Origin of the sequence: Bacillus sp. 22-7, from assembly GCF_010628845.1 — a bacterium.
GTDB lineage: Bacteria > Bacillota > Bacilli > Bacillales > Cytobacillaceae > Cytobacillus > Cytobacillus firmus_B.
Genome location: NZ_NJQY01000005.1, coordinates 1 through 57,671 on the forward strand (window position 1 = coordinate 1; position 57,671 = coordinate 57,671).

A 57,671-nucleotide genomic window follows, 5' to 3' on the forward strand; every position below is an offset into this window, starting at 1 on the left:
CAAAGATCAATCCGCCGCTTTAGGCGACTTAATTAATATATCATTTCTGATAATCAATGTCAACAAGTTTTTTCTCATCAATTTGATGTTGTTGTTTCTCTCTTGCTGACTTGAATTAGTATACCAGCTCTTCTCTATTAATTGCAAGTACTTTTTAATAGAAACTTAATCTTTTTTTAAAAGTGAAGGAATTAAATAAAAAAATGACCGCGGGATGCCGTCATTTTAATATCTCATCAATAAATATCTGGCGGTTTTTCTCTAAATGAATAATATCGCCGGTTTCTAAGAGTTTCACAAGTGGTCTCGTGGGTGATTTATCTTCTATAAAAAGGATTTCTGCAATCTGGCCGTCAGAGAGTTTCACCAGGCTGCCAATGGAAAAAGTCATGATGCCGGAGCCCAGCGCCTGGATGGATGGAATATCAAATTTGCCGAAGCTGTCCTGTATCAGCATTTCAAGCACTTTGAACGGGGATTGTTTCCTTCTGTAGAGCCTTTGGGAAGTCATGGCATGAAATGCATCTGCAGCAGCGATGATTCGTCCAGCCTGATTGATTTTGCTGCTTTGTTCTCCAAACGGATAACCACTGCCGTCCAAACGCTCATGATGCTGAATAATGCCGATCTTAGTGCTTTCTCTTAACAAAGAGATATTTTGAACCATTTTAAAACTGAGGGTCGAATGCTTTTTAATTTCTTCAAACTCCTCGGAGTTTAATGTAGTGCTTTTGTGCAGAATGGACGGGTTTATTTTAGCCATGCCAGCATCAGCCAGGCACCCTCCCAGGGCAAGCTGCACAACTTCTCCCTTATTTAAATTCAGTTTTTTTCCTATAAATGCGCTGATCATTCCCACTGCTACTGAATGCTGGTATAAATAATCTTCATTTGTAGAAAGATGATGAAGCGAAAAGATAATGGAAGGATTTTTCTCCATTTTTTCAATCAGCGGAATCATAATGTTTCTTATTTTGGCGATATCCACCGGAAGGCCTGATTGCCAGGATGTGAATTCCCTTTTGAAATGTTGAACGCCTTTTAGAAATGTACTAATATAATTTGATTCCACTTCCTCTTCGGCTTCATCCATGTTCCCGGCAGAAGTCATTGACTTCCCGCTGACCATGGTAGTTTCAACTTCTGCTTCCTCAATCAGAAATATTTTCATAATATCCAGCAATTCCTTCGTCAGCACTGTTTTTTGGCTGATAATAGGGCGATTCGTCAAACTGAAAACATCTTCGGATAAAATACAGCCTTCTCTTAATTCCTGTATGGGTACACGCACTGTTTCCACACTCCAAATATGAGTCTTTTTTACTATTTTACTTTATTTGGACAAAAAAAAGGAACACAAATCTGTGTCCCTCAAAATTTATTGCAGTTATTCTTCGCTATTATCGCCAGTTACTTCTTCTTCTGGAAGTGAATCGGCATCTTCAAGAGGCTTTGTTAATTCTTCGTCATCTTTTTCCTCTTCTTTTTCAACTCTGGCTACAGTCGATACCGCTTCGCCTGCCTCTTCATTTATGCGGATGAGTCTGACACCCTGCGTGTTTCTTCCCATGGTGGAAATATCACTGACTGCCATACGGATTAGTACGCCGCCTGTTGTAATAAGCATAACGTCTTCTTCCCCTGTGACAGCTTTCATGGAAACAAGGCTTCCGTTCTTATCCGTGATGTTGCAGGTCTTGATTCCTTTACCGCCTCTGCCCTGAACACGGTATTCTTCGGCTGGAGTACGTTTTCCATAGCCGTTTTTGGTTACAATCAGAACTTGGCTGTCATCCTCAAGAACTTCCATGCCAACGACTTCATCACCACTGCTTAAGTTAATTCCCTTAACACCAGTTGCCGTTCTTCCCATCGAACGAACATCTTCTTCAGGGAATCGGATCAGCATGCCATGGCTGGTTCCAATAATGATCTCCTTGCTGCCATCTGTCAGACGCACTGAAATTAATTCATCATCTTCACGCAGATTTAAAGCAATTAAGCCATTATTGCGGATATTGGCAAAGGATGATAATGGTGAACGCTTGGAAATCCCCTGTTTAGTGGTAAAGAACAGGAACCAATCATCGGCAAATTCTTCAACAGGAATTATCGCATTTACCCATTCATCTTTGTCCACTCCAAGAAGGTTAATGATTGGAATCCCCTTCGCAGTACGGTTGAATTCAGGTATTTCATATCCTTTAGCGCGATAAACCTTTCCTTTGTTCGTAAAGAAAAGAATTGTATCGTGTGTGGATGTGGTAATGAGGTGTTCCACAAAATCATCCTCATTTGTTCCCATTCCCTGGATTCCCCGCCCTCCGCGTTTTTGGGCGCGGTAAGTCGAGACTGGGAGACGCTTGATGTATCCCTTATGAGTTAGTGTCAGAACAATATTCTCGCGTGGGATCAGGTCTTCGTCTTCAATATTTTCGATACCGCCTGCGACTATTTCAGTCCGGCGTTTATCGTTGAATCTTTCCTTGATCTCCGTTAATTCTTCACGGATAATTTCCAGTACTTTTTCTTCGTCAGCCAAAATAGCTTTTAATTCCGCTATAAGGGCTACAAGGTTTGCATATTCTTCTTCAATCTTTTCACGCTCCAAGCCTGTCAGACGCTGCAGACGCATGTCCAGGATAGCCTGAGCCTGTTTTTCGGAAAGATTGAATTTGGTCATTAAGCCTTCTCGTGCAATATCAGTTGTCTGTGAGCTGCGGATCAGACTAATAACCTCATCAAGATGATCAAGGGCGATCCTTAAGCCTTCTAAAATATGTGCGCGAGCTTCTGCTTTTCTTAATTCAAACTGTGTCCTCCGGCGTATAACAACCTTTTGATGTTCTAAATAATACTCAAGACACTGCTTTAAATTCAGAACCTTAGGCTGTCCATCCACCAATGCCAGAAGATTAATTCCAAAGCTTGTCTGGAGGGCAGTTTGTTTATAGAGATTATTTAATAATACACTTGCATTTGCGTCTCTTCTGACTTCAATGACAATTCGCATTCCATTACGGTCAGATTCATCACGCAGGTCGGTAATACCATCAATTTTCTTATCTCTGACAAGTTCCGCAATTTTTTCAATCAGCTTTGCTTTGTTAACCTGATATGGAATTTCATGTACGAGAATGGTCTCTTTGCCATTAGCTTTTTCTTCAATCTCTACTTTAGCGCGCAAAGTAATTGAACCGCGGCCGGTTTCATAGGCTTTGCGGATTCCGGTTCTTCCTAAAATCATTCCGGCAGTCGGAAAGTCCGGCCCAGGGATAATATCCATTAGTTCCGGAATAGTCATTTCAGGGTCTTTGCTTATCGCTAGAACCCCATCAATTACTTCACCAAGCTGGTGGGGAGGAATATTAGTGGCCATCCCGACAGCGATTCCTGACGTTCCATTGACCAGCAAATTAGGGAAACGGGCAGGCAATACAACCGGCTCCTTTTCTTCCCCATCATAGTTATCCTGATAATCAATGGTGTCTTTATTGATATCCCGTAAAAGCTCCATTGATATTTTGGACATACGTGCTTCTGTATAACGCATGGCAGCTGCAGAGTCGCCATCCACTGAACCGAAGTTTCCGTGTCCATCAACCAGCATGTATCGATAGTTAAAGTCCTGTGCCATACGCACCATTGTTTCATAAACAGCAGAGTCACCATGCGGATGATACTTACCAATTACATCTCCGACGATACGTGCTGATTTTTTATAAGGCTTATCTGAATGCATGCCGAGATCGTGCATCGCATATAGAATGCGGCGATGCACCGGCTTTAAGCCATCACGCACATCCGGAAGGGCACGTGAAACAATTACACTCATGGCATAGTCCAGGAATGATGAACGCATTTCCTGGCTAATGTTAATTTCTTTTATTTGGGACCTTGGCGTATCAGCCATTTAAAGAACCTCCCTTTTTAAGGGACCTGGAATTTACCCATAGCCTCTTAATTTGTAAAACATTTTATTAAAATATAGTCCGTTGATCTCCGCTCCAATTAACTCAGCAAATAAGATACGAAAAGCAACAAACCCTGTGAAAACCGTTTTTATGTAAAAGCAGGATAGTAAACTATCCTGTCTTTTGATCATATATCTAAGTTTTTAACATATTGGGCGTTTTCTTCAATAAAGTTTCGTCGTGGTTCCACTTTATCGCCCATTAATATTTCAAACGTTTCATCTGCTTCAATGGCATCTTCAAGGCTCACCTGCAGCAGTGTTCGTGTTTCGGGATTCATCGTTGTCTCCCACAGCTGGCCTGGATTCATCTCACCAAGACCCTTATAGCGCTGAACATTCGGCTTAGGCTGGCTGGACATGGTGCTCATTACTTGTTCAAGCTGGCGTTCATTATAGGCATATTCAATCTTCTTGCCCTGCTGTATTTTATAAAGCGGCGGCTGCGCAATGTAAATATAGCCCGCTTCTAAAATTTGTCTCATATAACGGTAGAAGAAGGTTAATAATAATGTTCGAATATGGGCTCCATCCACATCGGCATCCGTCATGATCACAATCTTATGATATCTGGCTTTTGCAATATCAAAATCTTCGCCAATCCCTGTACCGGCTGCAGTAATCATAGCCCGCACTTCATTGTTGGAAAGAATTCGATCCAGACGGGCTTTTTCAACGTTAAGGATTTTCCCTCTTAACGGCAGGATTGCCTGGAAGTGACGGTCGCGCCCCTGTTTGGCTGAGCCGCCGGCAGAATCACCCTCAACGATGTAAAGTTCTGATATGGAGGCATCTTTAGATGAGCAGTCGGCCAGTTTCCCCGGCAGGCTTGATACTTCCAAAGCACTCTTTCTTCTTGTCAGTTCACGGGCTTTCTTTGCTGCCAGTCTGGCACGTGCAGCCATTAATCCCTTTTCGACAATTTTCTTGGCTACCGACGGATTTTCCAGCAGGAACTTCTCAAGAGCTTCCGCAAAAATCGTATCAGTTGCAGTACGCACCTCTGAATTGCCAAGCTTCGTTTTAGTCTGTCCTTCAAACTGCGGGTCTGGATGCTTAACAGATACAATCGCCGTTAAACCTTCACGAACATCTTCCCCAGAAAGGTTAGCATCATTATCTTTGAATAAACCGCTTTTTCTGGCGTAATCATTAATGACTCTTGTTAGAGCCGTTTTAAATCCTGATTCATGTGTTCCGCCTTCATACGTATTAATGTTATTGGCAAAAGAATAAATATTGCTTGTGTAGCCATCATTATACTGAATGGAGACTTCAACTGTAATGCCTTCACGTTCTCCCTCAATATAGATTGGTTCTTCATGGAGAACTTCTTTCGTTCTATTCAAATGTTCAACGTACGATTTAATGCCGCCCTCGTACATATATTCATTTTTCTTATTTTCCACACGTTTATCTTCGATTGTGATGGTTAATCCTCTATTCAGGAAAGCCAGCTCACGAATACGGTTTGCAAGTGTTTCATAATCATATTCAAGTGTTTCAGTGAAGATTTCACTGTCCGGCTTAAAGTGGATGGTAGTTCCTGTGTGGTCAGTTTCCCCAATCACTTCAAGATCAGCACTTGGAACGCCGCGCTCAAACTTCTGATAATGTTTCTTGCCGTCACGATGAACAAATACTTCCAGTTCAGTTGATAGCGCATTAACTACAGAAGCACCAACACCATGCAGACCTCCGGAAACCTTGTATCCGCCGCCTCCGAACTTACCGCCTGCATGAAGAACCGTCATGATGACTTCGACTGCCGGGCGCCCCATTTTTTCATGGATTCCGACTGGTATACCACGTCCGTTATCCACTACCGTAATACTATTATCCTTTTCGATAATCACATTGATTTCAGAACAATAGCCTGCCAGTGCTTCATCTATACTATTATCGACTATTTCCCAAACAAGATGGTGAAGCCCTTTGGCACTTGTTGAACCGATATACATTCCCGGACGCTTCCGAACCGCTTCCAGACCTTCCAGTACCTGTATCTGATTCTCATCATAGGATTGTTCCTGCACTGCCTTTTGCTCCATTGCCACATCGGTCACCTGCACTTTCTATTTCACTAATCTATAAAAAAGCCTGGCATTTGGATGAGCCAAACTATAATTTTCACTGACTTGCCTCTTTCCGTAATGGATCCGGCCTGTCTTTAAAATTCATGAACACTTAGTTTATGGGATCGTTTTTTTAACGTGCCTGAGGATAGCGGAGAAAAATAGATCTTTTCTGTTGTGACGACCACAGATTTATAGGAACCCTTCGCAAGGTTCACAACTGATTCCTCCTGGCTCTCCTTATGCTCTTTTGCATACTCGGAAGCAAGGACTGTTTCTTTATCAATAATAGCGACAATATCCCTTGCCCGGACCAGCACATCTTCACCTATATGGATGTACATGCGATCACCTCACTGAATCTTCTTGATTCTCCCTGATTCCACATTGAACGCTGCTGCTTCTTTAAGTGTCTGATGGTCTATCCCATCAACGCTTGTAGTAGTGACAAACGTCTGTACTTTTCCTTGAATGGTATTCAATAAATGGGACTGGCGATAATCGTCCAATTCCGAGAGGACGTCATCCAGCAGCAGAATAGGATATTCCCCAATCTCAGAATGGATCAGTTCGATTTCAGCAAGCTTGACCGATAGAGCCGTCGTTCTTTGCTGGCCCTGTGAACCGAATGTCTGCACATCGCGCCCATTCACATGAAAAATCAGATCATCGCGATGCGGTCCAAACATAGTGACGCCGCGGTCTATTTCCCTGTTTTTCACTTTTTCGAATTTATCCTGATATACTTTAACCATTTTCGACAAATCTTGTTCTTCTGATACCTCAGCAGAAGGCTTGTACTCAATTTTCAAGGTCTCAAGCCCTCTGGAAATTCCTTCATGGATCGGCTGTGCCCAATTCTCGAGGAGTCTGAGGAACTCATAGCGCTTTGAAACAATCTTTGCAGCCATTTCAATGAATTGCTCTGTTAAAATCTCAAGCATGGTATGGTCGGTCTGCTTTTTGATCTGGAGCATTTTCAGATAGTGGTTGCGCTGCTGGAGGATTTTCTGATACTGGCTGATATCATGCAAATAGACAGGTGAAACCTGCCCAATCTCCATATCAATAAAACGACGCCTTACTTGAGGGCTCCCTTTCACTAGATGGAGATCTTCAGGCGCGAACATCACAACATTCATATTGCCGACATACTGGCTCAATTTCTGCTGCTCTATATGATTGCATTTGGCTTTTTTGCCTTTTTTGCTGATGACTAATTGCATGGGCAGGGATCCTTGCCTTTTTTGGACCCTTCCCTCTATTTTAGCATATTCCTGATCCCAGCGAATAAGATCTTTGTCATTTGATGTCCGATGGGACTTTGCCATTGCCAGCACATAGATTGATTCCATGACATTTGTCTTTCCCTGGGCATTCTCTCCCAAAATTACATTCACTTTATTTTCGAAATTGACTTCAAGCTCTTCGTAATTCCGGTAATTCTTTAACAGCAACTGCTCTATATGCATAGACGCTACATCCTTTAAAATATTAACGCTAAAAACGGCGTTTAGATGATCGTAAATTCACCGACATCCGGAATTTCGATTTTATCCCCGGTTCTTAGCTTTCTTCCCCGTCTTTGATCCTGCTCGCCGTTGACGAAGACTTCGTATTCACTCAGGAACCATTTGGCCATTCCGCCTGTTTGAATCACATCAGCGGCTTTTAAAAATTGGCCCAGCGTAATATATTCTGTATCAATTTGAATTTCCGTCATATTTTCACTCTTTCCCATTGTCCGACTTCCAGTGCTGCAGTTTTTTCTGCACTTTGGCAAAACAATTTCAGAATGGTATCTAATATTCTATTTTACTAAATAAATCTCAGATACACAAAGAAAAGTCGACTGCAGCCCGTTATTTTCATTATTCCCCTGGTGTTGGCCAATATTCTGGCGGCTTTTAAGCTAATGCAAAGAGTTTTTTCGCTTATAACCTTGTCCGTTGATTTCCGCTCCAGGATGCTCGCTTTCCGCGGGGCGTGCGTTGAGCCTCCTCGACGCTATGCGTCTGCGGGGTCTCACCTGTCCCGCTACTCCCGCAGGACTTTGAATAAGCTTCCTTGAGCAAACACCGCACGAAGAAAATGCGAATGCATATTCAAGGATCTCGCACCTTCCGCTACAATCAACTCAGTAAATTTAATACAAATAGCAACAAACTTCGCCTAAACAGCCTATTCTTTTAAAAGCTTTTTCTCGTTAAACCTCGCCACCCTCGTTCATCTGTAATAAAAAAAGTAAGCCGCCGGCACAACCGGCAGCTTTTTCTTAATAAGTTCGAACTGGCAGAATCAATTGGAGTATTGATTCATCGTTTAACGGTTTAATGATGAATGGTCTCATGGCGCCGGTGAAGCTGATGGTAATTTCAGAGCCTTCCAGTGCTTTTAGGGCATCCATCATGAATTTCGCGCTGAAGGAGATTTTTAATTCTTCGCCTTCTACGGATTTGCTCTGCACTTCTTCGACTACTTTTCCGACTTCAGGAGTGTTGGATGAAATTTCGATAACTCCGCCATCGATTGTAGAAAGCTTGACCACATTGTTACGTCCTTCTTTCGCAAGTAAAGAGGCACGGTCAATAGCCTGCAGGAATTCTTTAGTATTGACGACCACATCAGTTTTGCTGTCTGAAGGGATCAGTCTGGATGTATCAGGATAATTTCCCTCAAGCAGCCTTGAGAAGAACAGCAGATGCTCGGCTTTAAAGAGAACCTGGTTTTCAGTAATAACGATATCGATTAAATCATTGTTGTCATCAAGAATTTTGCTTAATTCACTTAAGCTTTTTCCTGGAATAACCACATTGTAAGTTTCGCTGGCCGTTGTTTCGATCTGCGCTTTTCGTAAAGCTAATCTGTGGCTATCTGTTGCAATACAGGTTAATGTGCCGTTTTCCACCTTCCAGTTTACACCTGTCAAGATAGGGCGTGTTTCTGAGGTGGACACTGCGAAAACGGTTTGACGAACCATTGCTTTTAGCAGGTCCGTAGGAATCTTAAACATTTTTTCTTCTTCAATTTGAGGCAGGTGCGGATATTCCTCAGCATCCAGGCCATTAAGATTGAATTCAGATTTACCTGAGCGGATGACTGTCTGCAAATGGTTCTCCACGCTTATCTCCACACTGTCAGTCGGAAGCTTTTTAACGATTTCACTGAAGAACTTCGCTTGGAGCACGATGGCACCAGGCTGTTTGATCTCAACAATTTCATTTCCGTCTTCTTCTTTAGGAATAAAAGATTCTATGGAAATATCAGAGTCGCTTCCGGTTAATGTAACTCCTTCTTCAGAAGCAACGATTTTAATCCCCGTTAAGATGGGAATAGTCGTTCTGCTTGTTACAGCTTTCATAACATCCTGGACGCTTTGGACCAACTGGTCGCGCTGGATTATAAATCTCATTTTTTAAATCCTCCAAGCATATTTTAATGGCGTATTGAATATATATATTTTTTATAAAAAAATAGTAGAAGTACTAGTAGGGCCTGTTAGTATGTGGATAACTGCATTTTTTGAAAGGAAACACAGCCTATCCACATGTGGACAGACTGTGTGTAAGTCAGGTCAAGTTATACACATTATACCTTGAGCAATTCATTGATTTCTTTCAGCTGCTTTTCAAATTGTGAATCAGATTGAAGCATCTTTGATATTTTTTCATGGGCATGAATGACGGTCGTATGGTCCCTTCCGCCAAATTCCTCCCCTATTTTAGGCAGAGAAAAATCGGTTAATTCCCGGGACAAGTACATGGCGATCTGACGGGGGAATGCGACAGACTTTGTCCGTTTCTTCGCCTTAAAATCCTCAAGCTTTACATTAAAATGTTCCCCAACCACCCTTTGAATTTCATGGATGGTAATGACCTTTGGCTTGGAGCTTGGAATAATATCCTTTAAAGCTTCTGCTGCAAGGTCGGCATTAATATCTTTATTTATTAAAGAGGAGTATGCTACTACACGAATCAGAGCACCCTCAAGCTCACGGATGTTGGAGTCAATCTGATTGGCAATATAAAGCATAACCTCATTAGGAATATCAAGTCCCTCCGCTTTGGCCTTTTTACGCAGTATGGCAATACGCGTTTCAAGGTCGGGAGGCGTAATATCAGTAATTAGTCCCCATTCAAATCTGGAGCGGAGACGGTCTTCCAGTGTCGGTATTTCTTTTGGAGGACGGTCACTTGAGATAATGATCTGCTTGCTTTCTTCATGCAAGGTATTAAAAGTATGGAAAAATTCCTCCTGCGTCTGTTCTTTTCCAGCCAAAAACTGAATATCATCGATAAGAAGAACATCCACATTTCGATATTTATCGCGGAAATCGCCCGCTTTGTTATCTCGGATCGAGTTAATAAATTCGTTCGTAAATTTCTCGGAAGATAAGTATACGACTTTAGCTGATGGATTATGATCTAATACATAATGGCCGATTGCGTGCATAAGGTGAGTTTTTCCGAGTCCAACTCCCCCATAAATAAATAAAGGATTATATGCCTTCGCCGGTGCCTCTGCTACAGCAAGTGAAGCTGCATGGGCGAAGCGGTTTCCGGATCCGATGACAAACGTGTCGAATGTATACTTCGGGTTCAGCATCGTTAAAGGCAGTTCCGCCTGTTCTTCCTCCAGCTTTTTCTTTTTTGGCGGAAGAGGAAGATCGACTTCTTCTTCACTCTGATTTTGCGGAATGATGAATTTCACTCCTAATTCTTCACCGGTAATGTCATAAAGAATTCCGGAGATCAGCTGGGAATAACGCTCTTCAAGCCAGTCACGGGCAAACTCATTCGGGGCCTTAACGACTAAAGTGTCTCCCTGAAGAGAATGAGCCTTTGTCGATTTCAGCCATGTATCAAAACTGGGCTTGCTGATTTTTTTCTCGATATTGGCCAGAGCATTATTCCAAAGATCCGCAATGTTTTCCAATGATATCCCTCCTTTTCCATCTAAAATTGATATCTAAATTACGTTCAAGCTCAAATGTCTTTCCGTGGACATCTCGGCTTTTTCTTTGTTTCGCGCCACAAAAACGATAGGTTATACACGCTGTATAACCCTGAAGTTTATAAATATACGAAACTGTTTATGTGGAAAATCATATAATAAGGAAGTAAAGTGGAATTTCGACAGTATCCACTGTCTGTGGACAAACTTTTACAAACCCCTTGGATAACCTGTCCACATGTTATCCACAATCTGTGGATAATGAAGATATGCACAATGATTTATTAAGTGTGAAAACACAATTATGATAACAGATAATGCATTTGACTGCAATGCTTTTTAAACCCTTATCCACAACATGCCCATCCCTGTTCATAAAAATTGTCCACAGCCTCTGGTTGTGTGCAAAACCTGTCAATATGTGATGTGGATAATGAAAAACTTGTCGAAATTTTATCCACAGCCCTGTTTTGGGGGGAATTCAATTCCAATGGACCTGGAGTGTAATGGCCCTTTTTAGTGGACGAACATCCCCCGTCCGGGAAAATTTGCAGTCTCCAAGAAAAGCTTTTACAATGGAGAAATGAGAAAAACGTGGAAAAATGAAATTTTAGGATGACATTCAGGCGAAAAGAAGGTAAACTTTCTGAGTGGGTTCTTTCAGATATGCAAAAAGAGAAAGAGCAGCAAAGAATTTTTTTATATTGTCGTACGTTGTTTTTTTATTAAATCTCAACGGACTAACTTTATAAGCAATTTATGAAAGAAAGAGCCAAAACGAATATTTTTGCCATTGAAGGCAGATTGACTTATATGCATAGTTGACAATTTTCTAGTTACATCTATATAATTAGAAAGACTGTCTTTAACAGCAATTCCTCAGGGAGGTGTCATATATGAAAAGAACTTATCAACCAAACAAGCGTAAAAGAAGCAAGGTTCATGGTTTCCGCAGCCGCATGAGCTCTCCGAACGGACGTAACGTTCTAGCTCGCCGCCGCCGCAAAGGAAGAAAAGTATTATCTGCTTAGGCCACTGAAACGTCAGTGGTCTTTTTTTCCATGTAAAGATAAATTAATTAAAGTTAGATAACTGTCTAGCTCCAGCGCCAGCCCCCTCAAGATGCAGGGGGTGACCAGGGCGCTTGCGCTTTTCGAAATAGGTGATGACATGAAAAAAGAGTTCCGTGTAAAAAAGAATAAAGAATTTCAAGAGGCCTTTAAAAAGGGAAAGTCATTCGCCAACCGCCAATTTGTCGTTTACATCTTGAGAAAAGAGGAGCAGAACCATTTTCGCATCGGGCTTTCTGTCAGCAAAAAAATTGGCAATGCGGTCATGAGGAACCAGATCAAAAGGTATATCCGCCAGGCATTTTTAGAACTGGAGGAAGAAATAAAGCCGCAATATGATCTGATCGTCATTGCGAGGAAACCGGTGGCAGAAATGGATTTTCATGAAGTGAAAAAGAGTCTGATCCATGTATTGAAGGTTTCGCGGGTTTTGAATAAACCGGGACTTGGAAATACTAAAAACTAATAATCATTATCTATCTTTATTATGAAGCACTTCATTTTAAAAGATGTTAAAATAAGATACATATGAGCGTGTCCCTCTGGCCGGGGGATAAGCAAATGAAATCCATACTATTATCAGGAGCAATTAAGGAGGAAAAAACGGTTGAAGAAACGAATATTCCTACTAATCGGTTTAGTGTTTGTGATGGCCCTTTTATCGGGCTGTACAGAAATCAACCAGCCGATTACGTCTGAAAGCAAAGGCTTTTGGAACGAGTATATTGTCTACCCGCTTTCGCTGTTTATTATTAAGGTAGCGGAATTGGCAGGCGGCAGCTATGGACTATCGATCATTATTGTAACGATCATTATCCGTCTGGTTATCCTGCCATTAATGATTAAACAAACGAGAAGTTCAAAAGCGATGCAGGCGATTCAGCCAGAAATGCAGAAGCTTCGTGAAAAATACAGTTCGAAAGACCAGAAAACCCAGCAGAAGCTGCAGCAGGAAACAATGGCTTTATTCCAAAAGCACGGTGTTAATCCGCTTGCAGGATGTTTCCCGCTAGTGATTCAAATGCCGATCCTGATCGGTTTCTACCATGCGATTACACGTACGCGCGAAATTGCAAACCATAATTTCCTTTGGTTTGACCTTGGTTCTCCGGATCCAATATACTTATTGCCTTTAATTGCAGGTGTGACAACGTTCATTCAGCAGAAAATGATGATGGCCGGCACTCAGCAAACAGGGCAAATGGCTGCACAAATGAAAATGATGCTTTATCTAATGCCGATTATGATCGTTGTTTTTGCCATTAACTTCCCGGCAGCTCTTTCTTTATACTGGGTAGTGGGTAATATCTTCATGATCATTCAAACGTATTTCATTAAAGGTCCGGACCTGAAAGCTGCAGCGGCCGGAAATGCAGGAGGAGCCAAAAAGTGAAACAAATAACTGCTACAGGACAGACCGTCAAGGAAGCAGTAGAGTCAGCTTTAGCTCAATTAAACACAACAGAAGACCGCTTAGAGATTACTATTGTTGATGAAGGTAAAAAAGGCGTTTTCGGGATTTTCGGATCCCGGCCGGCCGTGGTGAAAGCTGTGAAAAAGCCTGATCCGATTGAGGAAGCTGAAAAATTCCTCAAAGATGTCAGTGCAAAAATGGGCGTGCCCATCGAAATTGAAACATTACGTGAGGGAAAAAATGTTCAATTTACCTTATCCGGCGAAAAGATAGCTCTTTTAATCGGAAAAAGAGGGCAAACGCTCAATTCTCTCCAGTATTTGACACAGCTGGTCATCAACCGCTTTGCCGAGCAGTACTTAAATGTGGTGGTCGATGCAGAGGATTACCGGAAAAGACGCCAGGATACCCTGATTCAACTGGCTGAAAGGCTTGCTCAAAAAGCTTTGAAGACGGGAAAAGAAATTGCACTGGAACCTATGCCTTCCTATGAACGCAAAGTGATCCATACTGCTCTCGTAAATAATAAGCGAATCAAAACCTATTCTGATGGCAATGACCCGCACCGCCATATCGTCATTGCACCAGCCAGAACAAAGTAGCAAGAAAAGCGGAAGCGCCTTGTCCACCCCCGACAAGCACAAGACGAGCCTCCCGGAAAGGCGTTCTTTGCCTTTTGGGAGGATTGGCTTGTGACCTCGAGGGGGGAGGCGCTGTAGCTGGACAGTTATCAACGTCCAAAACATAAATTACTCATTACGCAAAATCCCAATCCACTCCGGATTGGGATTTTTTTGTCGTTCTTTGTCAAAGCCCCGCAAATTATTAAATCTCAATTGGTTTTATTGTTATTCACATGTGGATAAGTTAAAATAGAGCATATTAATTATGAGACGTGTGGATAATTTTTTCGCTTGCTGACGGAGAGCGGGATGTTGATAAGTAACGTGCTGAACTGATGGACAAGCCGGCAATGCGGGCTGATATGCTTTTCTAAAAAAAAGCCTTGTGATATTCTATTAATTTGGGGAATCGAAAGCATGATTCATTTTTATATAGATGGAAGTAAGAACGAAAAGAGAGGTGAATGAATTGGAATTTGATACAATCGCTGCGATATCTACGCCAATGGGAGAAGGAGCCATTGCCATTGTCCGCCTGAGCGGGGATCAGGCATTTGACATTGCGGACCTTCTTTTCAGAGGGGTAGGAGGCAAGCGGCTGAAGAATGTGGCGTCCCATACCATTCATTATGGGCATATTGTTGACCCGAAAACTGAACAGATTGCTGAAGAAGTAATGGTTTCAGCCATGAAGGGACCGAAAACCTTTACAAAGGAAGATGTCATCGAAATCAACTGCCATGGCGGACTGGTTTCCGTGAATCGCGTGCTGCAGCTTTTGCTGAATAATGGTGCACGGCTTGCTGAGCCGGGTGAATTTACAAAGCGCGCCTTCTTGAACGGACGGATTGATTTATCACAGGCAGAAGCGGTCATGGATCTGATTCGCGCCAAGACAGACCGGGCTATGAACGTGGCACTTGGCCAGATGGAAGGAAGGCTGTCAAAGCTTATTCAGAAGCTTCGGCAGGAAATTCTGGAGATCCTGGCTCACGTGGAAGTCAATATCGATTATCCCGAATACGATGATGTCGAGGAAATGACCCATCATATGCTGATGGAGAAGGCTTCTTATGTAAAAAAAGAAATCGAAAAGCTCCTTCAAACCTCACAGCAGGGGAAAATACTGCGTGAAGGACTTTCCACGGTCATTGTCGGAAGGCCAAACGTTGGGAAATCTTCCTTATTGAATAGCCTTGTTCACGAAAATAAGGCGATTGTGACTGATATACCGGGCACCACCCGTGATGTTATTGAAGAATATGTGAATGTCAGAGGAGTGCCGCTCCGTCTGGTGGATACAGCCGGCATTCGTGAAACGGAAGATATCGTAGAACGGATCGGTGTCGAAAAATCGAGGCAGGTATTAAAGGAAGCAGATTTAATTTTGCTCGTGCTCAATTACTCGGATGATTTGACGTCTGAGGATGAAAATATATTTAAAGCAGTCGAAGGCATGGATGTCATTGTGATTGTCAATAAAACCGACCTTGATCAAAAGATCGACATGAATCGCGTCCGCGAGCTTTCGAAGCATCATAAACTGGTTACAACCTCTTTATTGGAGGACCAGGGTGTCGACGATCTGGAGGAAGCCATTGCCTCTTTATTCTTTGCAGGCTCCATCGAAGCCGGGGATATGACGTATGTATCCAATACCCGCCATATTGCTCTATTGAATCAGGCGCAAAATGCCATTGATGAAGCGATGCAGGGTGTTGAGATGGGAACGCCTATTGATATTGTGCAGATTGATTTGACAAGAACATGGGAGCTGCTTGGTGAAATTATTGGCGACAGCGTCCATGAAAGCCTGATCGACCAGTTATTCTCTCAGTTCTGTTTAGGAAAATAGATGATTTAAGCAGGCTGTATCAGCTAACGCAGCGGAAATAGATTTTTTTAACTTTTGCAATCGGCCGGTCCAGCCTCTGCTGAGCTTGGGTCTGTGCTTGCCTGATTGCAGCAAAGGAGGCCGCATCATGACATATGAAGCTGGAAGTTATGATGTCATAGTAGTCGGAGCCGGACACGCGGGTGTGGAAGCAGGCCTTGCTTCGGCCCGCCTCGGCGCAAAGACATTAATGATTACAATCAACCTGGATATGGTAGCCTTTATGCCTTGTAACCCTTCAGTAGGGGGACCTGCAAAAGGAATCGTCGTAAGGGAAATCGATGCCCTTGGCGGAGAAATGGGCAAGAATATTGATAAAACGCATATTCAGATGCGTATGCTGAACACAGGAAAAGGCCCAGCCGTACGTGCATTAAGAGCACAGGCCGATAAGTTCACATATCAGCATGAAATGAAAAAAACACTGGAAAATGAACGGAACCTGACGCTTATTCAGGGAATGGTTGAACGTCTGATTGTTGAAGATGGAGAATGCAGGGGCGTTGTCACCCAGACAGGCGCCGTGTATCATTCAAAAGCGGTCGTCATTACGACCGGAACCTTCTTAAGAGGAGAAATAATCCTTGGTGAACTGAAGTACTCAAGCGGCCCTAATAACCAGCAGCCATCCATTAAGCTCTCAGAGCATCTGCAGGAGCTTGGCTTTGACCTGGTCCGTTTTAAAACTGGAACGCCGCCGCGCGTTAACAGCCATACCATTGATTACAGCAAAACGGAAATCCAGCCTGGCGATGATGTGCCAAGAGCTTTTTCCTATGAAACAACCAAGTATATTACAGACCAGCTCCCTTGCTGGCTGACATACACAAATGCTGAAACGCATACCTTAATCGACAATAATCTTCATCGCTCGCCAATGTACTCCGGCATGATAAAAGGAACTGGTCCGCGCTATTGCCCGTCCATTGAAGATAAGGTTGTCCGCTTTAACGATAAGCCGCGCCATCAAATTTTCCTTGAGCCTGAAGGCCGCAATACTCAGGAAGTATATGTGCAGGGGCTTTCAACAAGCTTGCCTGAGGATGTGCAGCAGCAGATTCTCAGAACGATCCCTGGACTTGAAAAGGTGCAGATGATGCGTGCCGGCTATGCGATTGAATATGATTCCATCGTCCCAACGCAATTATGGCCGACACTGGAAACCAAAAAGGTGAAAAATCTCTACACGGCGGGCCAGATCAACGGGACATCAGGCTATGAAGAAGCTGCCGGCCAGGGATTAATGGCAGGCATGAATGCCGGATTGAAATCGCTGGATAAGGAAGAAGTCATTTTAAGCCGTTCAGATGCCTATATTGGCGTCCTGATTGATGACCTTGTAACCAAAGGAACGAATGAGCCTTACCGTCTACTGACTTCAAGAGCGGAATACCGTCTGCTGCTTCGCCATGATAATGCCGACTTGCGTTTAACGGAGCTTGGCCGCAAAGTCGGTCTGATCAGTGAAGAACGCTATGAAAAATTCCAGCTGAAAAAGCAGGCGATAGAAGACGAAAAAGCACGTCTGCAAGGCATCATCATCAAGCCTACTTCTGACGTTCAGGAGCTGATCAAAAGCCAGGGCGGAAGCGAGCTGAAAGACGGCATCCGCGCCTCAGATCTTCTGAAGCGTCCGGAAATGACGTATGAGCATATCGGGCAGCTCGTTCCGGCTGAAACTGCGCTTGATCCGGATGTAACCGAGCAGGTGGAAATCCAGATTAAGTATGAGGGCTATATTGAGAAGTCCCTTCAGCAGGTAGAGCGTCTGAAGAAAATGGAAAACAAAAAGGTCCCTGAAAACATCGATTATGATGATATTAATGGACTGGCTTCCGAAGCAAGACAAAAGCTGAAGGAAGTAAGGCCGCTATCTCTTGCACAGGCTTCGCGAATTTCCGGAGTTAATCCTGCCGATATCTCCATTTTGCTTGTTTATTTAGAGCAGGGGAGAATTGCACGGGTTTCAGCTGAGTAAAGAGGAAAATCCGATTATGTCAGAGAACGGAAAGGATTACTAAATGAATACCGAACAATTTACTGAAATGCTGGCGGCGAAGGGGATTGCCCTTTCGCCACAGCAATTGCAGCAATATGACACCTACTATTCCACTCTGGTGGAATGGAATGAAAAAATGAATTTAACAGCCATTACGGAAAAGGAAGATGTGTATTTAAAGCACTTCTATGACTCCATTAGCGCGGCTTTTTACTTTGATTTCAGCCAGCCGCTAACGGTCTGTGATGTCGGGGCGGGGGCAGGCTTCCCGAGCATACCGATTAAAATTGCTTTTCCGGGTTTACATATTACGATTGTTGACTCGCTTAATAAGCGCATTGGTTTTCTGGAGCATTTGGCGAAGAAGCTTGGGCTTGAGAATGTCCGCTTTATCCATGACCGTGCGGAAACCTTTGGACAGAACAAGGAATACCGCGAGTCTTTTGATGTTGTGACAGCAAGAGCTGTAGCCAGATTATCCGTTTTAAGCGAGCTTTGTCTGCCGCTGGCGAAAACTGGAGGCACATTTGTGGCCATGAAGGGTGCCAGTGCAAAGGAAGAACTGGATGCCGGCAAAAAGGCAGTCTCGGTGCTGGGCGGAAAACTTGTGGATTCCCACACGTTCACGCTGCCTGAGGAAGAAAGTGAGCGCAATATTCTAATCATAAAAAAAGAAAAGAGCACTCCTAAAAAGTACCCGCGAAAGCCGGGGACACCCAATAAAACACCAATTGAATAGGGTGCGCAATTTGCCATTGTATGACATAATGGTGTAAACGTTTCGATTTTTCCAGATATTTATCGCAGTCTAACGGGCAGTAAGACTCCCCTTTGTAAGAAACAGTGGAATCGAAGCAAGATTAGCGGGAGTCCAACTGCCCGTAAGGCCCGATAAGAAGAACAAAGACTAAAAACGCCACATCCTGTGGCAACGTCTTTGTGACCCACTTCCTGTGGGCCTCAACTAACAATCAGTGGGGGATAATGTCTCCCCACTGATTGAAGTTTCACTTTATATTGCTCCTGTCCGGCAGGATTTGTCATGATGATAGAGAATATGTTATAGGGAGTTTCGTAAAGGTGGTGCAGGGTGATGAAGCATTCTTTCTCACGCTTTTTTGGCCTAGGCGAAAAGGGAGAACAAGTTACAGCGGAAAAACCAGCAGAAGAACAGCTGGATATTGTTGAAGACTTAAGCGACAGAGAAGAAGTTAAGAAAATTCCTATTGATCAAATCGTCCCCAACCGTTTCCAGCCAAGAACGGTGTTTGATGATGAAAAAATAGAAGAGCTTTCCCGGACTATCCATACGCATGGAATCATCCAGCCAATCGTCGTACGGGAATTTGAAGATGGCCAGTTTGAAATCATAGCAGGTGAACGCAGATACCGGGCCATGAAAAAACTGGGCTGGGAAGAAGCTCCTGCTATTGTCAAAAATCTTAGCGATACCGAAACGGCTTCAGTAGCTTTAATTGAAAATCTTCAAAGGGAAGAATTGTCACCGATTGAAGAAGCTGTTGCCTACGGAAAACTTTTAGAGCTGCATAGCCTGACACAGGAAGCATTGGCACAACGCCTTGGAAAAGGCCAGTCAACCGTTGCCAACAAGCTTCGGCTGCTGAAATTGCCGCAGCCTGTCCAGGATGCATTGCTAAACAAATCAATCACAGAGCGGCATGCCCGTTCACTCATCCCGCTGAAGGACCCGGAGAAGCAGGTCGCCCTGCTTCAGGAGATTGTGGAAAAGAATCTCAATGTGAAGCAGACGGAAGACCGGGTTGTCAAAATTCTCGAACAGAAAAATCCAAAGCCGAAGCCGAAACGAAAGGCTTTCAGCAAGGATATGAGAATTGCGGTCAACACGATCAGGCAATCTTTATCCATGGTTTCTGACAGCGGCATTAATCTTGATTCTGAAGAAGAAGAATTTGATGAATTTTATCAAATCACGATCAAGATTCCTAAAAAGAAATAATTTTTTTTACGCGAGAAATAAAGCGGGGGCTCCCCGTTTTATTTTTCGCGTTTTTTTTGAAGGACGATAAAAAGACTATTAGAATCTTCTTATTTTTTACAAAAAAATTATTCTGCCCTGTTTTTCGTGATAAAATAGACTACGTGATTTAACGATACGAATAAATTCGCAGATAGATAGATTGGAATATTGATAGATGAAAGCAGGTGACACTGTGGGCAAGATTATAGCCGTTGCGAACCAGAAAGGCGGAGTCGGCAAAACGACCTCTTCCGTCAATCTTGGCGCATGCCTGGCATACATAGGCAAGAAAGTGCTGCTGGTCGACATTGATCCGCAGGGCAATGCCACAAGCGGAATCGGCATTGAAAAAGCGGATGTCGATCATTGCATCTATGACGTCCTCGTGGATGATGTGGAAGCATCCAAGGTCATTAAACCTACTTCGGTAGAGAACTTATACGCCATCCCGGCAACCATTCAGCTGGCAGGCGCAGAAATAGAACTGGTGCCGACGATCTCACGGGAAGTCAGGTTAAAGAGGGCTCTTGAGGAAGTAAAGGCAAACTTTGATTATGTGATTATCGACTGTCCTCCTTCCCTCGGATTACTGACGATAAATTCGCTGACCGCTTCGGATGCCGTAATCATACCCGTGCAGTGCGAGTACTATGCACTGGAAGGGCTGAGCCAGCTTCTGAATACGGTTCGCCTTGTGCAGAAGCATCTGAACCATGATTTAAAAATTGAAGGCGTTCTGCTGACAATGCTTGATGCCCGTACAAATCTTGGCATTCAGGTCATTGAAGAAGTGAAAAAGTATTTTCAGGATAAAGTCTATAAAACAATCATCCCCCGCAATGTGCGTCTGGGAGAGGCTCCGAGCCATGGAGAACCTATCATTACTTATGATCCGAAGTCACGCGGAGCTGAAGTATATTTAGAACTGGCAAAGGAAGTGGTTTCAAATGGCTAAAGGTTTAGGAAAAGGTCTGAATGCTTTTTTCAATAATGCTGAAACCGAAAGTGAAGAAACCGTACAGGAAGTAAAAATAAAGGACATTCGTCCAAACCCTTATCAGCCGCGCAAGGTGTTTGAAAAGGAAGCCATCGAGGAGCTGAAGCAATCCATCCTTGAACATGGAATACTGCAGCCGATCATCGTCCGCAAAAGCATCAAGGGCTTTGAAATTGTAGTTGGGGAACGCCGCTACCGGGCAGCAAAAGAAGCCAACTTGGAGAAAGTTCCTGTTGTTGTAAGAGAGCTGACTGAACAGCAAATGATGGAGCTGGCTGTTCTTGAAAATCTGCAGCGTGAAGACCTAACGCCGATTGAAGAAGCGGCTGCGTACCAGCTGCTGATGGAGAAGCTTAAGGTGACACAAGAGGAATTGGCCAAGCGCCTGGGAAAAAGCAGGCCGCATATTGCCAACCATGTTCGCCTGCTATCCCTTCCTCCGAAAATTCAAGGATTGATTTCAGACGGCAAAATTTCCATGGGACACGGAAGAGCGCTGTTGGGGCTGCGAAAAAAAGAAAAACTGCAGGCACTTGTTGAAAAAACAGTTAAAGACGGCTTAAATGTCCGTCAGCTTGAACAGCTGATTCAGCAGCTGAACGATGTTTCACGTGAAACGAAAAAGCCGGCAGTTCAAAAGGATATCTTTATTAAGGAACGCGAATCCTCCCTCAGGGAACGGTTCGGAACGACCGTCCATATTAAACAGTCCAAAAACAAAGGGAAAATTGAGATTGAATTTTTCTCAAAAGAAGATTTGGAACGCATTATGGAGCTTTTAGAAACACATCAGTAAGCCATCTTTATGATGGTTTATTTTTTTACAGGATTCCATAAAAAAGGATTGTAGGCTCAGGCCTTTCGTGGTAATTTTAATAGAAAATAATTCGCATTGCGAAATAATAAGGTGAAGACGATGTTTCTGCTAGGTACACTTGTGAATGGATTATTGATTATTATTGGAACACTGCTGGGGAAATTGCTCCATCGCATTCCCGAAAACATGAAGGGCACTGTCATGCATGCGATTGGCCTTGCTGTCATGGTGCTCGGCCTGCAAATGGGCTTTAAAAGCGAGAATTTCCTCGTGGTGATTTTGAGCCTTGTGTTCGGAACGGTGATTGGAGAGTACTTTGCTCTCGAAGATAAACTCAACAAGCTTGGCGATTGGCTTGAAAGCAAAATTGGCTCCAAAGGACAAGGCAGCATTTCGCAGGGCTTCGTAACGGCTACACTCATCTTTGTCATTGGCGCTATGGCCATCATCGGCGCGCTTGACAGCGGAATCCGGGGCGATCACTCGGTGCTCTATACCAAATCGATTATTGACGGCTTCACCTCCCTCATCTTAACGACTACATTAGGGATCGGTGTGCTCTTTTCAGCTTTTCCGGTGATGCTGTATGAAGGACTCATTGCTCTATTTGCCACCCAAATCGACCGGTTTGTCCCCCAGCTTCTGATGGACAGCTTTATCAAGGAAATGACCGCAACAGGCGGAATCATGATCTTTGCGATTGGACTGAATTTGACTGGCATTACGAAAATCCGGGTGGCGAACCTGCTTCCGGGAATTGTGGTTACAGGAGTGATTGTGTCGGTTGTTTATTTTTACGGGATTTATTTTTAGGTGAATGGGATGTGCACTGCGGGCACGGGTGTTGGTGTGCTTGCGGTGCATTTTTTATGCCGGAATGGCGTTAAAACTGGCTGGAACCGCGCAAATTTCGAATTAAGTGCGCAAGATTTGTGCTCAAGTCAGCTGTTTTTCCGGAAAAAGGAGTTTATCTAACAGGTTTGTGAATTTATCCAGCAAATTTTGAAGTTTATCTAACAAGTTTCTCATTTTATCTCACATTTGCCGCAATTCCTCGTTACAGAGAACGGAATTGACGATCAAAACAGAGAGCAGGACGAGCGCGAAAAATGAAGGACCGGCCCACAAAACGGATGTATGCACAATCCCCCTCCCCTGCCCAACAAAAAACCGCAGGCTCACTCCCCTGCGGCTTTCCACTCTATTAAGGTGTTTGTTCACGGTTCAGTTCCCACTTAAATGCAGGCCATGCCGGTGCTGTCTGGTGGGTCAGGCTGGCTTCATAGATCCCCTCAGCGATGGTTTTCGCCATTTTCAGGACGAGATTGAGCCTGGTGTTCTGGAGGACGAAGAATTCCATGAATCCGCTGACGTTGACGATGCCGGTGATGTGCATGTCCCCTACTTCCGGCAGGTCTTTATTGACTCCGGCACCCGGCTTGACGGGTCCGTCTCCAATTTGGATGACTCCGACGCTTTTCAGACGGCCCAGACAGGCGTCGATTCCGATAATAAAGGGATTGAAATGCTTCTTTTTGATTTCGTTCAGTTTTTCTTCGAGGTTCACGGCATGGATCGGGTCCTCCAATGTTCCGTACACATGGAAGGATGAAATGGATTTTTCCTCAAGGAGTGTGCCGACCAGCGGACCTAATGAATCACCTGTTGAGCGGTCTGTGCCAATGCAGACAAACACAATCGGACGGCAGCCGATGCCCGCAGGCAGAATATTCTTCAGCTCAGCAGCCAATTTTTCTGCAGAGTTTGTTTCTTCATGCGAGATTCTGGCAGAAGCCCCGCCTTTTTTGTCAAACAAGTTTGGTTTGAAGTTCATATAGGTCCACTCCCTTTTTAATCCTTGCCATGCCCGAAAAACAAGTATTTATACGTTTTTAACAGTATACGGAATTTTTGTGTAATCTATACATACCTGTATTATTTAATCGTTAAACAATCGGTTTTTTAACTGTTAAGCCATGAGAAAAATTGATAAAATAATTTTGTTTTACAGAGGGATTCGCACTGAGGGGCAAGATGCAGTATAATTTCATTCAAGATAAAGACTTGAAGTTTTGAACGCGATAACTGTCTAGCTCCAGGCGCCATCGGCTCGAGGTCATAAGCTTGTCTTGTTTCGGCTCCTAGGGACTCTCGGGTCTAAGACGTTCCCTTCCAGAAGGAAAAACACCTTCTTACAGGGACCGTCTTATGCTGGTCGTCCCTGGGCAGTCGCCTCAACATTTCTTTCAATCCGTCCAAAAGGTTAAAGAACAACCTTTCAGCCGGCTTGTCTTATGCTTGAGGCCCGCAGGACAAGGAAGGCTTCGTCAGCATAAACATCGCACGACCGAAAGCGACAGCTTTTGGGAGGATGCGGGTCATGCAGACATTGCCACAGGACAAGGAAAGCTGCGGCAGCGATACATCGCACGACCGAAAGCGGTAGCTTTTGGGAGGACGTGGCGGTTTTAGTCTGCGTTCCTTTATAAGCGGGCGCCTTCCGCTTTTCTATATTTTCACTAAAAATGAGCAGGTGAAACCATGAGTCCTATTGAAAAAATGATAAACGGTATGATAGATAAGATTTCGAATGAAGAAACGTGGATAACCATTGGGGAAGGCATTTTTAAAGTTATGGCGATTCTGATCGTGACGAGCATCCTTATTAGAATCGGCAAGCTGGCCATCCGCAATATTTTTAAAGTGAGAACACCGTCCAGGCTCCGAATCTCAGAGCGCAGGGAAGCCACTCTTCTTAAGCTGCTGGAGAATATGCTCACCTATGTGGTGTTTTTCGTTGCGGCAATCATGATATTATCGGTGCTGACAATTGATGTAAAAGCCCTTCTGGCTGGTGCGGGAATCGTCGGGTTGGCTGTTGGATTTGGAGCACAGAGCCTTGTGAAGGACATTATCACCGGATTTTTCATCATTTTCGAAGATCAGTTTTCGGTTGGAGATTATATCCGGATTGATCAATTTGAAGGAACTGTAGAAGAAATCGGGCTCCGGACGACAAAGATTAAAAACTGGACGGGCGAGGTTCACATCCTTCCGAACGGAAGCATTATGCAGGTGACCAATTTTTCATTGAATAATAGTGTGGCTTTTGTGGATGTCAGCATTGCGTATGAAGGCGATATTGTGAAGGTTGAACAGGTCCTTCAGGAATTATTCGAAAAGCTCCCGGAAAAATATGAGGATATGGTCAAGCCGCCGGAAATTCTGGGCATCCAAAATATGGCGGCAGCAGACGTGATGCTGCGTGTTGTTTCGGAGACACTGCCAATGAGGCATTTTTATATAGCGCGCCAGCTGCGGAAGGAAATTAAGCTTTGTTTAGATGAGCATGGCATTGAAATTCCGTTCCCGCGCCTGGTGATGTACACAAGGAATGAGCAGGATAACCCAAAACTGAATGCGGAGGGATAAACATGGAGCAAAAAGAATTTGATTTACACGATGTAGTGGAAATGAAAAAGCCTCATCCATGCGGGGCCAACAAATGGAAAATCATCCGGATGGGAGCAGATATCCGCATTAAGTGCGAAGGCTGCGGACACAGCGTAATGATCCCAAGAAGGGAATTCGCCCGCAAAATGAAGAAAATTCTTGTTAAGCATGAGGAATAAGAGACAAACTGCAGGGAGATGAGGTTGTTGGCACAAACATTCAAGTCAGCCTGTCCCCTTAATTGCTGGGACAGCTGCGGCTTTCATGTAACAGTTGAAGACGGTAAGGTGACAAAGGTAGATGGTGATCCGGACCATCCGATAACAAAGGGGAAAATTTGCGGCCGCGGCAGAATGCTTGAAAACAGAACCAATTCTCCGGAGCGCCTGCTTCACCCACTGAAAAAGGTAGATGGAGAATTTGTGTCAATTTCCTGGGAGCAGGCTTTGCACGATATTTCCCTGAAAATGAAGGAGCTAAAAGAAACGGCTGAAACCACTTCAATCCTGCATAGCCATGATTATGCCAATGGCGGTTTGCTGACGAACCTGGATCAGCGTTTTTTCAACTGTTATGGCGGCGTGACTGAACTTGTGGGGTCAATCTGCTGGGGAGCCGGTATTGAAGCTCAGAGCTCGGATTTCGGAGATGCGTACAGCCATGCTCCTGAAGATATTTTAAACAGCAGGCACATTGTCGTCTGGGGCAGAAATGTTGCCCGCACCAATATGCACCTGTATCAAAGGCTGCAGGAGGCAAAGAAACAGGGTGCCAAATTATATGTGATTGATCCAATTTTTAATGCGACGGCTAAAATGGCTGACCATTATTTTTCTATCAAGCCGGGGATGGATGGCTGGCTTGCGGCCGGCATCATGAAGGAAATGCTCCGTCTCGGATTGGAAGATAGAAGTTTCATAGATACCTATTCAGTTGGTTTTGAAGATCTAAATGAACTGCTCGAAAGTGTAAAGCTTGAGGAAATCGCAGAGAAAACGGAAGTGCCTGCAGAAGTCATGACCGAACTTGCAGAGGTGTATGGCGATCGCCCCGTGTCCACCTTCTTTGGCCTGGGCATGCAGCGCTACGAAAACGGCGGGAACACGATCAGACTGATGGATGCTTTGATTGCCGTGAGCGGCAATATCGGGATTCCGGGCGGTGGTGCAAACTATGCCAACAGACAGGTAGGACAGAGCTTTGATGCGGCTGCCCTCACCCTCCCTGAGCGGAAAACGGCCTTCAGGCAATTTACGATGATGCGGCAGGCAGAGGGGATTTTAACAGCGAAGGATCCTGAAATTAAGCTGATCTTCGTTACGTGCGGAAATCCTTTAACCCAGGTGCCTGACTCTTCAAGGGTCCGAGAAGCTTTTGCATCTGTTGAGACCGTTGTTGTGATGGAGCAGTTTATGACAGACACGGCTAAAATGGCCGATTACGTTCTTCCTGTTGCAACCGTGTTTGAACAGGAAGATGTTTATTATTCTTCCATGTATCATCATTATGTCAATCATGGCCCGAAGCTGGCTGAACCGCCAGGTGAAGCGAAGCCTGATTTATGGGTATGGACTGAGCTTGCCAAACGACTCGGATTCGGAGCCGATTTCGATTTTACAAGAGACGAATTCATCAGCATGGGCCTTGGTTCGCTTAAAGAGCAGGGAATCACGCTTGATAGCTTAAGGAATTCTCACCATATGGAGCTTCCGGTTGATACGGTGCCCTGGGCAGACCGCCAGTTCAAGACGCCAAGCGGAAAGTATGAATTTACCTCGTTCCGAAAGCGTTCCGAAAGCAGGCTGACACTCGCTCTTCCACGGGAAACCAAGTGGACGGATAAAGAGCGTGCCGAACAGTTTCCTTTTACCCTGCTGACGATTCACCCTCTTCGCTCCAATCATTCGCAGCATTATCACCTGTTGAAGCCGGAGCCAAAGGCAAAGGTCGAAATTGCCGATAATATTGCCGAAAAGCTTGGCCTGCAGGAGAACGATCATGTCAAGGTGTGGAATGACCGCGGGGAAATGAAGGGCTTTGTCCATATTATGAAGAAAGCCCATCCGGATACCATCAATATCGATGAAGGCATCTGGGCAAAATTCGGCGGCCCCGTCAATAACCTTACATCCAGCCGCGAATCGGACAACGGCCTTGGAAGCACATTGTATGACTGCCTTGTGAATATAGAGAAGGTTTAACAGTAGTGGTGACAGGCACCTATACCAGTCAGGCAAAGGGGTATAGGTACCTGTCACCTTTTCTTTACATTTCTCCGGCAACTATCTATAATTGTTAGAGGCTTGTTTAAATGAGAATCAATCGTATTTTTAATAGATGAAATTAGACTGAGGAGTGACTTGGATGGCTTTAACAGCTGGTATTGTAGGTTTGCCGAACGTCGGAAAGTCTACGTTGTTTAATGCAATTACCCAGGCGGGAGCGGAGTCTGCGAACTATCCGTTCTGTACAATTGATCCGAATGTAGGAATTGTGGAAGTGCCTGATCACCGTTTGAATAAATTAACTGAATTGGTTCAGCCGAAAAAAACTGTGCCAACGGCTTTCGAATTTACGGATATCGCCGGCATCGTAAAGGGTGCGAGCAAAGGGGAAGGTCTTGGAAACAAATTCCTGTCCCATATCCGTGAAGTGGATGCCATCTGTCAGGTTGTCCGCTGTTTTGCGGATGACAATATTACACACGTTGCGGGGAAAGTGGACCCGATTGATGATATCGAAGTCATCAACCTGGAATTGATTCTGGCTGATCTTGAGTCAGTTGATAAGCGAATTGGCCGTGTGAGCAAGCTGGCTAAGCAGAAGGATAAAGATTCTGTGATCGAGCTTGAAATTCTGGAGAAATTAAAAGAAGCGTTCGAAAACGATAAGCCAGCCCGTACAGTTGAATTCACAGAAGAGCAAATGAAGATTGTAAAAGGTCTTCACCTGCTGACAATCAAGCCTGTGCTTTACGTTGCGAACGTAAGCGAGGATGATGTAGCGGATCCTTCTTCTAACGAATATGTACAGCAGGTAAAAGAATTTGCCGCAAAGGATAATGCGGAAGTGATCGTAATCTGTGCAAAAATCGAATCTGAAATTGCAGAGCTTGATGGGGAAGAAAAAGAAATGTTCCTTCAGGAGCTTGGCATCGAAGAATCCGGCCTTGATCAGCTGATCAGAGCAGCCTACAACCTGCTTGGACTGGCAACTTACTTCACTGCCGGTGTACAGGAAGTCCGTGCCTGGACATTCCGCAAAGGCATGAAGGCTCCTCAATGTGCGGGAGTGATTCACTCTGACTTTGAAAAAGGCTTCATCCGTGCAGAAACGGTTTCCTATGACGACCTTGTCGCTGCAGGAAACATGACAGCTGCAAAAGAAGCAGGAAAAGTCCGCCTCGAAGGAAAAGAATATATTGTTAAAGACGGAGATGTCATGCACTTCCGCTTTAACGTTTAATTATTTGGGGACCTCTATTTTTAGGGGTTCTTTTTTAATGATTCTTTCAAAATAATCTTCCATCTTCCAATTCACTCTAGTGTTATTGCTTTTGCATATTTAATGTGCTATAATTTCAACTTGTGAGTAATGTATATTGCTCCTTGCCCTTTGTGGGCCGTTAGACCAAAAGGAGGTGAAAGTGATGAGAAAGTACGAAGTTATGTACATCATCCGCCCAAACATTGAAGATGAGGCTAAAAAAGCCCTTGTTGAGCGTTTCAACACAATCTTAACTGACAATGGTGCGGAGGTTTCTGAATCAAAGGATTGGGGTAAGCGTCGCCTTGCATACGAAATCAATGATTTCCGCGATGGCTACTACCAGCTTATGAACGTTAATGCTGAAGCAACAGCAGTTGACGAGTTCACTCGTTTAGCTAAAATCAGCGAAGACATCATCCGTTACATCGTTGTTAAAGACGAAAAATAATAGATATAGCATTTTACCGAGAGGAGTTGATTCTGATGATGAACCGTGTTGTTCTTGTCGGACGTTTGACAAAGGATCCTGATTTGCGGTATACCCCGAACGGAGTTCCTGTCGCTTCATTCACTCTTGCCGTGAATCGTGCTTTTACGAATCAGCAAGGTGAGCGGGAGGCAGACTTTATCAACTGTGTGGTATGGAGAAAGCCAGCTGAAAACGTAGCGAATTTCCTTAAAAAAGGAAGTCTTGCAGGTGTAGATGGCCGGATTCAATCCCGCAGCTATGAAGGCCAGGATGGAAAGCGCGTTTACGTGACAGAAGTCCAGGCTGAGAGTGTGCAATTCCTTGAGCCGAAGAATAGTTCTGGCGGCCAGGGCGGCGGTAATTCGAACTACGGCGGTCCAAGAGATCAGGATTTCCCATTTGGAAATAACAGCAATCAGAATCAACGACAGGATAATCGTAATCAGGGCAACTACACTCGCGTGGATCAGGACCCATTCGCAAATGACGGCCAAATCGACATTTCCGATGACGACCTGCCATTCTAATAGTGCCCGATTATGAACGGAAATATATAAAATAAAAAGCTAAAGGAGGTAACTGACCATGGCTGGAGGACGCAGAGGAGGACGTGCTAAACGTCGTAAGGTTTGCTTTTTCACTGCAAACGGAATCACTCACATCGACTACAAAGATGTGGATCTTCTAAAAAAATTCATCTCTGAGCGCGGTAAGATTTTACCACGTCGTGTAACTGGCACTAACGCTAAATACCAACGTAAATTAACGATTGCTATTAAGCGCGCTCGCCAAATGGCATTACTGCCATACGTTTCAGGTGAATAATAATTAGAAAAAGACGCTGGTATCCGGCGTCTTTTTTTAGTATGTTCTCCTTTAGCACGTGATTGTGTTAAAGTTAAGACCCCTTCTAAAATCACTAAGGTTGAACCTGCATTTAATACTAGCTACAATAGAGCTTATATGGGTTCAAAAAGCCGGGAACAGATTTCCTCCTTTTTGGATACACAGTTTGAGGGGTGTATCAATGAATAATGTACATAAATTAACAGAAGGTGCTGTGCTTCTCGCGGTTTTTGCCGTGCTTCTTCTGATTTCGCTCTATGTGCCGATTCTCGGTACCGTTTCGGTTTTCTTCCTGGCTCTTCCGTTTATTATGTTTGCAGCGAAAAATAACCGGATGGGCGCGATTGTCTTTCTGACGGGAGGCGTCCTGCTTTCGCTGATTATCGGATCCATCATGGGAATTCCGCTTGCTCTGACATTCGGATTGACCGGCACGGTAATCGGTATTTTTATAAGGGAAAATAAAGGACGGGCTTCTTCCTTTATTGCGGGCACGCTCGTATTCCTTGCAGCCCTTTTGCTTCAGTATGCTGCAGCAGTTGCCTTTTTTAATATCAATATCATTAAAGAAGGCATCGGCATGATGGAGGAGTCCATTAAAATCTCACAAGGAATGCTCGAAGGCTTCGGACAGAACGCGGATAAGGCAGTCGAGCAGCTGACAGCAGGCCTGAAAATGATTGAGACCTTAACGCCGAGTTTATTTGTCATGACATCGGTCATTTCTGTTTTTGTCATCCAGCTTGTTTCCTTTCCGATCGCCAAACGATTCGGTATTAAGATTGAAGGCTTTAAGCCATTCAGAGAAATGAGCCTGCCGAAAAGCATATTATGGTACTATCTCATAACCATTATTGCTTCGTTCCTTTTTAATCCTTCAGAAGGAAGCTACTGGTTTATGGCCCTTGTCAATATTGCCTTCATTCTGCAGATTTTCATGGTCATTCAAGGCCTGTCCCTGATTTTCTTTTTCAGTCATTTAAAGGGATGGCCGAAAGCGGTGCCTGTCCTTGCTGCTGTATTTACATTTCTTATGCCATTTCTCCTTTATATTGTGAGGATATTAGGTATAATTGACTTAGGATTTGATTTAAGGCAAAGATTAGGAAAAAAGTGATGAACAACACTACTGTTTAGGAGCTGAAAACATGCCTTCGTATTTAGAAAAGCGGTCCATACGCTATCCGATTTTTGGATTGATGGGCATAACAGTGGTGCTTCTCGGTATATTGGCGTACTACAATTGGCTTTTTGCATTAATCGGGCTGTTTCTGGCCATCCTTCCTTTCTACTACCTTTTTCAGCTGAATCAAAAGCACCGGAAGGAGACGGAAGAATACATTTCTACCCTTTCCTACAGGGTGAAAAAGGTCGGCGAAGAAGCTCTGATGGAAATGCCGATCGGGATTATGCTGATTAATGATGATTATTACATTGAATGGACCAATCCCTTTTTGGCATCCTGCTTTGATGAAGATACGCTAGTCGGAAGATCGCTTTATGATGTCGCGGATTCGCTTGTTCCGCTGATCAAACAAGAAGTGGAAACAGAAATTATTACCCTTCATGACCGGAAATTCCGGGTGATCCATAAACCGGAAGAACGGCTTTTATACTTTTTTGATGTCACAGAACAAACTGAAATTGAGAAAATGTATCAGGAAGAACGGACAGTGATCGCCATCATCTTCCTTGATAATTATGATGAACTGACCCAGGCGATGGATGACCAGACGAAAAGCAGCCTCAACAGTCTGGTGACCCAGATATTGAATAAATGGGCACAGGATAATGGGGTCTTCCTGAAGCGGGTGTCATCTGAGCGCTTTATCGCCGTATTTAATGAACATATTCTGCAGCTTCTTGAAAAAGGGAAATTCACAATTCTCGATGATGTCCGGGAGACCACATCCAAGCAAAATGTTCCGCTCACGTTAAGCGTAGGTGTCGGCACTGGGGTCTCTTCCCTTCCTGAGCTTGGTTCACTGGCCCAGTCCAGCTTAGACCTGGCATTAGGCCGCGGAGGAGATCAGGTGGCCATTAAGCAGACCAACGGGAAAGTCAAATTCTTCGGGGGCAAGACCAATCCTGTTGAAAAAAGAACCCGGGTCCGAGCACGCGTCATTTCCCATGCGCTGAAGGAATTGATATCCGAAAGTGATAAAGTCATTATCATGGGCCACAAAAGCCCGGATATGGATGCGATTGGAGCCGCCATTGGCATTCAGAAGGTGGCGCGCCTGAACCAGCGTGAAGGCTATGTAGTGGTGAATTTCAATGAACTGGATACAGGCGTCAGAAGGATGATGAAGGAAATTGAAAAGAATGAAGAGCTCTTTTCAAAGTTCATCACACCGGAACAGGCGATGGAAATCGCCACGGACGATACCCTGCTCGTGGTTGTTGATACCCACAAGCCATCCATGGTAATTGAGGAAAAGCTGCTTCATGCGATTGAACATGTGGTCGTCATCGACCATCATCGCCGCGCAGAAGAGTTCATTCATAATCCGCTGCTGGTTTATATGGAGCCATACGCTTCCTCTACAGCAGAACTGGTGACAGAGCTTCTGGAGTATCAGCCGAAAAACGGCAGAATCGAAATGCTGGAAGCAACGGCCCTGCTCGCCGGAATCATTGTCGATACGAAGAGCTTCTCACTCCGGACAGGGTCAAGGACGTTTGATGCGGCTTCCTATCTGCGCGGACAGGGTGCAGATACCGTGCTCGTCCAAAAGTTCTTAAAAGAGGATGTAGATACCTACATCAAGCGGGCGAAGCTGATTGAAACCGTTCAATTTTACAAAGAAGGCATTGCGATTGCCAAGGGTGAGCCGGATCAGATATTTGACCAGGTGCTGATTGCCCAGACGGCAGATACCCTGCTGACGATGGATGGTGTGATTGCTTCGTTTGTTATCTCAAACCGCTCTGAAAACATGATAGGGGTCAGCGCACGTTCCCTTGGGGATATCAATGTCCAGGTGATCATGGAAAACCTCGAAGGCGGCGGGCACTTAACAAATGCTGCCACACAGCTTCAGGATGCAACACTTGATGATGTTGAGGTCCGATTAAAAGAAGCTATAGATGAATACTTTGAAGGGAGAAAAAAGGAATGAAAGTAATCTTTTTAAAAGACGTTAAAGGCAAAGGGAAAAAAGGCGAAGTAAAAAATGTAGCAGATGGCTATGCACATAACTTTTTAATTAAGCAAGGGCTTGCTGTCGAAGCAAACCAATCGAGTATCAGCAGTCTGAATGCTCAAAAGAAGAAAGAAGAAAAGCTTGCTGCTGAAGAGCTTGCTGATGCAAAAAAACTGAAAGAAACACTTGAAAAGCTGACAGTTGAATTTACTGCGAAATCAGGTGAAGGCGGCCGCCTGTTCGGCTCCATCACAAGCAAGCAAATTGCTGAAGAGCTTCAAAAGAAGCACAGCATCAAAATCGACAAACGCAAGATCGAAATGGAAGATGCGATCCGAACACTTGGATACACAAAGGTTCCAGTCAAGCTTCATACTGAGGTAACCGCAACATTAAACGTACATGTAAAAGAAGCATAAAGCTAAGCCGATAAACTAATATTGGAAGTGGCTTTTGCTAATAAACATGTTAAAATAAAAGGGTTGATTAAAAATGTGATCAGTTTTTGCTGGTCACATTTTTTAAAGGGATTATAAAGGATTTTTATATAAATATAGATTGGTTTAACGCTTTTATTTTTTAAGGAGGTTTAATGAGATGAGTGATTTATTCGCGGATCGGCTCCCGCCTCAGAATATCGAAGCGGAACAGGCTGTGCTTGGGGCAATCTTTCTTGAACCCTCCTCTCTTACACAAGCATCTGAGATCTTGATACCCGAAGACTTCTACCGTGCGGCCCACCAGAAGATTTTCAATGTAATGCTGAAGCTGAGCGATCAGGGGAAAGCGGTTGACTTAGTGACCGTGACAGAAGAGCTCAGCGCAGCAAAACTGCTGGAGGATACCGGAGGGGTCAGCTACTTAAGTGAACTGGCCGGATCTGTTCCGACAGCAGCGAATATCGAGTACTATGCAAAGATCGTGGAAGAAAAGTCACTGCTTCGCAGGCTGATCCGGACGGCGACGGGCATTGCCCAGGACGGCTATACGCGCGAGGATGAAGTGGAAGTTCTGCTGGGGGAAGCAGAGAAAAATATCATGGAGGTTGCACAGCGCAAAAACGCCGGTGCCTTTCATAATATTAAGGATGTATTGGTGCGGACCTACGATAATATCGAGGAAATGCATAACCGTAAAGGGGATATTACCGGGATTGCGACTGGATTTACCGAGCTTGACCGCATGACAGCCGGCTTCCAGCGAAATGATCTTATCATTGTCGGTGCCCGTCCTTCCGTAGGTAAAACAGCCTTCGCCCTGAATATCGCGCAAAATGTGGCAACGAAAACCGGAGAAAACGTCGCGATCTTCAGTCTGGAGATGGGTGCCGAACAGCTGGTCATGCGTATTCTCTGTGCTGAAGGGAATATTGATGCCCAGAGACTTCGTACCGGCTCTCTGACAGATGAGGATTGGGGAAAACTGACGATGGCGATGGGAAGCCTGTCAAATGCGGGTATTTTCATCGATGACACGCCGGGTGTCCGCATCCAGGATATCCGTTCCAAATGCCGCCGCCTCAAACAGGAGCACGGGCTTGGCATGATTCTGATCGACTACCTGCAATTAATCCTCGGAAGCGGACGTTCAGGAGAAAACCGCCAGCAGGAAGTATCTGAAATCTCCCGTTCCTTAAAACAGCTGGCACGTGAACTTCAGGTCCCTGTGATTGCCCTGTCCCAGCTTTCCCGTGGTGTGGAACAGCGCCAGGATAAGCGCCCGATGATGTCAGACATCCGTGAATCGGGAAGTATTGAGCAGGATGCCGATATCGTGGCATTCCTATACCGCGATGACTACTATGACAAAGAATCTGAAGATAAAAACATCATTGAAATCATCATCGCCAAGCAGCGTAACGGCCCGGTTGGAACCGTTCAGCTGGCATTCGTAAAAGAGTATAATAAATTCGTAAACTTAGAGAAACGCTTTGATGATTCATTCGCGCCGCCTGGTGCATAAAGAGGGCCTGCTTATAGCAAGTCCTCTTTTTTATATTTGTATTTTCATTGTTTCACGAACATATTTTCATATTTTTATTAAAATTGTTCGTGTTTTATTGACTATCACACATCACCTTGTTAAACTAAGATGGTTGAAATAAGTTACTTAATTAAAAATGATATAGAATTTTAAAACAATGGAATTCCCGGAGGTGCTTGTTTAATGTCATCAGTAGTAGTAGTTGGAACACAGTGGGGAGATGAAGGGAAAGGAAAGATTACAGACTTCCTTTCTGAGAATGCAGAAGTAATCGCACGTTACCAAGGCGGAAACAATGCAGGACATACAATCAAATTCAACGGCGAAACCTATAAGCTTCACTTAATTCCATCTGGAATATTCTATAGCGATAAAATTTGCACAATTGGAAACGGAATGGTTGTCGATCCTAAAGCGCTTGTAAAGGAATTAGCGTACCTTCATGACAAGGGAGTGACAACAGACAACCTGCGCATTTCAAACCGCGCACATGTCATTCTTCCTTACCACCTGAAGCTGGATGAAGTGGAAGAAGAGCGCAAAGGTGCAAACAAGATCGGTACAACGAAAAAAGGCATCGGCCCTGCTTACATGGATAAAGCAGCCCGCAACGGAATCCGCATCGCGGACCTTCTTGACCGTGAAGTATTTGAAGAAAAGCTTGCGCGCAACCTGGAAGAAAAGAACCGCCTGCTTGAGCGCTTCTATGAAACAGAAGGATTCAAAATCGAAGACATCCTGGATGAATACTACGAATACGGCCAGCAGATCAAACATTATGTCTGCGATACGTCTGTCGTGCTTAATGATGCATTAGATGACGGCCGCCGCGTGCTGTTCGAAGGTGCACAGGGAGTTATGCTGGATATCGACCAGGGTACTTACCCATTCGTTACATCCTCTAACCCGGTAGCCGGCGGTGTAACAATCGGTTCTGGTGTTGGTCCTACAAAAATCAAGCATGTTGTCGGTGTATCCAAGGCCTATACGACTCGTGTAGGAGACGGCCCATTCCCAACTGAGCTTGATAATGAAATCGGCAGCCAGATCCGTGAAGTCGGCCGTGAATACGGAACAACTACTGGCCGTGCGCGACGTGTCGGCTGGTTCGACAGTGTGGTTGTCCGCCATGCCCGCCGTGTCAGCGGCATCACAGATCTTTCTCTTAACTCCATCGACGTTCTGACTGGAATTGAGACATTAAAAATCTGTACAGCTTACCGTTATAACGGAGAAGTTATCGAAGAATTCCCTGCAAGCTTAAAAGTACTGGCTGAATGTGAGCCGGTATACGAAGAGCTTCCAGGCTGGACAGAGGACATTACAGGCTGCAAATCACTCGATGAGCTTCCTGCCAATGCCCGCCACTACCTGGAGCGCGTTTCCCAGCTGACAGGAATTCCATTATCCATCTTCTCAGTTGGCCCGGACCGCACACAGACAAACGTAGTGTTAAGCCCATGGAGACAAAACTAATACTTGATTGGAAAAGCCCTGATTGGGGCTTTTCTTTTTTTATGTGGCTAGACAAGGCGGGTGTGCGCTTGGCTGGTTTGTGGCTCCTGGGGGCAGGTTCGGACAGTGTGAGGGGAAAAAGGCAGTGTTGAGTCCGAAGTTGGGTCGGGTTCGGACAGAAGAAGGGGAAATTGGTGTTACTGAGTCCGAAGTTGGGGCGAGTTCAGACAGAAGAAGGGGAAATTATCGTTTTTGAGCCCGAAGTTGAGTCAGGTTCAGACAGAGAAAAGGGAAATGGCCGGTGCTGAGTCCGAAGTTAGGTCAAGTTCAGACAGAAGAAGGAGAAATTGGTGTTACTGAGTCCGAAGTTGGGGCGAGTTCAGACAGAGAAAGAGAAAATGGCCGGTGCTGAGTCCGAACCCGCACATCTGGTTTATAATAGAGAAAAAAATTTAAAAAGAGGAATAAACAAAGGGAGATTAGGGAAATGAATCCATAAACCGGGGAAAAGAATACTCTTTTTAGGGAAAGCCCATCCCAGCCAATTGGCTGCAATCGAGTATTCAAACACCTCCAGCTGCAGTCTTCCCTGCAAAAAAGAATTTTTTATAAAAAAGTTATTGCGCTTTTATAAAACTCTATGATATTATAAAAAGCGTCGCCAAGGTAGCAACCTTGGAAACACTAGTAGCATGAGCCATTAGCTCAGTCGGTAGAGCAGATTGCAGCATCAGTGAATTGCTTCACCCGAATAGCAATCTGTGACAAAGCACGCAGGGCTTTGGAACATCTGACTTAGCAGTGTCAGGCTTTAGGAAACAGAATTTTTGCATGAGCCATTAGCTCAGTCGGTAGAGCATCTGACTTTTAATCAGAGGGTCGAAGGTTCGAGTCCTTCATGGCTCACCATTTATACTTTTTTATGGCCCCTTGGTCAAGCGGTTAAGACACCGCCCTTTCACGGCGGTAACACGGGTTCGAATCCCGTAGGGGTCATGGCGAATAACCGTCAGCAAACGGCTGGCAAGCCCAGCTTACTTGCTGGCGGTTATTATTTGGTCCGGTAGTTCAGTTGGTTAGAATGCCTGCCTGTCACGCAGGAGGTCGCGGGTTCGAGTCCCGTCCGGACCGCCATTTACATAATTTACTTTATAACAGCGTACCGATTGCCAAATCGGGACGAAGGACGAAGCCAAACAACGTTTAGGCAAAAATAATCTAATAAGGCTCAGTAGCTCAGTCGGTAGAGCAAAGGACTGAAAATCCTTGTGTCGGCGGTTCGATTCCGTCCTGAGCCATCCCAAGAAGGAGTATGTAACCAAGCATGCTCCTTTTTGTTATATTTCTGTAATATAAGCGCTTTTCTGAAGAAAGACCGCGTAATTTAGACGCACACTCTCCTCTATTTTTCGCAGTCCTAACAAACCCTTGAAAATAGGGATTACTTCCTATCCTCCATTCGACAAATACCACCCTTTGCTTTGCCATTAAAAGTCATAAAATGTCAGGTATTATACATTTTTGTTACATTCCCGAGTCTCGTAATCTATTTGCTTTGCTATATGGTAAAGTAGGAATTGTGAAAAAATCAGACTCACAAATTCGTAGTTACATAGCACTATATGAAAGTGTTCTTTGTTACCGTAGTCTAGGGGGATGTAACCATGTTCAAATGGATGAAAAAAGGTACCTCATCATCAGAATTTACAGCGAAAAGCTTTAAGAAAACTATAAATAGAACGATTGCGGCCGGCTTTGCAGCGGCGGCTCTAACATTTGCAGGCGGCATATCCGCTTCTGCCAATGATGATAAGCTTGTGACCGTTTATTATGTCTATATGGGTGACGAATATATTGGAACGGTGTCGGATAAAAGTGTCATCGAAAATTTGGCTGATAAAAAAATCAGTGAGGCTGAAGGATCCCATAAGGGATTAAAGCTGGCGCTGGCATCGGAGCTTTCCTTTGTTCCTGAGCAGGTTTTTGAATCCAGCTCACAAGTGAATGAATCAGAAGCTGTCAATGGCCTAAAAGATAAGATGGAAGTTCATGCTGAAGCAGCTGCCTTAGTGATTGGCGGCAAGGAAATTGCTTATTTGGAAAATGAGGAGCAGGCAAAAGCGGCCCTCCAGAAAATCAAGACGTCCTATGTATCAGAAAAAGACTTAAAGGCACTCGAAGATAGAAAAGCATCTTCTGCAATTCCTTTACCACAGCTGAAGGAAGATGAAACACGTCTTTTAGATGTCCGCTTTACGGAAGATGTATCCATCTCTGAAGCAACCGTGAAACCAGACCAGATCATCAATGCAGATGAGGCTGTAAAGCTTTTGCAAAAGGGAACCCTTGAAGAAGAGAAATATGTGGTGAAAGAAGGCGATGCACTAAGCAATATCGCCAGTGCCCATGACCTCGATATGAAGGAATTGATCGAACTGAACAACGGTCTTAAGAACGATTCAGTCATTAAAGCAGGCCAGAAATTAAATGTGACTGTCTACAAACCGTATGTAAAAGTGTTAGCAGATAAGGAAGTTTTCAAGAAAGAAAAAATAGATTTTGAAAAAGAAATCGTCGAAGACAGCAGCATGCCTAAAGGCGAAACGAAAGTGAAGCAGGAAGGCAAGGAAGGCGTTCGTGCTGCTACCTATCTGATTACGGAAGAAAACGGCCAAACGGTCAAAAAAGAAGTAAAAGATGAAAAGGTTCTTGAAGAGCCTGTGAAGCAAATTGTCATCAAGGGAACAAAGGTGATTCCATCCCGCGGTGAAGGCAGCTTTGCCTATCCGGCAGTTGGCGGCTATATCTCAAGTAAAATGGGATATCGCTGGGGCAAAATGCATAAAGGGATTGACATTGCAAGACCGAGCGACCGCACGATCAAAGCAGCCGATAACGGTACGGTTGTATCCGCAGGCATGGATGGCGGCTATGGCAATAAAATCGTCATCGACCATAACAATGGCTTCCGCACGATTTATGCCCATCTGGATTCCATCAGTGTCAGCGTTGGGCAAACCGTCTCAAAGGGCTCAAAAATCGGCATAATGGGATCCACTGGTGATTCAACCGGTGTCCACCTGCACTTTGAAGTATACAAAGACGGTAAAATGCAGGATCCGCTAAAATATATAAAGTGAAACTTCAATTAGTGGGGGAGTACTTTCCCCCACTGATTGTTAGTTGAACCAATCGGGCCTTTACGGGCAGTTTGCCCCCAGTTAGGGCTCCTTTGATTTTTCACAGGCTTGAAGATGGGGGCTTACTGCCCGTTAGACTGCGATAAATAAATAATACACGCACAAAAGTCTCTAGTTTTCATGCTAGAGACTTTTGTGGTTAAGAATAAGAAATAAAACATCCACCCTCTTGAGGTGTGCCGGAGGCAGGCAGGGCGCTCCCGCTTTACGTAATAGGTGAATTCTCACTGTTAACATGGTAAAGTAAAGTAGAGAACATATGCATGAAACTGACTTCTACTGCTCCAAAAATAAATAAATGAGCAAGAAAAAGGAGATAGGTATGGATAAAAAAATTCTGGTTGTAGACGATGAGAAACCAATTGCAGATATTCTGCAGTTCAATTTAAAAAAAGAAGGCTATGAAGTGGTGTGTGCCTATGACGGCAATGACGCCCTTGAAAAGGTGGAAGAAATCAAGCCGGATTTAATTTTGCTTGATATCATGCTTCCGCAGAGGGATGGCATTGAGGTTTGCCGTGAAGTGCGCAAGAAATACGATATGCCGATCATTATGCTGACAGCAAAGGATTCAGAAATTGATAAAGTTCTGGGTCTTGAGCTGGGTGCAGATGATTATGTTACAAAGCCGTTCAGCACGAGAGAATTGATTGCCCGTGTGAAGGCTAATATGAGGCGCCATCAGCAGGTTGCCAAGGCAGAGGAAGAAGATGAATCCAACGAAATCGAAGTGGGTTCACTGATTATCCATCCGGATGCCTACGTGGTTTCCAAACGCGGTGAGACGATTGAATTAACACACCGTGAGTTTGAGCTCCTTCACTATCTGGCCAAGCATATTGGACAAGTCATGACGAGGGAACATCTTCTTCAAACCGTATGGGGCTATGATTATTATGGTGATGTCCGCACAGTTGACGTAACCGTCAGAAGACTGCGGGAGAAAATCGAGGATAATCCAAGCCACCCGACATGGATTGTGACAAGAAGAGGAGTCGGTTATTACTTGCGGAATCCTGAACAGGAGTAAAAGGGTACATGGAAAAGGTGGGTTTTTTTCGGTCCATTCATTTGAAGTTTGTGATCATTTATGTTCTTCTCATCCTGGTAGCGATGCAGATTATCGGAGTCTACTTTGTCAGGCAGCTGGAATCGACCTTACAGGAAAATTTCAAAGATGCCATTCAGGAGAGGGTTAATCTTCTTAGCTATTATGTGGAGGAACAGATGACCAAGGTAAGGCTTCCCGATGAGGAGGCCCCGTCACAGGAGGAAGATATCAGAAGGCTATTAAGTGATTACAATTCGGCGGATATATCCGAAGTCCGTGTGGTTGATGAATCACTGAAAATACTTGGCACCTCCGACCCCGATAATCAGGGGGTTGTCGGAGGAAGGTCTACCGATAACCTGATCAAGATGGCCATCGCTACCAAACAGCCGGTAACGGAGGATCTGGTTGACCAGGGACAGCGGATATGGGTTCTCGTCACCCCTATTAAAAATAATAATGGGGAAGTCAACGGGGCCATCTATCTGGTTGCTAAAATAGAAAACATCTATGAACAGATGAGAGAGATAAATAATATTTTTACATCCGGAATCGCTATTGCGTTAGCCATCACAGCGATCCTGGGAATACTCCTTGCCCAGACGGTAACACGTCCGATTTCCGATATGCGGAAACAGGCGCTGGCCATGGCAAAAGGGAACTTCTCCCGCAAGGTTAAAGTTTATGGGTATGACGAAATTGGCCAGCTGGCCATTACGTTTAACAGCTTAACAAAGAAACTTCAGGAAGCTCACGCCACTACGGAAGGCGAACGGCGGAAATTATCCTCTGTTCTTTCCTATATGACGGATGGGGTCATCGCAACCGACCGGAAAGGGCGTGTCATTCTCATTAATGAGCCTGCAGCAAAAATGCTGAATGTTTCACGTGAAACGGTCCTGTCTTCACCAATTGTATCCCTTTTAGGACTTGAAGAGGATTATACCTTTGAAGAGTTGTTAGACGAGCAGGATTCAGTCATCCTGGATTATAGCAGCAAAACGAAAACGCTGATTCTCCGTGCGAATTTCTCGGTTATCCAAAAAGAAACCGGGTTTGTGAACGGCTTAATCACCGTTTTGCATGATATAACCGAGCAGGAGAAAATTGATATGGAACGCCGCGAATTTGTGGCAAATGTATCTCATGAACTCAGAACGCCGCTCACGACGATGAGAAGCTATCTGGAAGCTCTTGCAGATGGCGCCTGGAAAGATGAGGAGATTGCCCCTAACTTCCTGGATGTTACCCAAAATGAAACAGAGCGGATGATCCGCCTGGTTAATGATCTGCTGCAGCTTTCTAAAATGGACAGCAAGGATTACCGTTTGAGCAAAGACTGGATTGATTTCATTTTCTTCTATAATAGAATTATAGACCGTTTTGAAATGACGAAGCAGCAGAATGTTACGTTTGAAAGAAGGCTTCCTGACCATTCTGCTTTTGTGGAAATAGATGAAGACAAGCTCACCCAGGTACTGGACAACATCATCTCCAATGCACTGAAATACTCTCCGGAGGGCGGAAAGGTGACGTTTGGCATTGAGGAAAAAGATGAATTCATTATCGTCAGCGTTTCTGACCAGGGTGTGGGGATACCAAAAGAAAATATTGAGCAGATTTTTGAGCGTTTTTACCGGGTGGATAAAGCCCGGACAAGAAAGCTTGGCGGAACAGGCCTCGGTTTGGCCATTGCGAAGGAAATGGTGGAGGCTCATGGCGGGAAAATTTGGGCAGCGAGTACAGAAGGGAAAGGGACAACGATTTCATTCAGCCTTCCATATGTTCGCTCGGAAGAGGATGATTGGGAATGAGATATGAAAATATAAAATCCATCATACTGACCATTCTAGTCGTGACAAGTGTCCTCCTGACCTGGAATCTCTGGACCTACCAGCCGACTTTTGAGCGAATTGAAAAAGAAGCAAACACCATTCAGGAAGTAACAATTGCGGAGAAAAAAGAAATAAATCAGATTGTAAGACCGGACACCCTTTTATTCCATCTTGGGGAAAAACAGACCTTAGGGACAGTCAGCCCTGATGAGATTGATAAAGTAATAAAGGAAATCAGCGATTGGAATTTTGCTGACTTTGAAAATATTACAGAGGAAGCAGGCATCCTTCCTTCGTTTGTTCATAACGAAGGAAAAGCGGTTCTGGCATTTCCGGATTCTGTTCCGATTGACTTATACAAATCCGTCATCAAAATTGGCGATAAAAATCCCGCTGATTTTCAATTTGATCATATTGTCATTGATACCAGGCAAACGGATAAAAAGGAAGGAATTGTAGATTTTGTCTCATTGGATAACAGGCAGGTTTATCGTAGCCATGTGCCTGTTTCCTTTATTCAGAATTTCAAAAGCCAATACTTCAATCTGTCGGAGTATAACCCGGAATACAAAGCCTATCTTGCTTATAAGCCATCAGATAAAAGAACCATCTACCTGCCCGCACAGGATACCAAAATGCCAAGATATCAATATCTCGAGAAAAAATTGGACTCTGAACAATATAAAAATGCTTTGTTCAGTGATCCGAGTGTCGTGCAGAAAAGCTTTCAGCAATCAGAGGATGAATATAATGATACCTTAAGCCTGCTGAGGGTGAATTCTGATAAAAATACCCTTCGTTATATTAAACCGGCTGCCGGTGATAATCCGGCTTTTCCGTCAGGTGACCTCCTGAAAAGGAGCATTGACTACATTAACGGACATTCGGGATGGACAGATAATTACCAATTTGCCGAAATAGATGAAGTGAACCATCGGGTTGTATTCCGGATGTATGAATCTTCAGGCTATCCTATTTTCAGCGATGATCCGAAACTGTCTGAGATCCGCCAGATTTGGGGGCAAAATGAAATTTATGAGTATGTTCGAAGCAGCTTCCAGCTTGGTCTGAGTACGGAAACGCCAACAGAAGTATCTCTTAGTTCCGGAAATCGCGTAATGGAGTACCTGTTGGCCCTGGACGGATTCGATCCTGAATTGCTGGAGGATGTAAGACTGGGGTATCAGATGATGCTGGTCAAGGAAGCGCAGACCACCTTCATCCGTCTGGAGCCTTCCTGGTTTTACCGTTATGAAGGAACGTGGAAGAGCATTTCGCTTGATGAGACAGGGGGCATGAATAATGGATTGGAGTAAGATTAAAACAATCTTTATTTTAACCTTCCTAGTGCTGGATATTTACTTGATGTACGAGTTTTTCAAATTAAAGGAAGCCAGTGAATTTGAACCGGTTGCCCAGGCATCCCTGGAAAAACAGCTTAAGAGTGCCGAGATCACATTTGAGTCGCCCCTTCCGAAAAGCAACCCGAAAGACCGTTACCTGAGGGCTAAGCCGGTGGAATTTGAGATTGAAAATCTTGAGGATCTGAAAGATACAAAGCTTGAAGGCCAGGAGATCACGATTTCAGAAGGAACCACCTTGAATTCCATTTTGGATGAGCCGATCAAGATCAGTGACAAGTTCAATCCATCCGAATTATCCGCTTTTATCAAAAACAGGGTGTTATTCGGGGATCAGTACCGCTTCTGGGACAAGCCTGAGGACAGCAATAAAATCACGTATTATCAGGAATTTGAAGACAAGATGTTTTATATGAATTTAAATGGCGAGCTCACATTTTATTTGAATGATGAAAATGAAATCGTCTCTTACAAGCAAACGCTTCTGGAAAAGATTGAGTCGAAGGAAGAGAGCGAAAAAGTCATTCAGCCGATAAAGGCTGTCGAGACCCTTTACAAGAATGGCTCGCTTCTGCCTAAATCAAAAATCACAAATGTAGAGTTAGGTTATTTTACCTTCGTGCATTTGAGTTCTTCACAACTATTGACGCCTGCCTGGCGATTTGTTATTAATGGCGAGGAGAATTTATTTGTGGATGCCTTTGAAGGCAAAATTATTCAGCTGAACAATGAAGAGAAAAAAATAGTGGAGTGAGGAGAACATGTCTTTACAATTCAGCGTTCTCGCGAGCGGCAGTACTGGGAATGCGATCTTTGTCGAGACGGAGGAACATTCCTTTCTGGTAGATGCCGGTTTAAGCGGGAAGCAAATGGAAGGATTATTTCAGCATATTGGCCGGGACATCGGCAAGCTTTCAGGCATATTGGTGACCCATGAGCATAGCGACCATATCAAGGGTGTCGGGATTCTTGCCCGCAAGTATAACCTCCCGATCTATGCCAATGAAAAAACATGGCTGGCCATGGACGGGCTGATTGGACAAGTCCCGGTTGATCAGAAGTTTCATTTTGATATGGAAGCCGTGAAAACATTCGGATCCCTGGATATTCAATCCTTCGGGGTGTCCCATGATGCAGCCGACCCGATGTTTTATGTGTTCCATCATAACGGGAAAAAGCTTGTCCTGATTACCGATACAGGCTACGTCAGCGACCGTATGAAAGGCCTTATTTCCAATGCAGAGGCTTATGTATTTGAAAGCAATCATGATGTCCAGATGCTTCGAATGGGCCGCTACCCGTGGAATATTAAAAGAAGGATTTTAAGTGATGTCGGCCATGTATCCAATGAGGACGCAGCCCTTGCGATGAGTGAAGTGGCCGGCGACCGGACGAAGAGCTTTTATCTTGCCCATTTAAGCCAGGATAACAATATTAAGGACCTGGCAAGAATGGCTGTTGCCCAGACACTGGAAAGCCGAGGCATCATTGTCGGCGAACAATTTGACCTTTTTGATACCGATCCGAAGGTCCCGACGATTTTAACAGCCGTTTAAACGTAAATCATAAGAGGAATACACAGAGAGACAGCTGTCTTTCGTGTATTCCTCTTTTTCTTCTTGAGGAAATTTTAATAAAGTATGAACAAAGTCGTAAGATTGCGTCAGCGAGTGCGTTTTTGTTAGATTTCTAAAAACAGAAGAGTATAATATTGGGTATAAAGGAAGACTAAGTTTTAGCATTTATATTAAAAACAGCCGTTTTTTTGCAAAAGAAAGAAAGGATGGGTGCAGTTTGGGCTATTATGATCAAGATCATCAGAACCGTTATAAAGGGCAAAAAGGCAACAAGGGCGGATACTTTCTGGCCAGTCTTGTTGGCATCATACTAGGGGCCATTCTGGTCGTGGTTGCAGTCCCGAAGCTTGCTGACTACGACGTGCTCCCTTATACGGTTGAACCGGATGAAAAGCTGCAGGATGAAGCAGCCGGGGACAATAATGCCAGGACTCAGAATGTCTCAGTCGATGTGACAACCGATGTAACCAAGGCGGTCGACAAAGCCGGGGATGCGGTTGTAAGCATTACGAACATCCAGACAGCCGGCTTCTGGTCCAATGAAGGAAACGGCAGTGCCGGACAGCCGGCCGGAACAGGGTCAGGCGTTATTTATAAGAAGGAAGGAAATACAGCCTTCATCGTCACAAACCATCATGTGGTCGAAGGTGCTCAGGAATTGGAAGTAAGCCTGGAGGATGGCACCAAGCTGCCGGCAAGACTGGTAGGCAGCGATATTTGGACGGATCTTGCCGTGCTTGAAGTAGAAGCAAAGGAAATCAAAACGGTAGCCGAATTCGGCGATTCAGACAAGCTGAAGCCAGGCGAGCCTGTCATTGCCATCGGGAACCCTCTTGGCCAGTTCTCCGGCTCAGTCACACAGGGAATCATCTCTGGACTGGAGCGTGCCATACCGGTTGATATTGACCAGAATGGAACAGTAGACTGGCAGGCAGAGGTTCTGCAGACAGATGCCGCCATCAACCCGGGTAACAGCGGCGGAGCGCTGGTGAATATCGGCGGTCAGCTCATCGGCATCAACTCCATGAAAATTGCTGAGAGTGCGGTAGAAGGAATCGGATTGGCGATTCCAATTAACTACGCAAGACCAGTCATTGATGACCTGGAAAAGTTCGGAGAAGTAAAACGTCCGTATATGGGCGTGCAGCTGGCATCTGTTAATGAGATTCCTGGATACTACCAGCAGGAAGCACTGAAACTGCCGAAGGATGTAAAATCAGGTGTGGCTATCACATCTGTAGAACCGAACTCTCCAGCAGCACAGGCAGGACTGAAGGAAATGGATGTCATTGTCGAGATGGATGGACAGGAAATCAAAGACATCATCGAATTGCGCCAGCATCTGTATACCAAGAAATCAGTGGGCGACCAAATGAAAATTAAGTTTTACCGCGACGGCAAAACCCAGGAAGTAACGATGAAGCTGAGCGGCGAGACATTTTAATGAAATGGGAAAGCGATAATCGCTTTCCTGTTTTTTATTATAGATGAAACATTAAATTGGACTATGAAAGCATTTCAGGAAAAGTTATCTGCATCCAGCTCCAGCGCCTAGCCCCTCGGGTCATAAGCCAAATCACTCCAGAAATCAGGATTTCCTGCGTGATTCGACTTATGCCTGTCGGTCTTGCACAGGATGTGCTGACTTCAACGTTCGCCACAGGACGTGGCGGTTTTTAGTTGAAGATCATCTGTTTTCAAGGCACTTCCGCTTTTGATTGTGTTTTGTTAGTATGAGATGTGGATAACTTAAATACATAACCGAAAATTAAAATTATCCACAATTCGGATAAAAAAACAGGCGGCCAGCCTAAAAAGGAGTTAGCTGAAAATGATTTACTGCTGTGACGAACACGTTGATCTGGCAATAGATATAGTGGTGGATGAGTACGAAACATTCCCACAATTAACAAAACTTGAAGGTGATAAAAAGTTATCAACAACCTGTGAATATTGTCAAAATACCGCAATATATGTTGTAGCGAACGAATGATCTCATACAACATGTGGATGAAAAATGTGGACATGTGGATAACTTCTGTGGATATCTTGTTTGTAAAGTGAGGACATGCTGTGAATATCTCAATCATAACGGTTGGAAAGCTAAAAGAAAAATACTTGAAGCAGGGAATTGACGAATATCTAAAAAGACTGTCGGCCTACGCAAAACTGGACATCATCGAAGTCCCCGACGAAAAAGCCCCCGAAGAACTAAGCGAAACGGAAATGATTCAGGTCAAGCAAAAAGAGGGTGAGCGGATCCTGGCGAAGATCCATCCGGATGCCCATGTCATTGCATTGGCTATTGAAGGGAAGATGAAATCATCGGAAGAGCTCGCTGATACTCTTGATAAACTGGCTACATACGGAAAGAGCAAGATTGCGTTTGTAATAGGTGGATCTCTTGGGCTGAGCCAGGGGGTTTTGCAGCGTGCGGATGAGAAGCTGTCTTTTTCGAAGATGACGTTTCCGCATCAGTTGATGAAGCTGATCTTACTGGAGCAGATTTATCGGGCTTTTCGGATTAATCGGGGGGAACCTTATCATAAATAGGGGTATAACAAAAATGGCCTAGATAAGCACTCATTATATTGACTTTTATAAATAAGGATACCGTTATTACGGTATCCTCAATAAAATTCAATTCATAGAAGAATTTTTAATAAGGTGTGCTAAATAAACCAGCCCCTTTTCTAGTTGATCCATTGATGCATATGAATAGGAAATACGAAGATGCTGTTCATCATTATTATCATACACACTACCTGGATTTAATAAAATTCCTTCTCGAAGGGCTGTGTTAAATAGCTTTCGGATAGAAACACTTGTCAGTAATTTAAGCCAGATATAAAATCCACCTTTTGGGGTGTTCCATGTTGCTATCTCGGAAAAATATTTCTCTAAAATTTGAATGGTGAAATCCCTTCTGAATCGTAATTCCTCTTTCGTTTCCTTTAAGAAATCCTCATACATACCACTACTAAGCCATTTGTCTACAGCATATTGTGATAAGGAACTTGACCCGTAATCTGTTTGCATTTTTATATCTGCTAAACGTTCGATGACAGGTTCAGGTCCCACAATCCAACCGATTCGCAAACCGGGGCTCAATGTTTTGGACATGCTGCCTATATACAGGACATTTCCTTGTGTGTCATTAGCTTTCAAAGGATTTGGCGGAGGGTTTTCAAACCATAAATCACCATAAACATCATCCTCAATGATAGGTATAGACTCCCTTTGACAAACCTTTATTAATTCAACCCGCCTTTTTTCAGACATTAATGTGCCTGTTGGATTGTGAAAAGTGGGTATCGTATAGAGTAAAGCCGCGTGATGCTGTCGCTTCATGCGTCCAATAGAGTCACTTTTAATTCCTTCTTTATCAAGTGGTATACCCAATAAATTCATTCCAGCCGATTGAAAAACATGTACGGAGTTTAAATAGGATGGTGATTCATGAAGTATTGTGGATCCTCTTTTTAATAATCCAATTGAAATCAATTGCAGTGCCTGGAGCCCTCCAGAAACAATTAAGATTGATTCGGGGGAAGCTTCAATTCCCTTTGTTCTTAAATATGCACTAACGGTTTTACGTAAAGATAGGCTTCCTTTAGGCTCCATGTATCCAAGCGATAAAGACTGCTCAGTATCTATTTGCAGTATTTGTCCCATCTTTTTGTTGGGCAATAGATCTGGTGAAAGTTCTCCTGTTCCAAGCCTAATCATAGCAGGGTCTGCTTCTGATTTATTAATTTCTTGGATGATCGTTATACTTGGTTTATGGATACCGGATTTTACATAACTTATCCAATCTGGAGGAGGAGTGGAAGCAAGCAGGCTCCAGGTATTGTTAATCACCCTAGTACCGCTTCCAACCTTAGACTCAATTAATCCATCGGCAGCCAGTTCTTCAAGTGCAGTTACAATGGTACTTCGATTTACTTGAAATCGTTTTGCTAAATTTCTTTGTGGCGGTATTTTAGTGCCTATTGTCCATTCACCGTTCATTATTTTGTTTTTCATAAAATCATATATTTGCTGATGTAAAGGAACGATTGAATTTTTTTCTGGCTTCCAATCTAATTCAGACATAGGCTATCTCCAATCACTTTTTTAAAATTATACCAAATGGTTGGATAGACTCCCATCCAATTGGTTGGAGACATATGAATGGTCCTTAGCTATTCTATAAAAGAATAGGGGGAATCATAGTGGAACCATTATTTCATGGAATGGTATTGGCATTTGGATTAATCTTACCTTTGGGAGTTCAAAATGTATTTGTATTTAATCAAGGAGCGGCACACAACAAATTCACCAATGCTCTACCTGCAATTATTACAGCAGGGGTTTGTGATACAATACTGATTTATTTGGCTGTTGCCGGGGTATCCATTATTGTTTTTAGTTTTGAATGGTTAAAGATTTTGTTATTTTTAGTAGGATTCTTTTTCTTAGCCTACATGGGTTGGATCAGCTGGAAAAACACATCCGAAATAAACGCTAATCAAGAACAAAACCGTTTTTCTGCACGTCGTCAGGTTACTTTTGCTGCTTCTGTCTCATTACTTAATCCTCATGCTATTATGGATACTATTGGAGTTATAGGAACTAGTTCATTGGCTTATACAGGATATGAGAAATGGGTGTTTACCGTGGCTTGTATAATGATTTCTTGGATCTGGTTCTTTTCCTTAGCGATTTCTGGAAGGAAGATTGGCCAATTTGATAAAAATGGTAAGTTCTTAAAATATATGAATCAAGTTTCCGCTCTTATTATATGGGCTATGGCTATTTATATGGGATATCAACTGTATTCATTATTAAAGTTAGCTTGAACTTTAGGATTCTTTACAATGAATGCAAAGTGAATCCGATTAGTTACATGGTGGTCTTCCTTGATGTTTCATAACGGTTAGAACAAGATTATACTAATTTGTAATATGCTATATAAAAAGGGGGTCATAATGTGAGGCAACTTTATATAAAGCAGAAGGTGTTTAGTCTTAGTGGCAAATTTACAGTAAAGGATCAGCAGGAGAACGATGTATATTATGTAGAGGGAAGTTTTATGCAAATTCCAAAGACATTTTCCATTATGAATACAGCAAGAGATAAAATAGCCCTCATTACGAAAAAGGTGTTTAGCTTTTTACCGAAATTTTTTGTTGAGGTAAATGGTCGAGAGGTGCTGACGATTAAGAAGGAGTTATCCTTCTTAAAAGCACGCTATACGATTGATGGGGCAGGCATTGAAGTACATGGTAATTGGTGGGACATGGATTTTCAGGTAATACAGCATGGCAAAGCTATTGGGAAAGTGAACAAGGAATGGTTTACTTGGGGCGACAGCTACAAGGTTCAAATTTTAGATGAAGAAATGGAAGCCATCATGGTTGCCCTCGTTGTTGCAATTGATTGTGTAAAGGCTGACCAAGCAGCTGCTTCCTCTGCAGCGACACCATAACAATATCGATGGCCGAAGAAAAGATAAAAGTCCAGTGAATCTTACAAAAGTAGAAAAGTGCACAATCCAAATTTTGTAAAGTAAAGGGGTGTCCTAATACAGGTGCCTGACCCCAACTATGCTGCCACTTTAAAGTACCAGGGGTCAGGCATTTACAAGAGTTCTTATCTCTAGATTAGTAAACTTAATGATATTCAAAGCGTATTCCCCCTGTAAAAGCATACCACTAACATATTCCAGATAAATAATTGATTTCCTTCTCCTTAGAATATTTCGATACGTAAACAGTACCTCGTATATCTCATAAAACAAGTGCCTGACCCCAACTATACTACCGCTTTAAAGTACAAGGGGTCAGGGACTTGGGGTAAAGCAGGCAGGGGTTACACCACATCATAAGTCAGAAAACGTAAAGAACCTGGCAGCGTGTGACTTTGATATGGCTAAGCCCCTAATGGTGTACTTATCCTAACTGGCGTTTAAATGCTTTAGTGGCGAAGAAGTAAGCGATGACCATGATGCCGATGCACCAGGAAAGCGCAATCCAGATATCGCTGCCAACAGACCCTTCATACAAGAGGGTACGAATCGCATTCACGATTGAAGTCACGGGCTGGTTCTCAGCAAACGCACGAACAATTTTGGGCATGGTTTCAGTAGGGACAAAGGCCGAACTGATAAACGGCAGGAAAATCAGCGGGTACGAGTAGGCTGTCGCCCCTTCCATAGATTTCGCTTTCAATCCAGGAATGACTGCAATCCACGTCAGTGCCAGCGTAAACAGCCCGAGTATCCCGGCTACGGCAAGCCAATCCAGAATATCAGCGCTGGAACGGAAGCCCATCAAGAGGGCAACAAGGATAACCACTACGACAGTAAGCGCATTGGAAACAAGCGAAGTCAACACGTGAGCCCACAATATCGACGAGCGCTTGATAGGCATGGTAATGAAACGAGCCATCAGCCCGCTCTTTATATCGTTAAACAGCCGCAATGTAGTGTAAGCGACGCCGGATGCGATAGCCATCAGCAGGATTCCCGGCAATAAATAATTGACGTAGTTGTCCGTGCCCGTTTCTATGGAGCCGCCAAATACATAAACAAACAGCAGCATCATCATAATCGGCGTAATTGCCACCGTGATAATCGTATCCGGGCTGCGCAGGATGTTGCACATTAAGCGTCCAAGTAATACCCCTGTTTTGTTTTTCATTTATTTCTCCTCCTTTTTGCCGATGATCGCGAGGAAAATTTCCTCCAATGTCGGCTGCTTCTCGATATACTCCACTTTCGCTGGCGGGAACATCTCTTTAAGTTCGGAAAGGGTACCGCTTGTAATGATTTTTCCGCCATGCAGGATGGCGATACGGTCCGCCAGTTGTTCGGCTTCCTCCAGGTACTGGGTCGTCAGCAGGATGGTCGTGCCGCTTCCAGCAAGTTCCTTAATGGTATTCCAGACTTCAATCCGCGCTTCGGGGTCAAGTCCTGTCGTCGGTTCATCCAGAAAAATAACAGCTGGCGTCCCGATCAGGCTCATGGCAATGTCAATCCGGCGCTTCATCCCGCCGGAATATTGGTCCGCCCGGCGGTTGGCCGCATCGGTAAGGCTGAATTTTGCAAGCAGATTGTCGGCGACTTGAGCGGGGTTGGAAACTCCGCGAAGCTTGGCGATCATCATCAGATTTTCTCTTCCTGTAAGCATGCCGTCTAAAGCTGCGAATTGTCCTGTCAGGCTGATGCTCTGGCGAACATGATCCGGTTGAAGCTGGGAGTCAAAGCCGCAAATAGATGCTTCGCCGCCATCGGGCTTCATCAGCGTCGAGAGGATGTTGACCGTCGTTGTCTTGCCTGCTCCATTTGAGCCCAGCAGTGCGAAAATTTCGCCACGCCGCACCTCAAAATCCACCCCCTTTAAGACTTCCTTGTCTTTATAGGATTTTTTCAACCCTTTTACAGAAATCGCTGCATTACTCATACTTTTTCCCTCCTTATAAAAATGATGGAGCTTGATTGCCTAAAATACCAGCTACTTAGTCTGACTGATAATCTGTATTACTTAGTACTGGAGTAAAAATATAACTGAATAGTGAAGGTGGCACATTCATACTTGTAACCAGCTATTCAGTCGGACTATCTATTGAAGTTGCCTTTTTCCAAATCGATCTCATTCAAATCTACACGATACTTGCCGGCAAAGTTATTAGCGTTTGCCACTGGTTCGCAGGCAAAGGACGTCAAGTCGAACCTCGTGTTGTCCAGGAGCTGTCTGTCTTCTGCCGTACTGGCTTCGAACAACTCAATTCATTCGTATCTGTTTAATGGAAGAAGGAAAGAGATAACATGTTTATTAAATTCCTTCTATTTTTTCATAGCTTTATCGACTTTTTGATTGATCGATTCTTGATAGAGATCAGCATAAGTTTTTGAGTCTTCAATAAGTGCATCGCAGAAAGCAGCAACGTCTGTTCCTGTGACTTCAAGCACACCTTTTCCAGCTGCTGCTCCTTCTTCAAAAAAGCTGAGAATGTCAGAAAGCAGTCCGATGCCATTGTTTAGCTCAACAGGACCGACTTTGAAGAGATATTTTTGGATCTCTTTATAGACAATTTGGTAATCTTGTGGAAGCGCTTTGACACGTGAAACATGGGCTTTCCACTCTTTTTTGCCTTCAATGATTTTTTTGATGCTCATTTCAGTCCTCCTAATTTTCTTGCGACGTTCTTGTTGAGTTGGTCACGCCATTTATCTCTGTAGGATTTTGCGCCTTCGTTACCAACAAGCGCTTCACAGAAGCCGCTGATATCATCTCCTAGTACTTCTTCGATGCTCTGGCCGTCTGCTGATGTAACTTCAAGCAGTTCAAGAGTACTGTCAAGGATGGGCATCAGATTACGGCCGGTGAAATCTCCGTGAATCCAGAGTTTATTTTTAATTTCTTGCCAAGCAGTTTGATATTCAGCTGGCAAGACTTTTGCTCGTGCTTCAAAATCTTTCATGGCTTTTGTCATATCGCTGCCGGTTATTTTTTCTAAAAAGTTCATTGTAGTCTCCTTTAAGATACTAAAGTAAAGTTCTATTATTTAATCGCATCGTTGAGTTTTTGCCGTTGCTTCTCAACCCATGATTTTGCATCACTGGCAAGATCATCACAGAAGGCTCCTACATCATTGCCAGTAACTTCTTTAACGGGCTTGCCATCGGCTGCGGCTTCTTCAAGAAGGTCGATGATGTGATTAAAGACGAATTTTGTTTCTTGCCAATCCATCACACCGCCAGTGTTCCACAGATATTTTTGCATCGCTTTGTAGGCTTTGCCGTAGTCTTCAGGTAAGGATTTTGCACGGTTTTCCATTTCACGTCATGCTTTCTTTTCGCTAAAATCCCCAAAGATTTTTTCAAAAATACTCATCATATTACTTCTCCTTTTGATTTTATTTTTGTTTTGAGTTCGTTAATTTTGCTTGAGACGAAATCCCATTTTTTCCAAAAAGTTTCAAGATGCTCTTGACCTGCTGCGTTAAGTGTGTAAAATTTTCTCGGCGGTCCCATAGTGGATGGCTTTTTCTCGATGTTCACCAGATTGTTTTTCTCAAGTCGCATGGTAATTGTATAAACTGTTCCTTCAACCACATCAGTGAACCCAAGTTCCCGCAGCTGTTGCGTGATTTCATAGCCATAAGTTTCTCCGCGGCTGATGATCTCAAGCACACAACCTTCAAGCACCCCTTTCAGCATTTCTGTAATATTTTCCAAATTTTTCATCTCCATTTTACCGGTATTCTGTGTTACTTATTACTAGTATATAGTATGACTAAATAGCTGAATTGTCAATAAAACTTTTCGTCAAAAAGCCCATTTTTATGTGTACAAGGAATACGAGAGCCACCCACCCCTTTGATTCCCGAAAGCACTAAATAACTATATTCTGCATACAAAAAGACAGCCAAGGGTAAACCCAATATAAAAAGGATGACAGATATGGCCTTCGATTACGATTTGGATTTTGACACCATAGATTTCCGCAAGAATCCTGAACTGTATAGGGTTGGCAGGGGAGAACAGGGTGTGCTGCTGGTGGAGCCTTATAAGAGCGAGATCCTGAAGTATTGGCGATTTAAGACTCCGGAAATCGCTGAGGAGTCATCTTATAAAATTTATCAGATGTTTCTCGATTATAAGGAGAAAGAAGATTTTGTCGGGATGGACATGGCAAGGAAATTTCTGCAGATGGGATATACAAGAGCCCGCCGGTATACGAATTACAAAGGCGGGAAGAAATATGATGAGAATGGCAAGGTAAACGAAAGGCAGAATGATCCGGTGAAGGCGGAATCGGCGTCCATCTTTATGGAGAAATGGAAGCTCGCGCGGGAGGATCAGGATTATCTTAAGCGAAAAAAAGAGCATCAAAAGAAATATGGCTGAAGCAGCATGCACTTTGCACTCAGCATAAAGGATACATGAACTTGAACAACAGAGTCTTTGTTTTAAGGGGAAGATAATCTTGAAAGTTTATACAATTGGACATTATAACCATTCGATCGAACAATTTTTAAAGCTGATGGGAGCAGCTGAAATTAACTTTGTGGCAGATGTCCGGGCATTTCCTGCAAGCCGCAGGAATTCACACTTTAATAAAGAAAACATGGCCCAGTGGCTGAAAGAAGCGGGGATTCATTATCGCCATTTTCCCGGTCTTGGCGGGAGAAGGAGAATGTCTGGCCAGGTAGGGGAGCAATTGAACGAAGGATGGAATAACCGCTCGTTTCACAATTATGCGGATTATACACTGACGGATGATTTTCAGTATGCTTTGGAGCAGCTAAAGGAACAGGCCGCAGAAACGACGCTTGTCTATATGTGTTCAGAATATCATCCGGCAAGATGCCATCGCCTTCTCATCAGCAACTGGCTGAAGGCAAATGGATGGGATGTGCGCCATCTCATTCCTGATGCCAAGGGAAATCCGAAGATTGTCCCACATGAATTGGGGAAGTGGGGAGCCATGCCAATCATTGAAGAAGATGGAACTGTCGTTTATCCGAAACTTTAATAATGGGAAGGGATATGTAGTGATAGCCGGAACCATGCCTGAACACAAACAGTACATTCGCGGGCTATCTATTAAAAATGCTTATGTGATTGTCGCTGTTTAATAGATTTTAGGCTGGAGTTAATGAAAACATGGGCAGGTTAGGATTCAGGCATTATCCAGACGATTTCACGAATACGAACAAAAAATGTAGAATCGTATTCTTGAATGACAACATGATCAGGCTTAGCATCAACAACCATTCCGCTGACTGAACCGCGTGTGGTATCCAGGACGGCTCTTTTTCCTTTTAAACTGCGCAGCGCTTCATAAACAAAGGGTTCTATGGCAATCACTTGCATAGGGCCATTCTGTGTTGTTTGCGGATTTACTCGGTAGGCATACATAGGGTCCATTCTCTTCCCTCCAAAGTATAGTGCTGTTTTATCTAATCAATCTATGCCAGTATAGCTTGACGCGTTCGGAACATAGGGACGGTTCTTTTGTTTCCCCTTTTTGAAACAGCTGCTGTATTGTGGCTGCTTTTTAATTTGCAGTAGTTTTCACCTATATGGTTTCAATAAAATGGTATAATTTAAAGTGAGATTATAATTTTAATATAAAGAATCTGCAGATTTTAAATAGAGAAACAGGAGTGGTTGAATTGAATTCAATGCTGCAAATGGGGGGAAATACAGTGTTAAGTTCCCCAAAAGGTTATGTGACCGTTAGCTACGATATGTCTCATTTGATCGATATTTCCTTAACTGCTTTCCTTTTAACGGATTCAGATAAGGTGCAAGGAGATAGCGGGATTATTTTTTATAATCAGCCAAAGAGTCCTTCTGGTGCAGCAGCCCTATTGCCGGCTGAAAATAAAGGAACTAGAAAAGTACATACTATTCAATTTGATATGAGTAAAGTCCCTGCAGGCATTCATAAAATAGCCATTACTCTGACAGAGGATAATCACATGGGGTTCTCGAATGTAAAGAATTTAAAAGCCGAGATATGTACGGGTCATACCACTACCGAGTTAACTCCATCGAGTTTTACAAAGGAAAATGGGATTGTGGTTTTAGAATTATATGTAAGGAATGGTCAAATTAAGGCAAAATCAATCTGGCGCGGATTTGAATCCGGACTTGAAGGGTTATGTAAAAATTACGGTGTGGAAGTGGATTCCACTGAAGAAAATAAGCCTGTTGAAACTAAGGCCGTTCAGTCTCTTCCTGCTGCTGCTGAAAACAAACAATTTCAAAGCACGATCACTCTTGAAAAGGTGAAGGGCAAAATCAGTCTCGACAAAGGCCAAAAGCCGGTGATCATTGAAAAAACACCACAGATTACCGCCACGGTATCCTGGAAAACTGGGACAGATTATGATATCTATGCTTTGGTTTATACAAAGGATGGCAGGCAGATCGATGTCGCCATGTTTGGGGCAAGCGGCACACCTCCACTTAGAAGTTTTGCAAACGGAGCAGTTG

55 protein-coding genes and 4 tRNA genes (1 of these 59 running past the window's edge) are annotated in these 57,671 nt (G+C 43.9%); 41 read left to right on the forward strand and 18 right to left on the reverse strand.

Features of this window, described 5'->3' with window-relative positions; translation table 11 throughout:
- Nucleotides 1-220: 220 nt before the first annotated feature.
- The 8 genes from CE058_RS03495 to dnaA all read right to left on the reverse strand — a co-directional run bounded on the left by CE058_RS03495 (nucleotide 221) and on the right by dnaA (nucleotide 10,983).
- Complete coding sequence (locus CE058_RS03495) at nucleotides 221-1,291, reverse strand: HD-GYP domain-containing protein (RefSeq protein WP_163140298.1); 1,071 nt, start codon at nucleotides 1,289-1,291, stop codon at nucleotides 221-223.
- 96 nt (nucleotides 1,292-1,387) lie between these two features.
- A complete protein-coding gene (gene gyrA, locus CE058_RS03500; protein ID WP_048010195.1) occupies nucleotides 1,388-3,913 on the reverse strand; it encodes a DNA gyrase subunit A in 2,526 nt (841 codons plus the stop codon).
- Between the two features lie 188 nt (nucleotides 3,914-4,101).
- Nucleotides 4,102-6,024, reverse strand: coding sequence for a DNA topoisomerase (ATP-hydrolyzing) subunit B (gene gyrB / locus CE058_RS03505; protein ID WP_163140300.1), 1,923 nt, complete (start codon nucleotides 6,022-6,024; stop codon nucleotides 4,102-4,104).
- Between the two features lie 119 nt (nucleotides 6,025-6,143).
- Complete coding sequence (remB, locus tag CE058_RS03510) at nucleotides 6,144-6,392, reverse strand: extracellular matrix regulator RemB (protein WP_048010197.1); 249 nt, start codon at nucleotides 6,390-6,392, stop codon at nucleotides 6,144-6,146.
- Nucleotides 6,393-6,401: 9 nt separating this feature from the next.
- Nucleotides 6,402-7,520, reverse strand: coding sequence for a DNA replication/repair protein RecF (recF, locus tag CE058_RS03515; protein WP_048010198.1), 1,119 nt, complete (start codon nucleotides 7,518-7,520; stop codon nucleotides 6,402-6,404).
- Nucleotides 7,521-7,561: 41 nt separating this feature from the next.
- A complete protein-coding gene (gene yaaA / locus CE058_RS03520; RefSeq protein WP_396021376.1) occupies nucleotides 7,562-7,789 on the reverse strand; it encodes a S4 domain-containing protein YaaA in 228 nt (75 codons plus the stop codon).
- A gap of 534 nt (nucleotides 7,790-8,323) precedes the next feature.
- Nucleotides 8,324-9,460, reverse strand: a complete 1,137-nt coding sequence (gene dnaN, locus CE058_RS03525) for a DNA polymerase III subunit beta (protein WP_048010199.1) — start codon at nucleotides 9,458-9,460, stop codon at nucleotides 8,324-8,326.
- A 176-nt stretch (nucleotides 9,461-9,636) separates the two neighbouring features.
- Nucleotides 9,637-10,983: a chromosomal replication initiator protein DnaA gene (gene dnaA / locus CE058_RS03530; RefSeq protein ID WP_163140302.1), complete on the reverse strand. Its 1,347-nt coding sequence runs from the start codon at nucleotides 10,981-10,983 to the stop codon at nucleotides 9,637-9,639.
- A 914-nt stretch (nucleotides 10,984-11,897) separates the two neighbouring features.
- Here dnaA and rpmH point away from each other — a divergent pair.
- From rpmH to CE058_RS03585, 11 genes are all read left to right on the forward strand, one after another.
- Entirely contained in the window at nucleotides 11,898-12,032 is a 135-nt protein-coding gene (rpmH, locus tag CE058_RS03535) for a 50S ribosomal protein L34 (protein WP_019382473.1), read from the forward strand.
- A gap of 139 nt (nucleotides 12,033-12,171) precedes the next feature.
- A complete protein-coding gene (rnpA, locus tag CE058_RS03540; protein WP_048010274.1) occupies nucleotides 12,172-12,537 on the forward strand; it encodes a ribonuclease P protein component in 366 nt (121 codons plus the stop codon).
- 141 nt (nucleotides 12,538-12,678) lie between these two features.
- The gene (gene spoIIIJ / locus CE058_RS03545) at nucleotides 12,679-13,464 is read left to right on the forward strand and encodes a YidC family membrane integrase SpoIIIJ (protein WP_163140304.1); all 786 of its coding nucleotides are present in this window, start codon (nucleotides 12,679-12,681) and stop codon (nucleotides 13,462-13,464) included.
- Nucleotides 13,461-14,087, forward strand: coding sequence for an RNA-binding cell elongation regulator Jag/EloR (gene jag, locus CE058_RS03550; protein ID WP_163140306.1), 627 nt, complete (start codon nucleotides 13,461-13,463; stop codon nucleotides 14,085-14,087). Before spoIIIJ ends, jag begins: the two co-directional genes overlap by 4 nt.
- A gap of 457 nt (nucleotides 14,088-14,544) precedes the next feature.
- A complete protein-coding gene (mnmE, locus tag CE058_RS03555) occupies nucleotides 14,545-15,963 on the forward strand; it encodes a tRNA uridine-5-carboxymethylaminomethyl(34) synthesis GTPase MnmE (RefSeq protein WP_204260509.1) in 1,419 nt (472 codons plus the stop codon).
- 127 nt (nucleotides 15,964-16,090) lie between these two features.
- Complete coding sequence (gene mnmG / locus CE058_RS03560) at nucleotides 16,091-17,980, forward strand: tRNA uridine-5-carboxymethylaminomethyl(34) synthesis enzyme MnmG (RefSeq protein ID WP_163140308.1); 1,890 nt, start codon at nucleotides 16,091-16,093, stop codon at nucleotides 17,978-17,980.
- Between the two features lie 43 nt (nucleotides 17,981-18,023).
- Nucleotides 18,024-18,740 (forward strand): 16S rRNA (guanine(527)-N(7))-methyltransferase RsmG, encoded by a 717-nt coding sequence (gene rsmG / locus CE058_RS03565; RefSeq protein WP_048010204.1) that lies wholly within the window; start codon nucleotides 18,024-18,026, stop codon nucleotides 18,738-18,740.
- Between the two features lie 354 nt (nucleotides 18,741-19,094).
- On the forward strand, nucleotides 19,095-19,979 hold the full coding sequence (gene noc / locus CE058_RS03570) for a nucleoid occlusion protein (RefSeq protein ID WP_035328309.1): 885 nt from the start codon (nucleotides 19,095-19,097) through the stop codon (nucleotides 19,977-19,979).
- Between the two features lie 214 nt (nucleotides 19,980-20,193).
- Complete coding sequence (locus CE058_RS03575; protein ID WP_048010276.1) at nucleotides 20,194-20,955, forward strand: ParA family protein; 762 nt, start codon at nucleotides 20,194-20,196, stop codon at nucleotides 20,953-20,955.
- The gene (locus tag CE058_RS03580; protein WP_048010206.1) at nucleotides 20,948-21,793 is read left to right on the forward strand and encodes a ParB/RepB/Spo0J family partition protein; all 846 of its coding nucleotides are present in this window, start codon (nucleotides 20,948-20,950) and stop codon (nucleotides 21,791-21,793) included. Before CE058_RS03575 ends, CE058_RS03580 begins: the two co-directional genes overlap by 8 nt.
- 120 nt (nucleotides 21,794-21,913) lie before the next feature.
- Nucleotides 21,914-22,627: a DUF554 domain-containing protein gene (locus CE058_RS03585; protein WP_048010207.1), complete on the forward strand. Its 714-nt coding sequence runs from the start codon at nucleotides 21,914-21,916 to the stop codon at nucleotides 22,625-22,627.
- A 391-nt stretch (nucleotides 22,628-23,018) separates the two neighbouring features.
- Here the strand turns inward: CE058_RS03585 and yyaC are convergent, their stop codons facing one another.
- Nucleotides 23,019-23,648 (reverse strand): spore protease YyaC, encoded by a 630-nt coding sequence (yyaC, locus tag CE058_RS03590; RefSeq protein WP_048010208.1) that lies wholly within the window; start codon nucleotides 23,646-23,648, stop codon nucleotides 23,019-23,021.
- 707 nt (nucleotides 23,649-24,355) lie between these two features.
- On the opposite strand from yyaC, the gene CE058_RS03595 reads away from it, so the two are divergent.
- The 25 genes from CE058_RS03595 (at nucleotide 24,356) to rlmH (ending at nucleotide 48,232) form a co-directional block, all read left to right on the forward strand.
- Nucleotides 24,356-25,246, forward strand: a complete 891-nt coding sequence (locus CE058_RS03595; RefSeq protein WP_076262934.1) for a mechanosensitive ion channel family protein — start codon at nucleotides 24,356-24,358, stop codon at nucleotides 25,244-25,246.
- Nucleotides 25,247-25,248: 2 nt separating this feature from the next.
- Nucleotides 25,249-25,446, forward strand: a complete 198-nt coding sequence (locus tag CE058_RS03600) for a DUF951 domain-containing protein (RefSeq protein ID WP_035328295.1) — start codon at nucleotides 25,249-25,251, stop codon at nucleotides 25,444-25,446.
- Between the two features lie 27 nt (nucleotides 25,447-25,473).
- Complete coding sequence (locus tag CE058_RS03605; RefSeq protein ID WP_163140310.1) at nucleotides 25,474-27,468, forward strand: molybdopterin-dependent oxidoreductase; 1,995 nt, start codon at nucleotides 25,474-25,476, stop codon at nucleotides 27,466-27,468.
- Between the two features lie 163 nt (nucleotides 27,469-27,631).
- On the forward strand, nucleotides 27,632-28,732 hold the full coding sequence (ychF, locus tag CE058_RS03610) for a redox-regulated ATPase YchF (protein ID WP_163140312.1): 1,101 nt from the start codon (nucleotides 27,632-27,634) through the stop codon (nucleotides 28,730-28,732).
- A 184-nt stretch (nucleotides 28,733-28,916) separates the two neighbouring features.
- Nucleotides 28,917-29,204: a 30S ribosomal protein S6 gene (gene rpsF / locus CE058_RS03615; protein WP_076262938.1), complete on the forward strand. Its 288-nt coding sequence runs from the start codon at nucleotides 28,917-28,919 to the stop codon at nucleotides 29,202-29,204.
- Nucleotides 29,205-29,239: 35 nt separating this feature from the next.
- On the forward strand, nucleotides 29,240-29,752 hold the full coding sequence (gene ssb, locus CE058_RS03620) for a single-stranded DNA-binding protein (protein WP_163140314.1): 513 nt from the start codon (nucleotides 29,240-29,242) through the stop codon (nucleotides 29,750-29,752).
- Nucleotides 29,753-29,810: 58 nt separating this feature from the next.
- The gene (gene rpsR / locus CE058_RS03625; RefSeq protein ID WP_009332461.1) at nucleotides 29,811-30,050 is read left to right on the forward strand and encodes a 30S ribosomal protein S18; all 240 of its coding nucleotides are present in this window, start codon (nucleotides 29,811-29,813) and stop codon (nucleotides 30,048-30,050) included.
- A gap of 202 nt (nucleotides 30,051-30,252) precedes the next feature.
- A complete protein-coding gene (locus tag CE058_RS03630) occupies nucleotides 30,253-31,188 on the forward strand; it encodes a YybS family protein (protein ID WP_048010215.1) in 936 nt (311 codons plus the stop codon).
- Nucleotides 31,189-31,219: 31 nt separating this feature from the next.
- Nucleotides 31,220-33,193, forward strand: a complete 1,974-nt coding sequence (locus CE058_RS03635; protein WP_048010216.1) for a DHH family phosphoesterase — start codon at nucleotides 31,220-31,222, stop codon at nucleotides 33,191-33,193.
- Complete coding sequence (rplI, locus tag CE058_RS03640) at nucleotides 33,190-33,636, forward strand: 50S ribosomal protein L9 (RefSeq protein WP_035328283.1); 447 nt, start codon at nucleotides 33,190-33,192, stop codon at nucleotides 33,634-33,636. Before CE058_RS03635 ends, rplI begins: the two co-directional genes overlap by 4 nt.
- Nucleotides 33,637-33,814: 178 nt before the next feature.
- A complete protein-coding gene (gene dnaB, locus CE058_RS03645; RefSeq protein WP_035328281.1) occupies nucleotides 33,815-35,179 on the forward strand; it encodes a replicative DNA helicase in 1,365 nt (454 codons plus the stop codon).
- A 204-nt stretch (nucleotides 35,180-35,383) separates the two neighbouring features.
- On the forward strand, nucleotides 35,384-36,676 hold the full coding sequence (locus CE058_RS03650) for an adenylosuccinate synthase (RefSeq protein ID WP_048010217.1): 1,293 nt from the start codon (nucleotides 35,384-35,386) through the stop codon (nucleotides 36,674-36,676).
- Between the two features lie 812 nt (nucleotides 36,677-37,488).
- Nucleotides 37,489-37,564, forward strand: a tRNA-Lys gene (locus CE058_RS03655).
- Nucleotides 37,565-37,579: 15 nt separating this feature from the next.
- Nucleotides 37,580-37,651, forward strand: a tRNA-Glu gene (locus CE058_RS03660).
- Between the two features lie 61 nt (nucleotides 37,652-37,712).
- A tRNA-Asp gene (locus tag CE058_RS03665) sits at nucleotides 37,713-37,789 on the forward strand.
- 91 nt (nucleotides 37,790-37,880) lie between these two features.
- Nucleotides 37,881-37,953 (forward strand) — tRNA-Phe (locus tag CE058_RS03670).
- A gap of 366 nt (nucleotides 37,954-38,319) precedes the next feature.
- A complete protein-coding gene (locus CE058_RS03675; RefSeq protein ID WP_163140316.1) occupies nucleotides 38,320-39,795 on the forward strand; it encodes a M23 family metallopeptidase in 1,476 nt (491 codons plus the stop codon).
- Between the two features lie 382 nt (nucleotides 39,796-40,177).
- Nucleotides 40,178-40,885 carry a response regulator YycF gene (yycF, locus tag CE058_RS03680; protein ID WP_048010220.1) on the forward strand — a complete coding sequence of 236 codons (708 nt, stop codon included), beginning with the start codon at nucleotides 40,178-40,180 and terminating at the stop codon, nucleotides 40,883-40,885.
- An 8-nt stretch (nucleotides 40,886-40,893) separates the two neighbouring features.
- Nucleotides 40,894-42,720 carry a cell wall metabolism sensor histidine kinase WalK gene (gene walK, locus CE058_RS03685; RefSeq protein ID WP_048010221.1) on the forward strand — a complete coding sequence of 609 codons (1,827 nt, stop codon included), beginning with the start codon at nucleotides 40,894-40,896 and terminating at the stop codon, nucleotides 42,718-42,720.
- Nucleotides 42,717-44,057 (forward strand): YycH family regulatory protein, encoded by a 1,341-nt coding sequence (locus tag CE058_RS03690; protein WP_048010222.1) that lies wholly within the window; start codon nucleotides 42,717-42,719, stop codon nucleotides 44,055-44,057. Before walK ends, CE058_RS03690 begins: the two co-directional genes overlap by 4 nt.
- Nucleotides 44,044-44,856, forward strand: a complete 813-nt coding sequence (locus tag CE058_RS03695) for a two-component system regulatory protein YycI (RefSeq protein ID WP_163140318.1) — start codon at nucleotides 44,044-44,046, stop codon at nucleotides 44,854-44,856. The genes CE058_RS03690 and CE058_RS03695 overlap by 14 nt, the downstream gene beginning before the upstream one ends.
- 7 nt (nucleotides 44,857-44,863) lie before the next feature.
- Entirely contained in the window at nucleotides 44,864-45,658 is a 795-nt protein-coding gene (locus CE058_RS03700) for an MBL fold metallo-hydrolase (RefSeq protein ID WP_048010224.1), read from the forward strand.
- 238 nt (nucleotides 45,659-45,896) lie between these two features.
- Nucleotides 45,897-47,123 carry a S1C family serine protease gene (locus tag CE058_RS03705; RefSeq protein ID WP_048010225.1) on the forward strand — a complete coding sequence of 409 codons (1,227 nt, stop codon included), beginning with the start codon at nucleotides 45,897-45,899 and terminating at the stop codon, nucleotides 47,121-47,123.
- 387 nt (nucleotides 47,124-47,510) lie between these two features.
- Nucleotides 47,511-47,672 (forward strand): CxxH/CxxC protein, encoded by a 162-nt coding sequence (locus CE058_RS03710; RefSeq protein WP_064503402.1) that lies wholly within the window; start codon nucleotides 47,511-47,513, stop codon nucleotides 47,670-47,672.
- 80 nt (nucleotides 47,673-47,752) lie between these two features.
- Nucleotides 47,753-48,232, forward strand: a complete 480-nt coding sequence (gene rlmH / locus CE058_RS03715; protein WP_048010226.1) for a 23S rRNA (pseudouridine(1915)-N(3))-methyltransferase RlmH — start codon at nucleotides 47,753-47,755, stop codon at nucleotides 48,230-48,232.
- Nucleotides 48,233-48,319: 87 nt separating this feature from the next.
- Here the strand turns inward: rlmH and pdxR are convergent, their stop codons facing one another.
- A complete protein-coding gene (pdxR, locus tag CE058_RS03720; protein WP_163140320.1) occupies nucleotides 48,320-49,774 on the reverse strand; it encodes a MocR-like pyridoxine biosynthesis transcription factor PdxR in 1,455 nt (484 codons plus the stop codon).
- Between the two features lie 119 nt (nucleotides 49,775-49,893).
- On the opposite strand from pdxR, the gene CE058_RS03725 reads away from it, so the two are divergent.
- Both CE058_RS03725 and CE058_RS03730 read left to right on the forward strand, forming a co-directional pair.
- Nucleotides 49,894-50,520, forward strand: a complete 627-nt coding sequence (locus CE058_RS03725) for a LysE/ArgO family amino acid transporter (RefSeq protein ID WP_163140322.1) — start codon at nucleotides 49,894-49,896, stop codon at nucleotides 50,518-50,520.
- 131 nt (nucleotides 50,521-50,651) lie between these two features.
- Nucleotides 50,652-51,149 carry an LURP-one-related/scramblase family protein gene (locus CE058_RS03730; protein ID WP_163140324.1) on the forward strand — a complete coding sequence of 166 codons (498 nt, stop codon included), beginning with the start codon at nucleotides 50,652-50,654 and terminating at the stop codon, nucleotides 51,147-51,149.
- A 463-nt stretch (nucleotides 51,150-51,612) separates the two neighbouring features.
- Here CE058_RS03730 and CE058_RS03735 read toward each other — a convergent pair whose 3' ends face one another.
- The 7 genes from CE058_RS03735 to CE058_RS03765 form a co-directional block, all read right to left on the reverse strand.
- Nucleotides 51,613-52,362 (reverse strand): ABC transporter permease, encoded by a 750-nt coding sequence (locus tag CE058_RS03735; RefSeq protein ID WP_163140326.1) that lies wholly within the window; start codon nucleotides 52,360-52,362, stop codon nucleotides 51,613-51,615.
- Entirely contained in the window at nucleotides 52,363-53,124 is a 762-nt protein-coding gene (locus CE058_RS03740) for an ABC transporter ATP-binding protein (RefSeq protein WP_163140329.1), read from the reverse strand. It abuts the gene before it with no gap.
- A gap of 155 nt (nucleotides 53,125-53,279) precedes the next feature.
- Nucleotides 53,280-53,444, reverse strand: coding sequence for a hypothetical protein (locus tag CE058_RS03745; RefSeq protein WP_163140331.1), 165 nt, complete (start codon nucleotides 53,442-53,444; stop codon nucleotides 53,280-53,282).
- Between the two features lie 63 nt (nucleotides 53,445-53,507).
- Nucleotides 53,508-53,840: a DUF1048 domain-containing protein gene (locus CE058_RS03750; protein ID WP_163140333.1), complete on the reverse strand. Its 333-nt coding sequence runs from the start codon at nucleotides 53,838-53,840 to the stop codon at nucleotides 53,508-53,510.
- Entirely contained in the window at nucleotides 53,837-54,190 is a 354-nt protein-coding gene (locus tag CE058_RS03755; RefSeq protein WP_163140335.1) for a DUF1048 domain-containing protein, read from the reverse strand. The genes CE058_RS03750 and CE058_RS03755 overlap by 4 nt, the downstream gene beginning before the upstream one ends.
- A 35-nt stretch (nucleotides 54,191-54,225) precedes the next feature.
- A complete protein-coding gene (locus tag CE058_RS03760; protein WP_286167854.1) occupies nucleotides 54,226-54,501 on the reverse strand; it encodes a DUF1048 domain-containing protein in 276 nt (91 codons plus the stop codon).
- 56 nt (nucleotides 54,502-54,557) lie between these two features.
- On the reverse strand, nucleotides 54,558-54,902 hold the full coding sequence (locus CE058_RS03765) for a PadR family transcriptional regulator (protein ID WP_163140337.1): 345 nt from the start codon (nucleotides 54,900-54,902) through the stop codon (nucleotides 54,558-54,560).
- A 225-nt stretch (nucleotides 54,903-55,127) separates the two neighbouring features.
- On the opposite strand from CE058_RS03765, the gene CE058_RS03770 reads away from it, so the two are divergent.
- Both CE058_RS03770 and CE058_RS03775 read left to right on the forward strand, forming a co-directional pair.
- Nucleotides 55,128-55,574: a DUF4385 domain-containing protein gene (locus tag CE058_RS03770; protein ID WP_163140339.1), complete on the forward strand. Its 447-nt coding sequence runs from the start codon at nucleotides 55,128-55,130 to the stop codon at nucleotides 55,572-55,574.
- 79 nt (nucleotides 55,575-55,653) lie between these two features.
- Entirely contained in the window at nucleotides 55,654-56,202 is a 549-nt protein-coding gene (locus CE058_RS03775) for a DUF488 domain-containing protein (RefSeq protein ID WP_163140341.1), read from the forward strand.
- A gap of 140 nt (nucleotides 56,203-56,342) precedes the next feature.
- Here CE058_RS03775 and CE058_RS03780 read toward each other — a convergent pair whose 3' ends face one another.
- On the reverse strand, nucleotides 56,343-56,597 hold the full coding sequence (locus tag CE058_RS03780) for a YuzF family protein (protein ID WP_082138999.1): 255 nt from the start codon (nucleotides 56,595-56,597) through the stop codon (nucleotides 56,343-56,345).
- Nucleotides 56,598-56,845: 248 nt separating this feature from the next.
- Here CE058_RS03780 and CE058_RS03785 point away from each other — a divergent pair, with 248 nt between their 5' ends.
- A protein-coding gene (locus CE058_RS03785; RefSeq protein ID WP_163140343.1) for a TerD family protein crosses the window boundary here: on the forward strand, nucleotides 56,846-57,671 show its 5' portion. 389 nt of this gene lie beyond the right edge of the window; the window shows 826 of its 1,215 coding nt (coding positions 1-826); its start codon is at nucleotides 56,846-56,848; its stop codon lies off the right edge, out of view.

What these genes read in the sequence shown, in the direction of transcription:
- CE058_RS03760 (WP_286167854.1), bottom strand. Translation starts at nt 54,501, where the DNA reads ATGGAAAACCGTGCAAAATCCTTACCTGAAGACTACGGCAAAGCCTAC.
- yaaA (WP_396021376.1), bottom strand. Translation starts at nt 7,789, where the DNA reads ATGGGAAAGAGTGAAAATATGACGGAAATTCAAATTGATACAGAATAT.
- rpsF (WP_076262938.1), top strand. Translation starts at nt 28,917, where the DNA reads ATGAGAAAGTACGAAGTTATGTACATCATCCGCCCAAACATTGAAGAT.
- CE058_RS03695 (WP_163140318.1), top strand. Translation starts at nt 44,044, where the DNA reads ATGGATTGGAGTAAGATTAAAACAATCTTTATTTTAACCTTCCTAGTG.
- CE058_RS03600 (WP_035328295.1), top strand. Translation starts at nt 25,249, where the DNA reads ATGGAGCAAAAAGAATTTGATTTACACGATGTAGTGGAAATGAAAAAG.
- dnaB (WP_035328281.1), top strand. Translation starts at nt 33,815, where the DNA reads ATGAGTGATTTATTCGCGGATCGGCTCCCGCCTCAGAATATCGAAGCG.
- CE058_RS03780 (WP_082138999.1), bottom strand. Translation starts at nt 56,597, where the DNA reads ATGGACCCTATGTATGCCTACCGAGTAAATCCGCAAACAACACAGAAT.
- CE058_RS03755 (WP_163140335.1), bottom strand. Translation starts at nt 54,190, where the DNA reads ATGAACTTTTTAGAAAAAATAACCGGCAGCGATATGACAAAAGCCATG.
- mnmE (WP_204260509.1), top strand. Translation starts at nt 14,545, where the DNA reads ATGGAAGTAAGAACGAAAAGAGAGGTGAATGAATTGGAATTTGATACA.
- rplI (WP_035328283.1), top strand. Translation starts at nt 33,190, where the DNA reads ATGAAAGTAATCTTTTTAAAAGACGTTAAAGGCAAAGGGAAAAAAGGC.
- rpmH (WP_019382473.1), top strand. Translation starts at nt 11,898, where the DNA reads ATGAAAAGAACTTATCAACCAAACAAGCGTAAAAGAAGCAAGGTTCAT.
- CE058_RS03635 (WP_048010216.1), top strand. Translation starts at nt 31,220, where the DNA reads ATGCCTTCGTATTTAGAAAAGCGGTCCATACGCTATCCGATTTTTGGA.
- CE058_RS03770 (WP_163140339.1), top strand. Translation starts at nt 55,128, where the DNA reads ATGGCCTTCGATTACGATTTGGATTTTGACACCATAGATTTCCGCAAG.
- pdxR (WP_163140320.1), bottom strand. Translation starts at nt 49,774, where the DNA reads ATGTCTGAATTAGATTGGAAGCCAGAAAAAAATTCAATCGTTCCTTTA.
- noc (WP_035328309.1), top strand. Translation starts at nt 19,095, where the DNA reads ATGAAGCATTCTTTCTCACGCTTTTTTGGCCTAGGCGAAAAGGGAGAA.
- gyrB (WP_163140300.1), bottom strand. Translation starts at nt 6,024, where the DNA reads ATGGAGCAAAAGGCAGTGCAGGAACAATCCTATGATGAGAATCAGATA.
- CE058_RS03595 (WP_076262934.1), top strand. Translation starts at nt 24,356, where the DNA reads ATGAGTCCTATTGAAAAAATGATAAACGGTATGATAGATAAGATTTCG.
- rnpA (WP_048010274.1), top strand. Translation starts at nt 12,172, where the DNA reads ATGAAAAAAGAGTTCCGTGTAAAAAAGAATAAAGAATTTCAAGAGGCC.
- mnmG (WP_163140308.1), top strand. Translation starts at nt 16,091, where the DNA reads ATGACATATGAAGCTGGAAGTTATGATGTCATAGTAGTCGGAGCCGGA.
- CE058_RS03650 (WP_048010217.1), top strand. Translation starts at nt 35,384, where the DNA reads ATGTCATCAGTAGTAGTAGTTGGAACACAGTGGGGAGATGAAGGGAAA.
- yycF (WP_048010220.1), top strand. Translation starts at nt 40,178, where the DNA reads ATGGATAAAAAAATTCTGGTTGTAGACGATGAGAAACCAATTGCAGAT.
- CE058_RS03630 (WP_048010215.1), top strand. Translation starts at nt 30,253, where the DNA reads ATGAATAATGTACATAAATTAACAGAAGGTGCTGTGCTTCTCGCGGTT.
- dnaN (WP_048010199.1), bottom strand. Translation starts at nt 9,460, where the DNA reads ATGAGATTTATAATCCAGCGCGACCAGTTGGTCCAAAGCGTCCAGGAT.
- CE058_RS03740 (WP_163140329.1), bottom strand. Translation starts at nt 53,124, where the DNA reads ATGAGTAATGCAGCGATTTCTGTAAAAGGGTTGAAAAAATCCTATAAA.
- CE058_RS03750 (WP_163140333.1), bottom strand. Translation starts at nt 53,840, where the DNA reads ATGAGCATCAAAAAAATCATTGAAGGCAAAAAAGAGTGGAAAGCCCAT.
- rpsR (WP_009332461.1), top strand. Translation starts at nt 29,811, where the DNA reads ATGGCTGGAGGACGCAGAGGAGGACGTGCTAAACGTCGTAAGGTTTGC.
- CE058_RS03700 (WP_048010224.1), top strand. Translation starts at nt 44,864, where the DNA reads ATGTCTTTACAATTCAGCGTTCTCGCGAGCGGCAGTACTGGGAATGCG.
- CE058_RS03690 (WP_048010222.1), top strand. Translation starts at nt 42,717, where the DNA reads ATGAGATATGAAAATATAAAATCCATCATACTGACCATTCTAGTCGTG.
- recF (WP_048010198.1), bottom strand. Translation starts at nt 7,520, where the DNA reads ATGCATATAGAGCAGTTGCTGTTAAAGAATTACCGGAATTACGAAGAG.
- rsmG (WP_048010204.1), top strand. Translation starts at nt 18,024, where the DNA reads ATGAATACCGAACAATTTACTGAAATGCTGGCGGCGAAGGGGATTGCC.
- CE058_RS03580 (WP_048010206.1), top strand. Translation starts at nt 20,948, where the DNA reads ATGGCTAAAGGTTTAGGAAAAGGTCTGAATGCTTTTTTCAATAATGCT.
- CE058_RS03675 (WP_163140316.1), top strand. Translation starts at nt 38,320, where the DNA reads ATGTTCAAATGGATGAAAAAAGGTACCTCATCATCAGAATTTACAGCG.
- gyrA (WP_048010195.1), bottom strand. Translation starts at nt 3,913, where the DNA reads ATGGCTGATACGCCAAGGTCCCAAATAAAAGAAATTAACATTAGCCAG.
- yyaC (WP_048010208.1), bottom strand. Translation starts at nt 23,648, where the DNA reads ATGAACTTCAAACCAAACTTGTTTGACAAAAAAGGCGGGGCTTCTGCC.
- walK (WP_048010221.1), top strand. Translation starts at nt 40,894, where the DNA reads ATGGAAAAGGTGGGTTTTTTTCGGTCCATTCATTTGAAGTTTGTGATC.
- remB (WP_048010197.1), bottom strand. Translation starts at nt 6,392, where the DNA reads ATGTACATCCATATAGGTGAAGATGTGCTGGTCCGGGCAAGGGATATT.
- CE058_RS03585 (WP_048010207.1), top strand. Translation starts at nt 21,914, where the DNA reads ATGTTTCTGCTAGGTACACTTGTGAATGGATTATTGATTATTATTGGA.
- CE058_RS03735 (WP_163140326.1), bottom strand. Translation starts at nt 52,362, where the DNA reads ATGAAAAACAAAACAGGGGTATTACTTGGACGCTTAATGTGCAACATC.
- ychF (WP_163140312.1), top strand. Translation starts at nt 27,632, where the DNA reads ATGGCTTTAACAGCTGGTATTGTAGGTTTGCCGAACGTCGGAAAGTCT.
- CE058_RS03710 (WP_064503402.1), top strand. Translation starts at nt 47,511, where the DNA reads ATGATTTACTGCTGTGACGAACACGTTGATCTGGCAATAGATATAGTG.
- ssb (WP_163140314.1), top strand. Translation starts at nt 29,240, where the DNA reads ATGATGAACCGTGTTGTTCTTGTCGGACGTTTGACAAAGGATCCTGAT.